57 protein-coding genes, 3 tRNA genes and 1 pseudogene (1 of these 61 only partly in view) are annotated in these 55,950 nt (G+C 65.9%); 42 read left to right on the top strand and 19 right to left on the bottom strand.

From position 1 onward, the window contains the following. The 4 genes from EPD80_RS08150 to EPD80_RS08165 all read right to left on the bottom strand — a co-directional run. The coding region (locus EPD80_RS08150) for a GTP-binding protein (protein ID WP_142810994.1) at window positions 1-494 on the bottom strand (494 nt) is incomplete at its 3' end. A gap of 62 nt (window positions 495-556) precedes the next feature. Then, a tRNA-Thr gene (locus tag EPD80_RS08155) sits at window positions 557-631 on the bottom strand. A gap of 38 nt (window positions 632-669) precedes the next feature. Continuing rightward, window positions 670-743, bottom strand: a tRNA-Gly gene (locus EPD80_RS08160). 30 nt (window positions 744-773) lie between these two features. After that, window positions 774-855 (bottom strand) — tRNA-Tyr (locus EPD80_RS08165). A 186-nt stretch (window positions 856-1,041) separates the two neighbouring features. Between EPD80_RS08165 and EPD80_RS08170 the strand changes: the two genes are divergently transcribed. The 8 genes from EPD80_RS08170 (at window position 1,042) to ruvA (ending at window position 11,681) form a co-directional block, all read left to right on the top strand. Next, window positions 1,042-2,112, top strand: coding sequence for an HlyD family secretion protein (locus EPD80_RS08170; RefSeq protein ID WP_142803781.1), 1,071 nt, complete (start codon window positions 1,042-1,044; stop codon window positions 2,110-2,112). Then, on the top strand, window positions 2,112-4,880 hold the full coding sequence (gene rbbA / locus EPD80_RS08175; RefSeq protein ID WP_142803782.1) for a ribosome-associated ATPase/putative transporter RbbA: 2,769 nt from the start codon (window positions 2,112-2,114) through the stop codon (window positions 4,878-4,880). Before EPD80_RS08170 ends, rbbA begins: the two co-directional genes overlap by 1 nt. 3 nt (window positions 4,881-4,883) lie before the next feature. After that, window positions 4,884-6,005, top strand: coding sequence for an ABC transporter permease (locus EPD80_RS08180; protein ID WP_142803783.1), 1,122 nt, complete (start codon window positions 4,884-4,886; stop codon window positions 6,003-6,005). Between the two features lie 161 nt (window positions 6,006-6,166). Beyond that, entirely contained in the window at window positions 6,167-8,062 is a 1,896-nt protein-coding gene (locus tag EPD80_RS08185) for a gamma-glutamyltransferase family protein (RefSeq protein ID WP_390613087.1), read from the top strand. Window positions 8,063-8,064: 2 nt separating this feature from the next. Further along, window positions 8,065-8,664 (top strand): Maf family protein, encoded by a 600-nt coding sequence (locus EPD80_RS08190; protein WP_185957746.1) that lies wholly within the window; start codon window positions 8,065-8,067, stop codon window positions 8,662-8,664. After that, the gene (rng, locus tag EPD80_RS08195; RefSeq protein ID WP_142810998.1) at window positions 8,661-10,118 is read left to right on the top strand and encodes a ribonuclease G; all 1,458 of its coding nucleotides are present in this window, start codon (window positions 8,661-8,663) and stop codon (window positions 10,116-10,118) included. The genes EPD80_RS08190 and rng overlap by 4 nt, the downstream gene beginning before the upstream one ends. Before the next feature lie 10 nt (window positions 10,119-10,128). Further along, window positions 10,129-11,070 carry a prenyltransferase gene (locus tag EPD80_RS08200; RefSeq protein WP_142803786.1) on the top strand — a complete coding sequence of 314 codons (942 nt, stop codon included), beginning with the start codon at window positions 10,129-10,131 and terminating at the stop codon, window positions 11,068-11,070. Next, entirely contained in the window at window positions 11,067-11,681 is a 615-nt protein-coding gene (gene ruvA / locus EPD80_RS08205) for a Holliday junction branch migration protein RuvA (RefSeq protein ID WP_142803787.1), read from the top strand. The genes EPD80_RS08200 and ruvA overlap by 4 nt, the downstream gene beginning before the upstream one ends. Window positions 11,682-11,825: 144 nt before the next feature. Here ruvA and EPD80_RS08210 read toward each other — a convergent pair whose 3' ends face one another. From EPD80_RS08210 to EPD80_RS08225, 4 genes are read right to left on the bottom strand one after another with little or no spacing between them, the layout of a single operon-like run. Then, complete coding sequence (locus EPD80_RS08210; RefSeq protein WP_142803788.1) at window positions 11,826-12,734, bottom strand: AEC family transporter; 909 nt, start codon at window positions 12,732-12,734, stop codon at window positions 11,826-11,828. Window positions 12,735-12,743: 9 nt separating this feature from the next. Next, a complete protein-coding gene (gene hslU / locus EPD80_RS08215) occupies window positions 12,744-14,069 on the bottom strand; it encodes an ATP-dependent protease ATPase subunit HslU (protein WP_142803789.1) in 1,326 nt (441 codons plus the stop codon). Next, a complete protein-coding gene (gene hslV, locus EPD80_RS08220) occupies window positions 14,066-14,602 on the bottom strand; it encodes an ATP-dependent protease subunit HslV (protein ID WP_142803790.1) in 537 nt (178 codons plus the stop codon). Before hslV ends, hslU begins: the two co-directional genes overlap by 4 nt. A gap of 13 nt (window positions 14,603-14,615) precedes the next feature. Next, window positions 14,616-15,680, bottom strand: a complete 1,065-nt coding sequence (locus EPD80_RS08225) for an STAS domain-containing protein (protein ID WP_142803791.1) — start codon at window positions 15,678-15,680, stop codon at window positions 14,616-14,618. Between the two features lie 173 nt (window positions 15,681-15,853). Between EPD80_RS08225 and ybgC the strand changes: the two genes are divergently transcribed. From ybgC to EPD80_RS11500, 12 genes are all read left to right on the top strand, one after another. After that, window positions 15,854-16,273 carry a tol-pal system-associated acyl-CoA thioesterase gene (gene ybgC, locus EPD80_RS08230; protein WP_142803792.1) on the top strand — a complete coding sequence of 140 codons (420 nt, stop codon included), beginning with the start codon at window positions 15,854-15,856 and terminating at the stop codon, window positions 16,271-16,273. A 19-nt stretch (window positions 16,274-16,292) separates the two neighbouring features. Continuing rightward, entirely contained in the window at window positions 16,293-16,967 is a 675-nt protein-coding gene (gene tolQ, locus EPD80_RS08235) for a protein TolQ (protein WP_142803793.1), read from the top strand. A 16-nt stretch (window positions 16,968-16,983) separates the two neighbouring features. After that, window positions 16,984-17,418: an ExbD/TolR family protein gene (locus EPD80_RS08240; protein ID WP_142803794.1), complete on the top strand. Its 435-nt coding sequence runs from the start codon at window positions 16,984-16,986 to the stop codon at window positions 17,416-17,418. A gap of 7 nt (window positions 17,419-17,425) precedes the next feature. Next, window positions 17,426-18,376: an energy transducer TonB gene (locus EPD80_RS08245; protein WP_142803795.1), complete on the top strand. Its 951-nt coding sequence runs from the start codon at window positions 17,426-17,428 to the stop codon at window positions 18,374-18,376. A 71-nt stretch (window positions 18,377-18,447) separates the two neighbouring features. Then, window positions 18,448-19,740, top strand: coding sequence for a Tol-Pal system beta propeller repeat protein TolB (gene tolB, locus EPD80_RS08250; protein ID WP_142803796.1), 1,293 nt, complete (start codon window positions 18,448-18,450; stop codon window positions 19,738-19,740). Window positions 19,741-19,792: 52 nt separating this feature from the next. Then, window positions 19,793-20,317 (top strand): peptidoglycan-associated lipoprotein Pal, encoded by a 525-nt coding sequence (gene pal / locus EPD80_RS08255; RefSeq protein ID WP_142803797.1) that lies wholly within the window; start codon window positions 19,793-19,795, stop codon window positions 20,315-20,317. Between the two features lie 14 nt (window positions 20,318-20,331). Continuing rightward, a complete protein-coding gene (gene ybgF / locus EPD80_RS08260; protein ID WP_142803798.1) occupies window positions 20,332-21,096 on the top strand; it encodes a tol-pal system protein YbgF in 765 nt (254 codons plus the stop codon). After that, on the top strand, window positions 21,093-21,743 hold the full coding sequence (queE, locus tag EPD80_RS08265; protein ID WP_142803799.1) for a 7-carboxy-7-deazaguanine synthase QueE: 651 nt from the start codon (window positions 21,093-21,095) through the stop codon (window positions 21,741-21,743). Before ybgF ends, queE begins: the two co-directional genes overlap by 4 nt. Before the next feature lie 40 nt (window positions 21,744-21,783). Continuing rightward, the gene (gene queC, locus EPD80_RS08270) at window positions 21,784-22,467 is read left to right on the top strand and encodes a 7-cyano-7-deazaguanine synthase QueC (protein ID WP_142811000.1); all 684 of its coding nucleotides are present in this window, start codon (window positions 21,784-21,786) and stop codon (window positions 22,465-22,467) included. A gap of 74 nt (window positions 22,468-22,541) precedes the next feature. Beyond that, a complete protein-coding gene (locus EPD80_RS08275) occupies window positions 22,542-24,617 on the top strand; it encodes a PAS-domain containing protein (RefSeq protein WP_142811002.1) in 2,076 nt (691 codons plus the stop codon). Then, window positions 24,614-25,327, top strand: coding sequence for a response regulator transcription factor (locus EPD80_RS08280; RefSeq protein ID WP_142811004.1), 714 nt, complete (start codon window positions 24,614-24,616; stop codon window positions 25,325-25,327). Before EPD80_RS08275 ends, EPD80_RS08280 begins: the two co-directional genes overlap by 4 nt. Before the next feature lie 58 nt (window positions 25,328-25,385). Further along, complete coding sequence (locus tag EPD80_RS11500) at window positions 25,386-25,877, top strand: VOC family protein (protein WP_142811150.1); 492 nt, start codon at window positions 25,386-25,388, stop codon at window positions 25,875-25,877. Between the two features lie 35 nt (window positions 25,878-25,912). Here EPD80_RS11500 and EPD80_RS08290 read toward each other — a convergent pair. Further along, window positions 25,913-26,386, bottom strand: a pseudogene (locus EPD80_RS08290) (recombinase family protein); the annotation flags it as partial. Between the two features lie 223 nt (window positions 26,387-26,609). Between EPD80_RS08290 and EPD80_RS08295 the strand changes: the two are divergent. Then, window positions 26,610-26,828 carry an antitoxin MazE family protein gene (locus tag EPD80_RS08295; RefSeq protein WP_142811006.1) on the top strand — a complete coding sequence of 73 codons (219 nt, stop codon included), beginning with the start codon at window positions 26,610-26,612 and terminating at the stop codon, window positions 26,826-26,828. Continuing rightward, on the top strand, window positions 26,828-27,148 hold the full coding sequence (locus tag EPD80_RS08300) for a type II toxin-antitoxin system PemK/MazF family toxin (RefSeq protein ID WP_142811008.1): 321 nt from the start codon (window positions 26,828-26,830) through the stop codon (window positions 27,146-27,148). Before EPD80_RS08295 ends, EPD80_RS08300 begins: the two co-directional genes overlap by 1 nt. A gap of 67 nt (window positions 27,149-27,215) precedes the next feature. Here the strand turns inward: EPD80_RS08300 and EPD80_RS11395 are convergent, their stop codons facing one another. From EPD80_RS11395 to scpA, 8 genes are all read right to left on the bottom strand, one after another. After that, entirely contained in the window at window positions 27,216-27,863 is a 648-nt protein-coding gene (locus EPD80_RS11395; RefSeq protein ID WP_221928916.1) for a putative toxin-antitoxin system toxin component, PIN family, read from the bottom strand. Next, the gene (locus tag EPD80_RS08310; protein ID WP_142811010.1) at window positions 27,860-28,084 is read right to left on the bottom strand and encodes an AbrB/MazE/SpoVT family DNA-binding domain-containing protein; all 225 of its coding nucleotides are present in this window, start codon (window positions 28,082-28,084) and stop codon (window positions 27,860-27,862) included. Before EPD80_RS08310 ends, EPD80_RS11395 begins: the two co-directional genes overlap by 4 nt. A gap of 276 nt (window positions 28,085-28,360) precedes the next feature. Next, on the bottom strand, window positions 28,361-28,639 hold the full coding sequence (locus EPD80_RS08315; RefSeq protein ID WP_142811012.1) for a Txe/YoeB family addiction module toxin: 279 nt from the start codon (window positions 28,637-28,639) through the stop codon (window positions 28,361-28,363). After that, complete coding sequence (locus EPD80_RS08320) at window positions 28,623-28,904, bottom strand: type II toxin-antitoxin system Phd/YefM family antitoxin (RefSeq protein WP_142811014.1); 282 nt, start codon at window positions 28,902-28,904, stop codon at window positions 28,623-28,625. The genes EPD80_RS08315 and EPD80_RS08320 overlap by 17 nt, the downstream gene beginning before the upstream one ends. 162 nt (window positions 28,905-29,066) lie before the next feature. Next, window positions 29,067-31,064, bottom strand: a complete 1,998-nt coding sequence (gene accC, locus EPD80_RS08325; protein WP_142811016.1) for an acetyl-CoA carboxylase biotin carboxylase subunit — start codon at window positions 31,062-31,064, stop codon at window positions 29,067-29,069. Between the two features lie 43 nt (window positions 31,065-31,107). Then, window positions 31,108-32,640: an acyl-CoA carboxylase subunit beta gene (locus tag EPD80_RS08330; RefSeq protein ID WP_142811018.1), complete on the bottom strand. Its 1,533-nt coding sequence runs from the start codon at window positions 32,638-32,640 to the stop codon at window positions 31,108-31,110. 9 nt (window positions 32,641-32,649) lie between these two features. Further along, window positions 32,650-33,681: a methylmalonyl Co-A mutase-associated GTPase MeaB gene (meaB, locus tag EPD80_RS08335; protein ID WP_221928917.1), complete on the bottom strand. Its 1,032-nt coding sequence runs from the start codon at window positions 33,679-33,681 to the stop codon at window positions 32,650-32,652. Window positions 33,682-33,684: 3 nt separating this feature from the next. Further along, window positions 33,685-35,850: a methylmalonyl-CoA mutase gene (gene scpA / locus EPD80_RS08340; RefSeq protein ID WP_142811020.1), complete on the bottom strand. Its 2,166-nt coding sequence runs from the start codon at window positions 35,848-35,850 to the stop codon at window positions 33,685-33,687. A gap of 138 nt (window positions 35,851-35,988) precedes the next feature. On the opposite strand from scpA, the gene EPD80_RS08345 reads away from it, so the two are divergent. The 4 genes from EPD80_RS08345 (at window position 35,989) to EPD80_RS08360 (ending at window position 38,644) form a co-directional block, all read left to right on the top strand. Beyond that, a complete protein-coding gene (locus tag EPD80_RS08345) occupies window positions 35,989-36,678 on the top strand; it encodes a GntR family transcriptional regulator (protein WP_142803815.1) in 690 nt (229 codons plus the stop codon). Beyond that, entirely contained in the window at window positions 36,675-37,499 is an 825-nt protein-coding gene (locus EPD80_RS08350) for an enoyl-CoA hydratase/isomerase family protein (RefSeq protein WP_142811022.1), read from the top strand. The genes EPD80_RS08345 and EPD80_RS08350 overlap by 4 nt, the downstream gene beginning before the upstream one ends. A gap of 66 nt (window positions 37,500-37,565) precedes the next feature. Next, window positions 37,566-38,111 carry a hypothetical protein gene (locus EPD80_RS08355; protein WP_142811023.1) on the top strand — a complete coding sequence of 182 codons (546 nt, stop codon included), beginning with the start codon at window positions 37,566-37,568 and terminating at the stop codon, window positions 38,109-38,111. A 2-nt stretch (window positions 38,112-38,113) separates the two neighbouring features. Continuing rightward, window positions 38,114-38,644 (top strand): FlgO family outer membrane protein, encoded by a 531-nt coding sequence (locus EPD80_RS08360; protein ID WP_142811025.1) that lies wholly within the window; start codon window positions 38,114-38,116, stop codon window positions 38,642-38,644. 52 nt (window positions 38,645-38,696) lie between these two features. Here the strand turns inward: EPD80_RS08360 and EPD80_RS08365 are convergent, their stop codons facing one another. After that, the gene (locus EPD80_RS08365; protein ID WP_221928918.1) at window positions 38,697-40,142 is read right to left on the bottom strand and encodes a cobyric acid synthase; all 1,446 of its coding nucleotides are present in this window, start codon (window positions 40,140-40,142) and stop codon (window positions 38,697-38,699) included. 63 nt (window positions 40,143-40,205) lie between these two features. On the opposite strand from EPD80_RS08365, the gene EPD80_RS08370 reads away from it, so the two are divergent. The 13 genes from EPD80_RS08370 to ilvA are packed head-to-tail and all read left to right on the top strand — an operon-like array spanning window position 40,206 to window position 51,332. Further along, complete coding sequence (locus tag EPD80_RS08370) at window positions 40,206-41,123, top strand: CobD/CbiB family cobalamin biosynthesis protein (protein WP_142811027.1); 918 nt, start codon at window positions 40,206-40,208, stop codon at window positions 41,121-41,123. Further along, window positions 41,120-42,130 (top strand): threonine-phosphate decarboxylase CobD, encoded by a 1,011-nt coding sequence (cobD, locus tag EPD80_RS08375; protein ID WP_142811029.1) that lies wholly within the window; start codon window positions 41,120-41,122, stop codon window positions 42,128-42,130. The genes EPD80_RS08370 and cobD overlap by 4 nt, the downstream gene beginning before the upstream one ends. After that, a complete protein-coding gene (gene thiL / locus EPD80_RS08380; protein ID WP_390613089.1) occupies window positions 42,124-43,116 on the top strand; it encodes a thiamine-phosphate kinase in 993 nt (330 codons plus the stop codon). The genes cobD and thiL overlap by 7 nt, the downstream gene beginning before the upstream one ends. Window positions 43,117-43,127: 11 nt before the next feature. Next, entirely contained in the window at window positions 43,128-43,631 is a 504-nt protein-coding gene (locus tag EPD80_RS08385) for a phosphatidylglycerophosphatase A family protein (RefSeq protein ID WP_142811034.1), read from the top strand. Further along, complete coding sequence (locus EPD80_RS08390) at window positions 43,631-44,131, top strand: CinA family protein (protein WP_449342970.1); 501 nt, start codon at window positions 43,631-43,633, stop codon at window positions 44,129-44,131. Before EPD80_RS08385 ends, EPD80_RS08390 begins: the two co-directional genes overlap by 1 nt. A gap of 59 nt (window positions 44,132-44,190) precedes the next feature. Further along, complete coding sequence (gene recA / locus EPD80_RS08395) at window positions 44,191-45,258, top strand: recombinase RecA (RefSeq protein WP_142803823.1); 1,068 nt, start codon at window positions 44,191-44,193, stop codon at window positions 45,256-45,258. Between the two features lie 9 nt (window positions 45,259-45,267). Beyond that, entirely contained in the window at window positions 45,268-45,750 is a 483-nt protein-coding gene (gene recX, locus EPD80_RS08400) for a recombination regulator RecX (protein WP_221928919.1), read from the top strand. A gap of 7 nt (window positions 45,751-45,757) precedes the next feature. Then, on the top strand, window positions 45,758-46,480 hold the full coding sequence (gene lptB, locus EPD80_RS08405; RefSeq protein ID WP_142803824.1) for an LPS export ABC transporter ATP-binding protein: 723 nt from the start codon (window positions 45,758-45,760) through the stop codon (window positions 46,478-46,480). Window positions 46,481-46,482: 2 nt separating this feature from the next. Further along, complete coding sequence (locus EPD80_RS08410; RefSeq protein WP_142811036.1) at window positions 46,483-47,988, top strand: RNA polymerase factor sigma-54; 1,506 nt, start codon at window positions 46,483-46,485, stop codon at window positions 47,986-47,988. A gap of 21 nt (window positions 47,989-48,009) precedes the next feature. Then, window positions 48,010-48,333, top strand: a complete 324-nt coding sequence (gene hpf / locus EPD80_RS08415; RefSeq protein WP_142803826.1) for a ribosome hibernation-promoting factor, HPF/YfiA family — start codon at window positions 48,010-48,012, stop codon at window positions 48,331-48,333. A gap of 55 nt (window positions 48,334-48,388) precedes the next feature. Further along, entirely contained in the window at window positions 48,389-48,841 is a 453-nt protein-coding gene (locus EPD80_RS08420) for a PTS sugar transporter subunit IIA (RefSeq protein ID WP_142811038.1), read from the top strand. Between the two features lie 9 nt (window positions 48,842-48,850). Continuing rightward, entirely contained in the window at window positions 48,851-49,813 is a 963-nt protein-coding gene (gene hprK / locus EPD80_RS08425) for an HPr(Ser) kinase/phosphatase (RefSeq protein WP_142811040.1), read from the top strand. Further along, the gene (gene ilvA / locus EPD80_RS08430) at window positions 49,800-51,332 is read left to right on the top strand and encodes a threonine ammonia-lyase, biosynthetic (RefSeq protein WP_142811042.1); all 1,533 of its coding nucleotides are present in this window, start codon (window positions 49,800-49,802) and stop codon (window positions 51,330-51,332) included. Before hprK ends, ilvA begins: the two co-directional genes overlap by 14 nt. On the opposite strand, the gene EPD80_RS08435 is transcribed toward ilvA, so the two are convergent. Further along, a complete protein-coding gene (locus EPD80_RS08435; protein ID WP_142811044.1) occupies window positions 51,305-51,892 on the bottom strand; it encodes a 5-formyltetrahydrofolate cyclo-ligase in 588 nt (195 codons plus the stop codon). The genes ilvA and EPD80_RS08435 overlap by 28 nt on opposite strands. Before the next feature lie 78 nt (window positions 51,893-51,970). Between EPD80_RS08435 and EPD80_RS11535 the strand changes: the two genes are divergently transcribed. The 3 genes in view from EPD80_RS11535 to EPD80_RS08450 are tightly spaced (at most 22 nt apart) and all read left to right on the top strand, a layout consistent with a single transcriptional unit that may run on beyond the window. Then, a complete protein-coding gene (locus tag EPD80_RS11535) occupies window positions 51,971-54,004 on the top strand; it encodes a lytic transglycosylase domain-containing protein (RefSeq protein WP_185957747.1) in 2,034 nt (677 codons plus the stop codon). A 22-nt stretch (window positions 54,005-54,026) separates the two neighbouring features. Continuing rightward, complete coding sequence (locus EPD80_RS08445) at window positions 54,027-54,998, top strand: complex I NDUFA9 subunit family protein (protein ID WP_142811048.1); 972 nt, start codon at window positions 54,027-54,029, stop codon at window positions 54,996-54,998. Continuing rightward, window positions 54,995-55,950: the 5' portion of a multifunctional CCA addition/repair protein gene (locus EPD80_RS08450; protein WP_142811050.1), read on the top strand. Its footprint extends 343 nt past the window's final position; the window shows 956 of its 1,299 coding nt (coding positions 1-956); it begins with the start codon at window positions 54,995-54,997; its stop codon lies beyond the right edge, outside the window. Before EPD80_RS08445 ends, EPD80_RS08450 begins: the two co-directional genes overlap by 4 nt.

The following is a 55,950-nucleotide window of genomic DNA, read 5'->3' on the forward strand; positions in this document are numbered from 1 at the left end:
CCGGGGAAGTCGTACTTGGAGAGCAGCTCGCGCACTTCCATCTCGACGAGCTCGAGGAGCTCGGGGTCGTCGACCATGTCGCACTTGTTCATGTAGACGACGATGTAGGGCACGCCCACTTGGCGCGCCAGCAGGATGTGCTCGCGCGTCTGCGGCATCGGACCGTCGGCGGCCGACACCACCAGAATGGCGCCGTCCATCTGCGCCGCACCGGTGATCATGTTCTTGACGTAGTCGGCGTGGCCCGGGCAGTCGACGTGCGCGTAGTGGCGCTTCTCCGTCTCGTATTCGACGTGCGCGGTGTTGATCGTGATCCCACGGGCCTTTTCTTCCGGCGCCGCGTCGATGTCGTCGTACTTCTTCGCCTCGCCGCCGTAGTACTTCGACAGCACCGTCGTCAGCGCCGCCGTCAGCGTCGTCTTCCCATGGTCCACGTGACCGATCGTGCCCACATTCACGTGCGGCTTGGTGCGCTCGAACTTCGCTTTTGCCATGAAAGACCCCTATTTTTCCGAGACCCGCTCTGAAGAAGAATGACTGGTTACGTACCGTTTCGTGGTGCCCATGACGTGGATCGAACACGTGACCTCTCCCTTACCAAGGGAGTGCTCTACCACTGAGCTACATGGGCGTGCGCAACGAGAGCGTACGTACGACCTAAGGCTCGACTGGAGCGGGTGAAGGGAATCGAACCCTCGTCTTAAGCTTGGAAGGCTTCTGCTCTACCATTGAGCTACACCCGCTCGATACCCAAAACCGCTGCCATGTTCGTTTGGAGGGGGTAGGATTCGAACCTACGAAGGCTGAGCCGGCAGATTTACAGTCTGCTCCCGTTGACCGCTTGGGTACCCCTCCGCGAGAATCGGCATTATGGAGGACACTCGAGGAAAAGTCAACGCCTCAAAGCCTGATCGCACGAAACGCGGGGTTGACGATACCCCGCATTCCACTATATAAACGAATGGCGTACCCGTGCCGCTGCGGCATGAAAGCCCCGTGATCCGGCTGCATGTTTGCCCTCTTACCTCATCAGGATCCTCCATGCCCCCCCGTCTCAATACCCTGTTGACCCGTGCCATCCTCGTCGCCCTGCTCGCTGGCGGCGCCCTGTGGCTTTGGCAGCGTATCGAGCAATCGCGTAGCGACGACGGCATCGTATCGAGCAACGGGCGCATCGAGGCGATCGACGTCAACATCTCGGCCAAGCTGCCTGGGCGCATCGAGGATATCTTCGCCGACGAGGGCGATCTCGTCGCCAGAGGGCAGGTGGTGGCCAAACTCGACACCAGCGTGCTGGAAGCCCAGCTCCGTGAAGCACGGGCCCAGCACGATCGGGCGCGGATGGACCTCGAATCCGCTCGCAGCCTACTTGCCCAGCGCGAGGCCGACAAGGCCGCCACCGAGGCGCTCGTGGTGCAACGTCTGGCCGACCTCGACATGTTGCGCAAGCGGCTCGCCCGCACTCGGGAGTTGGCGAGGCAAGACATGGCCACCCAGTCCAGACTCGACGAGGATTCGGCCGCGGTCGATGCCACGCAGGCCGCCGTCGTGGCCGCCCGGGCCCAGGTGCGGGCCGCCGAGGCGGCGATCATCCAATCCCGAGCGGCCATCGCGGCCGCCGAAGCGCAAGTGGCGGCAACGAGCGCGAGCATCGAACGCATCCAGGCCGATATCGACGACAGCCTTTTACGCGCTCCCCGTGACGGTCGCGTCCAGTACCGCATCGCCCAGCCCGGCGAGGTGGTGGCCGCCGGCGGTGCCGTGCTCAATGTGGTCGACCTCTCCGACGTCTACATGACCTTCTTCCTGCCGACGCAAGTCGCCGGCAAAGTGGCGATCGGCTCGGAGGTTCGCCTCGTGCTCGATGCTTTCCCCCAGTACGTGATCCCGGCTACGGCGACTTTCGTCTCCGACGTGGCGCAATTCACGCCCAAAACGGTGGAAACGGCCGAAGAGCGGCAGAAACTGATGTTCCGGGTCAAGGCGAGCATCGACCCGGATCTGCTGCGCCAGCACCTGCCTCAGGTCAAGACGGGCTTGCCGGGCATGGCCTATCTCAAGCTCGATCCCCAGCGTGACTGGCCCGCCCACCTCCAAGTGAAGGTGCCCTGATGCGTGAGCCGGTCGCACGGCTGCAGGGGGTGAGTCTGGTCTACGGCAAGACTCGCGCCCTCGACGGGGTAGACCTCGACATCCCTTCCGGCTGCCGCGTCGGATTCATCGGCCCCGACGGGGTGGGAAAATCCAGCCTTCTCTCGCTCATCTCCGGGGCACGCGCCATCCAGCAAGGCAAGGTGTGGGTGCTGGGGGGCGACATGACCGACCCCCGCCACCGGCTGCAGGTCTGCCCCGACATCGCCTACATGCCCCAAGGTCTGGGCAAGAACCTCTATCCGACGCTTTCCGTGGCCGAGAACATCGACTTCTTCGGCCGCCTTTTCGGCCACGACGCGGCCGAGCGCAAACGGCGCATCGAGCAGCTCACCCGCGCCACGGGACTCTTCCCTTTTCTCGACCGTCCCGCCGGCAAGCTCTCGGGCGGCATGAAGCAGAAGCTCGGCCTGTGCTGCGCCCTCATCCACGATCCCGAGCTCTTGATCCTCGACGAGCCCACGACCGGCGTCGATCCCCTGTCGCGGCGCCAGTTCTGGGCCCTCATCGATGAGATTCGCGCCACGCGCGAAGGCATGAGCGTGCTCGTGGCCACCGCCTACATGGAGGAAGCGGCGCGTTTCGACTGGCTCGTGGCCATGGACGAGGGAAAAGTACTCGCCACCGGCTCGCCGCAGGAATTGCTCGAGCAGACCGGTAGCGACAACCTGGAACAGGCCTTCATCGCGCTGCTACCGGAAGAGAAGCGCCGGGGATATCGACCCGTCGAAATCGGATCGCTACCCGAGCGGGGCGACGAAGAGATCGCCATCGAGGCGAAAGATCTGACGATGCGTTTTGGCAATTTCGTTGCCGTCGACCACGTCAGCTTTCGCATCCGCCGTGGCGAGATCTTCGGCTTTCTTGGCTCGAACGGTTGCGGCAAGACGACGACGATGAAGATGCTCGCCGGGCTACTCACGCCCTCCGAGGGCAAGGCCTGGCTCTTCGGCAAGGAAGTCGACCCGCGCGACATCGATACGCGCCGCCAAGTGGGCTACATGTCGCAGTCCTTTTCGCTCTACGACGAGCTCACGGTGCGGCAGAACCTCGAGCTGCACGCGCGGCTCTACGGCATCCCCAAGGAGAAGATCGCCGATTACGTCCAGGAAGTGGTGCAGCGCTTCAGACTCTCGCGAATCATCGACGCCCTTCCCCCTTCACTGCCCCTGGGACATCGGCAGCGGCTGTCGCTCGCGGCCGCCGTCATCCATCGACCGAAAATATTGATCCTCGACGAGCCGACCTCGGGGGTCGACCCGGTGGCGCGCGACGGGTTCTGGAACCTCTTGCTCGAGCTGTCGCGCCGCGACGGCGTGACGATCTTCATCTCCACCCATTTCATGAACGAGGCGGAGCGCTGCGACCGCATCTCGCTGATGCATGCCGGGAAAGTGCTCGTCACGGGAGCGCCGGCCGAGATCGTGCGCGAGGGCGGTCACGAGTCGCTCGAAGCGGCCTTCATCGACCATCTGGAACGGGCTTCGCAAGAAGGGCGGCAAGCCGACGCCGCCCAAGAGCCGACCGCCATGAGCGGCGAAGAACGCAAACGCACGGCGGGTCTGACCGAAAAAACGCCGGTGCGGGGAACGACGCACACCACCTCCTTTTTCAGCCTGCGCCGGATGCTGAGCTACCTGGTGCGCGAAGCTCTGGAACTGCGTCGCGACCCGATCCGCCTGTCGCTGGCGCTGGTGGGCAACGCCATCTTGATGCTGGTGATGGGCTTTGGCATCACCATGGACGTGGAGGATCTGACCTTCGCCGTCCTCGATCGCGACCAGACCACGCTGAGCCAGTCGTACGCCCTCAATCTGGCCGGTTCGCGCTATTTCAGCGAGCAGCCTCCGATCGCCGACTACGAAGAAATGGACCGGCGAATGCGCTCGGGCAAACTGGGTCTGGCGGTCGAGATCCCGCCGGGCTTTGCACGCGACCTCGCGCACGGCAAACCGGTGGAGGTCGGAGCGTGGATCGACGGGGCGATGCCTTCGCGCGCGGAAACGATCCGTGCCTATGTCCAGGGCATTCACGCGCAGTGGCTCCAGACACAAGCGCGCGAACGTCACTTGCCCGACCCGACGCTGGCCACGATCGAGATCCGTTTCCGCTACAACCCGGACGTGAAGAGCATCGTCTCGATAGTACCCGCAGTCATCCCGCTGCTACTGATGCTCATTCCGGCGATGCTCGCCGCCTTGGCGATCGTACGCGAAAAGGAACTGGGGTCGATCACCAACTTCTATGTCACCCCGACGACGAGGATGGAATTCCTCCTCGGCAAGCAAATCCCCTACGTGATTCTCTCCCTCCTCAGCTTCGTGCTGCTGCTCGCGCTGGCCGAATTCGTCTTTCGCGTGCCCGTCAAGGGAAGCTACCTGGCGCTGTTCCTGGGTGCAATCTTGTATGTCATGGCCTCGACCGCCTTGGGTATATTGATCTCGAGTTTCATGCGCAGCCAGATCGCGGCGCTCTTCGCCACGGCGGTGCTCACACTGCTGCCGGCGACGCAATTCTCGGGCCTCATCGATCCGGTCTCCTCGCTCGAGGGCGGAGGTCGGCTGATCGGCGAAATCTATCCGACCACCCACTTCGTGGTCATCTCCCGCGGTACGTTCTCGAAAGCGCTGCACTTCCGCGATCTCACCGACGCCTTCGTACCGCTCGCGCTCGCCTGGCCCATCCTCTTTGGCTTGTCGGCGGCACTGCTGCGCAAACAGGAGCGTTGAACCGTGCGCTGGTCCCACGTCTGGCATCTCGGCATCAAAGAGTTCTACAGTCTGGGACGCGACCCGGTGCTGCTGGTGCTGATCCTCTATGTCTTCACTTTCTCCATCCATTCGCAGGCCACGTCGATTCCCGAAACGCTCAACAAGGCGCCGATCGCCGTGGTGGACGAGGATCGTTCGCAGCTCTCCGAACGCATCCTCCATGCCCTCTATCCGCCGTATTTTCTGCCGCCGGAGCGCATCGACACCGCCACGATGGACGCGCGCATGGACCGAGGGCTGGATACGTTCGCGCTCGACATCCCGCCGGATTTCGAGCGCGACGTGATGGCCGGCAAGAAACCGACGATCCAGCTCAACGTCGACGCCACCCGGATGAGCCAGGCGTTCACCGGCAGCGGCTACGTGCAGACCATCGTCAATGAAGAGATCGCGGCCTACGTCGCTCGCCACAAGGCGCAGGAACGCCAGCCCGTGGAGCTCAGCTTGCGTATCCGCTTCAACCAGGAATTGAACAAATCCTGGTTCGGCGGCATCATGGGCATCATCAACGAAGTGACGATGCTCTCCATCGTGCTCACCGGCGCAGCGCTCATCCGCGAGCGCGAACATGGCACGATCGAGCACCTCTTGGTCATGCCGGTCACCGCACTCGAGATCATGTTGAGCAAAATCTGGTCGATGGGGCTGGTCGTCCTGGTCGCCGCGACGCTTTCGCTCATCTTCGTGGTGCATTACTGGATCGGCGCGCCGCTGCAGGGTTCGGTACCACTCTTCGTGGCGGGAACCGCTGTCCATCTGTACGCCACCACGGCGATGGGCATATTCTTGGGCACGATGGCACGCTCCATGCCACAGCTCGGCCTGCTGCTCATGCTCATCCTGCTCCCCTTGCAGATGCTCTCCGGAGCGACGACGCCACGCGAGAGCATGCCTCAATTCGTCCAGGACATCATGCTGCTCGCACCGAACACGCATTTCGTGATGCTCGCCCAGGGCATCCTCTACCGCGGTGCGGGGTTCGACGTGGTCTGGCCGCAGTTTGCGGCGCTCGCGGTGATCGGCACGGTGCTTTTCCTCTCCTCTCTGATCTACTTCCGCAAGATGCTGGAGACGCAGCAGTGACGGTCGATCCCCGACTTCCCTCGGATCGAAGCCCCGCAATGAGAGGCGCCACGAACGGCCTAGGGCACGTGGACAGGGCAGTCTCGTCCTCAGCCCGGACGCACGCCACTCCCCGCTTGGCAGTGCGTCTCGGCACGCTCTTGTCCCTGATCGCCTCGAGCATGCTGCTCGTCGCAGGGGCGGCGGTGGCGCGCGCCGACACAGCGCTCCCCTGTGTCGCGCCACCACCGCCGGATACGTCTGCGCTCGTATCACCACGCCAGGCGACCGGCGCGCCCGAGGCTGCGAGCGGCTATACACCCAAGACCCTCGTGCGGGCGTCTCGAGCCATGGTGGTGGCCGCCAATCCCCTGGCCGCGGCGGCCGGCTGCGAGGTGCTGCGGCGCGGCGGCAGTGCCGTGGATGCGGCGGTGGCGACCATCGCGGTCTTGGGCTTGGTCGAACCGCAATCGGCCGGACTCGGCGGCGGCGGATTCCTGCTCGCTTGGGACGCCAAAACGCGGCGCCTGACGAGCTACGATGGTCGCGAGACGGCGCCACTGGCCGCCGACCCCTACGACCTGCTGCGCATCGCCCCCGAAGATCCCGCCCCACCCCTGCCGCTCACGCCCCAGACTCCGGCCAACGAACGGTTCGACGCGCTGCGCGCGAGCGGCCGCTCGATCGGCACACCGGGCTTAGTCCGCTTGCTCGAGCACGCGCATGCCGAGCACGGGCGTCGCCCCTGGGCCGAACTCTTCGCGCCGGCGATCCGCCTCGCCGAGCAAGGCTTTCCTCTTTCGCCACGCCTGGCGGCAGTGGCCACACCGCTCACCCGCTGGTTGCGGCTCGATGCCGAGGCCAGTGCTTGGCTCCTCACCCCCGAGGGCAAGGTAAAACCCGTGGGCACGATCCTCACCAATCCAGCCTACGCCCGCACGCTGAAAGAACTGGCGAGCGCCGGGCCGGATGCCTTCTACACGGGGCCGCTCGCGCAGGCGGTGGTGGCTCGGGCCCGCGCGGAGCACGGCGCCGACGGCACACCACTCACCCCGTCGAAACTCGCCGACGAGGATCTGGCTCGCTATCGGGCGATCGAGCGTCCTCCCGTATGCGCCCCCTATCGCGCCTGGTGGGTGTGCGGCATGGGGCCGCCCTCTTCGGGCGGCATCGCCGTGGGCCAGATCCTGGGCCTGCTCGAACGGTTTCCCCTCGCCCAACACCCCCCGGCAGCCGGTGCCGAGGGGGGCCTGCCGGACGCCCAGGCAGCGCACTGGCTCACCGAGGCGGAACGGCTCGCCTTCGCCGACCGCGACCGCTACGTGGCCGACCCGGCCTTCGTGCCCTTGCCCGGCGGCTCGCCCGATGCCTTGCTCGATCCGGACTATCTCGCCGGGCGATCCCGGCTCATCCGGGACGGGCAAAGCCTCGGCACGGCACCGGCCGGAACGCCGCTCGCCTCAGCGCCGCAGTACGCTGCAGGCCCGGCAATCGAGGAGCACGGCACCACCCACCTCGGTGTGGTCGACGCCGAGGGGAACGTGGTCGCCTTCACCGCCTCCATCGAATCGGCCTTCGGCTCGTTCCACATGGTCGGTGGGTTTTTTCTCAACAACGAGCTCACCGACTTTGCTCGGGAACCCTTCTCGGAGGGGGTTCCCGTAGCCAACCGGCTGGAGCCAGGCAAGCGCCCGCGCAGCTCCATGGCGCCGACGCTCGTCTTCAGCCGCGCTGCCGATGGCGGGCTGGGCGAATGGCTGCTCACCACCGGCTCACCGGGCGGTTCGGCCATCATTCCCTATGTGGCCCAAGCGCTGGTGGCACAGCTCGATTGGGGGCTCGATCCCTACGCCGCGGCGGCGCAGATCCACGTCGGGGCTTTCAACCGCCCCGAAACCTGGCTCGAAGACGGGCACCCCACCCCTGCGGCGGCGCTCGTCGAGGGTCTGCGGGCGCGGGGGCACGAGGTCGTGCGCCGCCCCCAACCCAGCGGCATCGCCACCATCTCCCGCACTCCCGACGGGAAACTGGAAGGGGCGGCCGATCCGCGCCGCGAGGGTCTCGCCCTGGGGTTCTGACCATGCTTGCACCGCTCTATCTCGCCTCGCAAAGCCCGCGCCGGCGCGAGCTCCTTGCCCAGCTCGGATGGGAAGTCCGGGTGATTCCATTGGAGGGCGAATGGGCAGACGAAACCCCTCATGCCGACGAGACGGCAACCGACTACGTGCTACGGCTCGCCCGAGCCAAGGCCGAAGCCGGCTGGCGGCGGCGCGAGGCGCTGGCACTGCCGCGCGGCCTGGTGCTGGGCGCCGACACCACGGTGCGCATCGACGGGCTGATCCTGGGTAAGCCGCGCGATGCCGACGAGGCGCGAGCCATGCTGCGGCGCCTTTCGGGTCGCCGGCACGAGGTGCACACGGGCGTGGCGATCACCGACGGCAGCCGTACGCACGCGCTCTGCTCGACGAGCCGCGTCTGGTTCACCACGCTCGCAGACGAGGACGTCGAACGTTATCTCGCCACCGAGGAACCTTGGGACAAAGCCGGTGCCTATGCGTACCAAGGACGCGCGGCGGCCTTCATCGAACGCATCGAGGGTAGCGCCTCGGGTATCATCGGCCTGCCGCTCTTCGAGACCGCGCGTCTGTTGTCCGTTTTCGGCTATCCTCCGTTCCCATGAGCAAAGAATTCCTCATCAACTGCACGCCGCAGGAGACGCGGGTGGCCGTGCTCGAACAAGGCGTGGTGCAGGAACTGCACGTCGAACGCCTGGCACACCGCGGGCTGGTCGGCAACATCTACCGCGGACGCATCGTCCGCGTGTTGCCGGGGATGCAATCGGCCTTCGTCGACGTGGGCCTGGAGCGCACCGCCTTTCTTCACATCACCGACCTGTGGCAGGCCGAGCGCCACCCGGAGTCGCCCCTCCGCATCGAGCGCCTGCTCGCCGAAGGCGAGGAGATCACCGTCCAGGTGCTCAAGGACCCGATCGGCAGCAAAGGCGCCCGGCTCACCACCCAGATCAGTCTGGCGGGGCGTTATCTCGTCTACCTTCCCCAGGAAAATCACATCGGCATCTCGCAGAAAATCGAGGGCGAGAGCGAGCGTGAGCTCCTGCGCGAACGGCTCATGGCGCTGTTGCCGCCCGAGGAGAACGGTGGCTACATCGTGCGTACCAATGCCGAGAATGCCACCGACGAGCAACTGGCCGCCGACATCGCTTATCTGCGCCGACTCTGGGCCGACATCCAGGGCGAAGCCATGCGCCGGCGCGCACCGGCGCTGATCCACGAAGATCTGGATCTGGCGCTGCGCGTGCTGCGCGACTTCGTCGATCGCGACACCACCCTCATTCGCATCGATTCACGCGAAAACGCCCAGCGGCTCCTCGCTTTCGCCGAGACTTACACCCCCCAGGTCGCCCCCCTCATCGAGCATTACCGCGGAGACCGGCCGCTCTTCGAGCTCTACAACGTCGATGACGAAATAGAGAAAGCCCTGTCGCGCCGGGTCGAACTGAAGTCGGGGGGCTATCTCATCTTCGACCAGACCGAAGCGCTCACCACCATCGACGTCAACACCGGCGCGTTCGTGGGCGCACGCAATTTCGACGAAACCATCCTCAAGACCAATCTCGAGGCGGCGCAGGCAATCGCGCGCCAATTGCGGCTGCGTAATCTCGGCGGCATCATCCTCGTCGATTTCATCGACATGACCAACCCCGAGCACCGCGAGCGCGTGCTCGAAGAGTTCAAGAAAGCCCTCTCGCTCGACCACACCAAGATCACGGTGAGCGGATTCACCCAGCTCGGTCTGGTGGAGATGACGCGCAAGCGCACGCGCGAATCCCTCATGCAGCAACTGTGCGAGCCCTGCCCCATGTGCGAGGGACGCGGTTTCGTCAAGAGTGCCGAGACGGTGTGTTTCGCCATCCTGCGCGAGATCCTGCGCGAGGCAAGACAATTCGCCGATGCCAAGGAGTTTCGCATCCTCGCCTCGCCCGCCGTGGTCGACCTCTTCCTGGAAGAGCAGTCGCAGGCGCTGGCGATGCTGTCCGATTTCATCGGCAAGGAGATCTCGCTGCGCAGCGACACCTGCTACACGCAGGAGCAATACGACATCGTGCTTTTGTGAGGGGTCGTCCATGCCCATCCGTTCCCTCTCTCTCGAACCCGATGCCCGTCTGCGTGCTCGCCCCATCGTCTGGCTGCTCGCCACGCGCCCGGCCTTTCTGGTGGTCACCCTCGTCGCGGTGCTGCTTGGGCTCGCGCTCACAGCTTACGAAGGCGCGGCGCTGCGACCCTGGGCGGCACTGGCCACGCTCGTCTTCGCCCTGATGGCCCACGCCGGGGCCAACGTGATCAACGATTATCACGATCGCGACACCGACGGACTCAATCACGACCGGCTCTATCCCTTCACCGGCGGCTCGCGTTTCATCCAGAACGAGGTGCTCACGGCGCGCGAAACCGCCTGGCTCGGTTACGGAGCGCTCGCCCTGGTGGTGCCGGCAGGGCTCGCGCTCGCCCTCACCAGCGGACCGCTGCTCGTCCCCATCGGTCTTGCAGGGCTATTCCTCGGCTGGGCTTATTCCGCGCCCCCTTTGCGGCTTGCCGGCCGGGGGCTGGGAGAAGTCGTCATCACCGCGGCCTGGCTGCTGGTGATCGTCGGCACGCACTACGTCCAGGTCGGCCATCTTTCCGCCGTGCCCGCCTTTGTGGGTCTGCCGTATGCGATCCTGGTCGCGGCCATCCTCTACGTCAATCAGTTCCCCGACGCCAAGGCGGATGCGGCTGCCGGCAAACGCACGCTGGTCGTGCGACTCGGTCCCGAGCGTGCCTCCCGCGGCCTGTCCCTGCTGGGTCTGTACGCCGGCGGCTGGCACCTCGGCCTCATCGGGGCCGGAGGATTGCCCCCCCTCGCGCTCGGCGCATTGTTGCCGCTGCTCGCCCTCGTGCCAGCCACGGACCATTTGAAAAAGCATGCCGGCGAGCCGGCAAAACTGCGTCCGGCCATCACCCGCACGCTTGCCGCCACCATCGGCTACGGCGTCGTGCTCACCCTCACCCTGTGGATTTCGGCATGATCGGACTCGTGCGCGGTATCGTCCGCGAAAAGGCCCCGCCTCGGATCCTCGTCGATACCGGACCCCTCGGCTACGAGCTGCTCGTACCCATGAGCACCTTTTACACCCTACCGGCGATCGGGCAGGAAGTGACGCTGCGCACGCATCTCCTGGTGCGCGAGGACGAACACCAGCTCTATGGCTTTGCCACGGAAGAAGAGCGCCATGCCTTCCGCCAGCTCATTCGCATCGCCGGCATCGGTGCGCGTACGGCGCTCGCCATCCTCTCGGGCCTGAGCGTGCGCGAGCTGCGCGAAGCCGTTTTGCTGCAAGACGGCGGTCGGCTCGTCAAAATTCCCGGCATCGGCAAGAAGACCGCCGAGCGCTTGCTGCTCGAGCTCAAGGACAAGACGGGATCGCTCCAACCCAGCGGCACGACCCCATCGACCGAGGCCGGTTCGATCGGTGCCTGCGCCGTAGAAGAGACCGTGCGCACCGAGATCGTCGCCGCACTCTTGGCGCTGGGTTACTCCGAGCGCGAGGCGCTGCGCGCCGTGGCAGACCTCCCGCCGCAGACCGACACAGCCTCCGGCATACGGCTCGCGCTCAAGTCCTTGGCGCCGGTGGGTTAGGGAGACGCTGAAGAAATGAGCGAGCGGGATGAAGCGCAAGGCGGAAGGTAGCGCAGCGACCGAGACATATTGAGTGGATAGGCGAGGGAGCAAGCACCGCGCAACGCAGCGATTCGCCCGCGCAGCCAATCATTCAGCGTTTCCTTAGCCCGGAGGGAAGAGCGCCAGCACCATCGCCAAGGCAAGCGGCAGAAAGAGCACCGCGGCCAGGTTGCCGACCAGAACGATGGACGCGACCTTGTCCGGTTCTTGGCCATAGCGTTCAGCGAACAGGTAATTGAGCACCGCTGGCGGCAGAGCACCGAAGATCACCAACAGCGCCGACTCGAGCGGCTCCAGGCGCACCCCCATCAACCGGTAGAGACCGATCATCGCCGCGGCGAGCGCCATGCCCGCGAGGGGGCGGGCCACGGCGACGATCGTCCCCAAACGCCAAGCGCGAATGGGCGTCTCGGCCAGGCGCACGCCGAGGCCGAAGAGCATGAGCGGAATCGAAATGTCACCCAACATCTTGATGGTGGTGAGCAAGGGCGGCCAAACCGTCCAACCCGCCGCGCCCACGGCAAGCCCGGCGAAAGCGGCCAGCAGCGTGGGCACGCGCCAGAGATGGAACAGCCGGGCACGGCGATCGAGCAACCACACTCCCAGGCTGAAGTGCAACAAGTTGCTGACGATGAAGAGCACCACCATGGGGGGCAAAGCCACCTCACCAAAGGTCAACAAGGCGAGAGGCAAGCCGAGATTACCGCAATTGTTGAACATCATCGGAGGGGCGAGCGTCCGCACCTCCTGCCGCAGGTGACGGGCAAGTCCCCACCCCATCAGCCCCGAGCCGCACACGAGGACCGCGGCAGCAAGCACGAGGGACAGATACTCCCTGACATCGACATGCCGGCCGGCGAGCGCGGCGAAGACGAGCGCCGGGGTGAAGACGTCCATGTTGAGCCGGTTCGCTCCCGAGAGCTCGGGGCGGTGGCGCTTGCCGACGACGTAGCCCAACGCCACCAAGGCGAAGAGGGGGAAGAGGATTTCGACGATGCGCTGTGCGAGCACGACCGTGCCTCACAGCACGTAGCGTGCCAGATCCTCGTCGCCAGCCAAATCGGCCAGCCGCCCATCGACGTAGGCAGCATCGATCACCACCGGTGGCAGCGGCTCCCCTCCGGCACGGAAAGAAACTTCTTCGAGGAGTTTCTCCATCACCGTGTATAGACGCCGCGCACCGATGTTCTCGACGCGCTCGTTCACCGCCCAGGCGATCTCGGCGAGCCGTCGCACACCGTCGGGGGCGAATTCGAGTTCCACCCCGTCGGTGGCCAACAGCGCCCGGTACTGCTCCACCAGGCTCGCTTCCGTCTCGGTGAGGATGCGCACGAAGTCGTCTACCGTGAGGCTGTCGAGCTCGACCCGGATGGGGAAGCGCCCCTGCAGCTCGGGAATGAGGTCGCTCGGTTTGCTCAGGTGGAAAGCGCCCGAAGCGATGAAGAGGATATGGTCGGTGCGCACCATGCCATACTTGGTGGCCACGGTGGTTCCTTCCACCAGCGGTAGCAAATCGCGCTGCACACCCTGGCGCGAGACGTCGGTCCCTGCCGATTCCTGGCGCGCGGCGATCTTGTCGATCTCGTCGAGAAAGACGATGCCGTTTTGCTCCACGGCCTGCAGTGCTTCCTGCTTGAGCTCTTCGTCATCGACCAGCTTGGCGGCCTCTTCTTCCGTGAGCACTTCCATCGCCTCGCACACCCGCATCTTGCGCGTGCGCCGCTTGCCGCTGCCCAGCGTCTGAAAAAGCCCCTGCAGCTGCTGAGTGAGCTCTTCCATGCCTGGCGGGCCGAAGATCTCGGCACGCACGGCGGGTGAGACCACCTCGATTTCGATCTCTTTTTCGTCGAGCTGGCCTTCGCGCAGCATCTTGCGGAATTTCTGCCGCGTGGCGCTCTCGGTCGGCACCGGCTCGTCGCCGAAGGAACGCGCCGGCGGCAGCAACACGTCCAGGATGCGATCCTCGGCGGCGTCACGCGCTCGGTCGCGCACTCGACGCATGGCCCGCTCCTTGGCCTCTTTCATGGCGATTTCGACCAAATCACGGATGATGGTGTCGACGTCGCGCCCCACGTAGCCGACCTCGGTGAATTTCGTGGCCTCGATCTTGATGAAAGGTGCATTGGCAAGCCGCGCGAGCCGTCGGGCGATCTCGGTCTTGCCCACGCCGGTGGGACCGATCATGAGGATGTTCTTGGGGGTGATCTCGTGGCGCAGCGGCTCGGGCACCTGGGCGCGGCGCCAGCGGTTTCTGAGCGCCACGGCCACGGCGCGCTTGGCCTCGTGCTGGCCGACGATGTACTTGTCGAGTTCCGAGACGATCTCGCGGCAGGTGAGCGGGGTCATTCCAGCACCTCGATGACGTGGTTTTGATTGGTGTAGATGCACAGATCACCGGCGATGCGCAAGGATTCGGCGACGATCTCTCGTGGCGGCAGCGCGGTGTGGCGCAATAGCGCCTGGGCCGCCGCCTGGGCATAAGCTCCACCCGAGCCGATGGCGACGATCCCCTCCTCGGGTTCGAGTACGTCACCATTGCCAGTCAGGATGAGGGAATGCTCGCGGTCGGCCACCGCGAGCATGGCCTCCAGCCGGCGCAGCATGCGATCGGTGCGCCAATCCTTGGAGAGCTCGACCGCGGCGCGCAGCAGATGTCCTTGGTGCTTCTCGAGCTTGGACTCGAAGCGCTCGAAAAGGGTGAAGGCGTCGGCCGTGGCCCCGGCGAAACCGGCGAGGACCTTGCCGTGATAGAGCGTGCGCACCTTGCGCGCCGTGGCCTTGACGACCACGTTACCCAGAGTGACCTGCCCGTCGCCCCCCAGCGCCACCATGGTGCCGCGGCGCACCGACAGGATCGTGGTGCCGTGATAGGGTTCCATGAGACTCCTTCGGTTAATAGACTTTCGTTTGGATCGTGGCGACTTGACTCATGCTCAGTACATCGAAGAGGGCGTTCACCACTTGGCTGACGTTGCGCAGGATCACCTGCTTGCCTTGCCCCTTGAGCGCGGCGAAGGCATTGTAGAGCATGCCCGCAGCGACGAAATCCACACGACGGAGGTCGCGACAATCGATGACGATGGAGTCGTGATCGCGAGAATGATTCAGGATCTCCTGTACCAGGTCGCTGATCGAGCGCTCGTCTACGTCTCCCGTCAGCGCCAACTCGCCTTCCGGAACATCGGGCACGGCAGAGGCATCGCCGGCAGGAGAGGATTCGGCTCCGACACAGGCCGGATCGCTCATCCATACGGGCGGAATGGCCTCGAAGGTTCCGGCAAAATCGACCACCAGCGATTCGGCCCGCTCCATTTGCCCCGCTGCAGTACGCCAAACGATCTCCAACTCCCATAGGGCACGGTCGTCACCTGCCTTGCGGCGCGCTTGCTCCAGCACCGAAAGGGCGACATCGAGGCGTAGCCATCGAATCTTGACCCCTTTGTCGAGCAATTTTTTTAGCAAGGCCAACAACAAGGCCGCCCCCGAGGGCTCGATCCGACGCAATCGGGCAGCATCCAGACGAATTTCCGAGGCCGCTTTGGTCAAGCGCAACAGCCGCTCCTGTAACGGAGCGAACGCAGAAGCATCCAGGTTCATGGGCAAGACGACCAGAGGGGCACCAGGCAGCTTGGATCCATGAGCCTCGCCGTCGTCACCGAGCACGGGGGGAGAGCATCCGAAGTGCACGGCGTAGGCCAGCGCCGCCTCCTCGAATCGTTTGCGATCCCCACGGGCCGCAAGCATGTCGAACAGCACCCACCACGCCTCTTTGGGCGCGGCGCTATCGGCGAGAAAGCGCTCCAGGGTCGAGAGAGCAGAGACCTCGTCCCCTCGCGCCCAATACATCCCCGCCTCCTGCACGGCGTCTCGCCCCATGAACAGGTCTTCGACTGCCAGGGCCGTCGCGGCCAAGGCGTCCTCTTCGAAGGCGAACGGATCGTCCGGATCGTGGTTCATACCGCAGGGCTCCTCCCGATCTTTGCAGTCTACCTGCAGAATCGCGCCACGCCAATCTCCAGAGGCACGGCGAACGATCTTCCCTGCGGCGCAACCACAGGTTTGCCGACCGCGGCGCTCGGCGATTCTTCAAGGGTCTGGCCCCCGGCCGATACGCTATAATCGGCTTCATCATGGATCCCTCTGCCCCTGCCGCTGCCCACACGCTCGAGATCCGCGTCTATTACGAAGACACCGATTGCGCCGGTGTCGTCTATTATGCCAACTATCTCCGTTTTTGCGAGCGCGGGCGCACCGAATTTTTGCGCGCCCTCGGTTTCTCGCAAAGTCGGCTGATGCGCGAACACGGAATCGGGTTCGTCGTGCATCGGCTGCAGGCGCACTATCGCCACCCGGCACGGCTCGACGACCGGTTACAACTGGTAACCCGCGTACACGCCTTGGCGCGCGCCAGCATCGTCTTTACACAACGGCTCTGGCGCGATACGCTGCCGATCTTCGACGCCGAGGTCACCGTGGCCTGCGTCGATCTGCAGCGTGGCCGGCCAGTCGCGCTTCCAGCCGTCTTACGCACGCAGATCCCCCTTTCCTGAGCCCACCATTCCGTCCACCATGAACGTCACCACCGATTTGTCGTTTACCCATCTGATCCTGCAAGCCAGCGTGCCGGTCCAACTGGTCATGCTCATCCTCGTCCTGTTGTCGGTCATGTCCTGGTACTGGATTTTCCGCAAGATTTTCCAAGTCCGGCACGCACGCCGACGCACCGATGCCTTCGAGACGAGTTTCTGGCAGGGTAGCGACCTCGAAACGCTCGCGCGCATGACCGAAACACGCCTACAACATGCCGGTCCCATGGAGCTCGTCTTCCTTGCCGCATGGCGCGAATTCCTGCGCCAGCGCAGTCGCTCGCTCGACCCTGCGGCCGAACTCGAGAGCGTTCGCCGGGCCATGCGCGCTGCCTATCAGCGCGAAATGGACGAACTGGAGGCACACCTGTCCTTCCTCGCCTCCACCGCTTCGGTGGCACCCTACATCGGCTTGCTCGGCACGGTCTGGGGCATCATGAACTCCTTCCGCGGCCTGGCGAACATGACTTCGGCCACGCTGTCGCACGTTGCACCGGGCATCGCCGAGGCGCTCATCGCCACGGCGATCGGCCTCTTCGCCGCCATTCCCGCAGCGGTGGCCTACAACCACTTCACCCATGACATCGAGCGCCTGTCGGTACGCATCGAGACTTTCATGGAAGAACTGACGAACCTGCTGCAACGGCAGCTGCGCTGACGCCGGAGGCATTCCGATGGCCAAACGCAAGTTGATGAACCAGATGAACGTCGTACCCTACATCGACGTCATGTTGGTGCTCCTGGTGATCTTCATGGTCACCGCCCCCATGATCCAGCTGGGCAACGTCGAGCTGCCCAGCGTGGGCAATCTGCCTGCACCTCCCTCGCAAGCAGCGATCGTGATCGTGCGGGCCGACGGTAGCCTTGCACTCAAGCCGAACCCCGCCGCGCCCGAAAAGAACGTCGACGGGCCGACGCTTCTGCGCGAGCTACAGGCGCTCAAAGCCAAGGATCCGAACCTGGCGATCGTCGTGGCCGGAGATCGTCGTGCCACCTACGAGAAAATCATGGACACGCTCGACCGGCTGCGCAACGAAGGCTACACCCGCATCAGCTTGCAGACGAGCAGTTCCCCGCGATCGCCGACCGGAGGCGCCACCGCGCCCTGAGCCCCTCATGGCAGAGCCTTTTTTCCGCTCCTCCGCCCCCTCGCCCCGTCGCAGCAGGCAAGGCAAACTGCTTGCCATGATGCTTGCCGTGGGGCTGCACCTGCTGCTCCTATCCTTCATCGCTTTCTCGGTTCGATGGAAAGTCGGCGAGCCCTCGCCCTTGCTCGTCGATCTCGTGGCCGCACCACAGGCCGCCCACACACAGCTCGCCAAAAACCCGGACCCCACCCCGGGTCCTCAGCCGGCACCCAAGCCCGAGCCCAAACCGGAACCCGCTCCACCCAAACCGGAACCTCGTCCGGAGCCCCCCAAGCCCCTGCCGGAACCGAAACCCGAGCCCAAACCGGAACCGCCCAAGCCGGCGCCGGCGCCTCCGCCCAAGCCCGAGCCGCCCAAAGCCGAACCCAAGCCCTCCGCGCTGGAGAAACCCGACATCGCGCTCAAGGAAGAGGCGAAAAAACCCGAACCCAAGAAAGAACCGCCCAAGGAAGAACCGAAGAAAGAGCCGCCCAAACCGGAAAAAGAGCCCCCCAAGCCCGAGCCGAAGAAACCCGAACCGAAGAAGGAACCGCCGCTCGACGACTTCGCCAAGCTCGCCGAGGCGCGCTTGCGCCAGCAAAGCCCCAACGCGCCAGCGCAGACTCCGAGCACCGGTGGCGCCCCCGGTGGCCCGTCGGAGCAGGCCCGCGCCACCTACATCGACCAGATCCGCGCCAAGGTGCGAGGCAACATCGTCGTTCCACCGGGCGTGCAAGGAAACCCGGAAGCGGTATTCATCGTCGACCAGCTGCCGGACGGGACGGTCATCAACGTCCGCCTGGTACAATCCTCCGGCAATCCGGCGCTCGACGCCGCCCTCGAGCGCGCGATCCGGCGCTCCAGCCCCCTGCCGCTACCCGAAGACAAGCGGCTCTTCGAGCGCACCCTCACTCTCAAGCTGCGGCCATTGGCGCAATGAGCACGTGAATGCGTTGCCAGCAAAGGGAATTTGTGCAAAACTTGCCGCTTCGAATCTTACGGATGATCGCGATGCGGGGATTCGCTCATCACCTCTTCCACTGGCGTCTAGTCGTCACGCTGTTGCTCGCCACCTGCGCGGCGCTGCCTGCACGGGCGCAGCTGACCGTCGAAATCACCGGCGCCGGCGGTCAACGCATTCCCATCGCCATCCCCTATTTGGCCGGTGAAGAGCTCTTGCCGACCCCGATTTCCCAGATCGTCGGTCAGGATCTCGCCAAGAGCGGCATCTTCCAGTTGGTCGATGTCGGCCTCCTACGGCTGCCCGAGGATCAGATCCCAGATTATGCCAACCTCGCCGCGCGCGGCGCCGATGCCGTGCTCGCCGGTAGCGCTACCGTCCTGGGCGCGGGTCAATACGAGGTTCGGGTGCGGGTATTCGACACGCGGCGCCAGGCCGATCTCGGCGGCATCCTTTACCGCTTCACCCCCTCGCAAACCCGGGCCACCGCGCACCGCATCGCCGACTTCGTCTATGAAAAGCTCACCGGAATCCCCGGCTACTTCGCCTCACGGCTCGCCTACGTCGTCAAACAGGGGAATCGATACGAACTTCGCATCAGTGAGGCCGACGGCAGCAACTCGGTCCCGGCGCTCATCTCGCAGGAACCAATCATCTCGCCGACCTGGAGCCCTGACGGCACCAAGGTGGCCTACGTCTCGTTCGAGGCGAAGAAACCAATCGTATACGTGCATGAGCTCGCCACCGGCCAGCGCCGCGTGGTGGCCAATTTCAAGGGCTCGAACTCCGCACCGGCCTTTTCTCCCGATGGGCAAAGCATCGCCCTGGCGCTCACTCGCGACGGCATCTCCCAGATCTACCTCGTACCGGTCATGGGTGGCACGCCCGTCCGTCTGTCGCGCAGCCATGCCATCGACACCGAACCGGTCTTTTCCCCCGACGGCCGCCATATCTATTTCACCTCCGATCGCGGCGGCTCGCCCCAGATCTACCGCATGCCGGCGAGCGGCGGCGCGGCCGAACGAATCACGTTCGAAGGCGAATACAACGTCAGCCCCGACGTCTCGTCCGACGGCAAGCTGCTCACCTTCGTCACGCGCAACCAAGGGCGTTATCAGGTGGCGCTCCTCGACCTGCAAACGCGCCAGCAGCTCATCCTCTCCGATTCCACGCGCGACGAATCGCCTTCGTTCGCGCCCAACGGACGCATGATCGTCTATGCTTCAGAATTCGGCGGACGAGGATCCCTCTTCGCCGTCTCGACCGATGGCAAAGTTCGCCTTCGCCTCTCGGCCGAGGGAGCCGACGTGCGGGAACCGGCCTGGGGGCCGCTACCGCGCTGAGGTCCTTTGTGTTCGTTCCCTTTTCAACCATTGCACAGGAACCGTGAAACAAATGAAAAAACTACTCACTCCCGCGGTCTTTTGTCTCGGGATCATCCTTTCGGCCTGTTCCTCGACCGGCACCGTGGAAGAAGGCACGGGAAGCGTCGAAGACCGCAACGTGGGCGCCGTGACCACGGTGACGCCGACCTCCCCACGCAGCGCCGCACTGGCCGCCCTGCGCGACCCCAACAGCCCCCTGTCCAAGCGCAGCATCTACTTCGACTTCGACAGCTACGTCGTCAAGCCGGAGTTCCAGTCGCTGGTGCAGGCCCATGGTCGCTTCCTCGCGCAAAACCCGGATTTCAAAGTCCTGATCCAGGGCAACGCCGACGAGCGCGGTAGCCGTGAGTACAACTTGGCGCTGGGTCAAAAACGCGCCGAGGCGGTCAAGAACGCACTGCTGACCTTCGGTGCGCGCGAAGATCAGGTCGAAGCGGTGAGCCTGGGCGAGGAGAAGCCCATCTGCACCGATCGCACCGAAGAATGCTACGCGCAAAACCGTCGTGCCGACATTCTATATTCGGGTGAATTTTGACGGAGGCGCGTTCGATGCCCAAGCCCCCTGTCTGGCTGCTCTACGTCCTTATCGCCTCGGCGGCTTTTTGCCGTCCGGCATTCGCGATCTTCTCCGACGATCAGGCGCGGCAGGGGGTGGCCGAGTTACGCCAACAGGTGCAGACCCTCGGCGAGCGCGTCGACAACCTGGCGCGCGCGCAAGTTACCCAGAGCAACGACCTCGAGCGCTTGCGTGAAGAGATGCGCCGCCTCACCGGCCGCATCGAAGAGCTGCAATACAAACTCGAACAGATCGAAAAACGGCAGAGGGATTTTTATCTCGATCTCGATGCCCGTCTCACGGCCCTGGGTGCCGGCGCCACGGGATCGGCCGCGCCCGCCGCCACTCCGCCTGCCCAGCCCACCACCCAAGGCGCTCCCGCCTCGTCTGGCAATGCGAAAGCCGATTTCGATGCAGCCCTCGGAAAACTCCAGTCGAGGGACGCCAAAGGAGCGCTTGCGGCATTCCAGGACTTCCTGCGCCAACATCCCAACGATCCGCAGATTCCTCAAGCGCATTTCTGGGCCGGCACGGCTGCTTTACAGCTCAAGGAATACGAGACCGCACGCCGCCATTTCGCCCGCGTGGTGTTCGATCACCCCAAACACGAGCTCGCCCCAGACGCCATGCTGGGGCTAGCCAATGCTCTGCAAGGCATGGGCGATGAAGTCGGCTCCATCGACATGCTCAAGCGTCTCGTGGAACGTCATCCCAATACCCCGGCGGGTCAAGTTGCCCGCCAACGTCTGGGGCGATGAAAACGCGAGATCGTCTGCGGGTCAGCGAGATCTTCGCCTCCATTCAGGGAGAATCGACGACGGTGGGCGTGCCTACCGTCTTCGTGCGCCTCACCGGCTGTCCTCTACGCTGCCATTGGTGCGACACGACCTACGCCTTCAGCGGCGGCGATCGTCTCTCGATCGACGAAATCCTCGAGCGGGTGGGCGCCCTGGGGCTATCCGAAGTCTGCGTCACCGGCGGAGAGCCTCTGGCACAGCCGGCCTGCCACGAGCTGCTCACGGCGCTACTCGATGCGGGGCATCGCGTCTCGCTCGAGACGAGCGGGGCGATCTCCATCGTCGGACTCGACCCCCGCGTGCGCTGCGTGATGGATCTCAAAGCCCCCGGTTCGGGCGAAGCCGACAAGAACCTGTGGGACAACCTCCAACACCTGCGCGCGCACGACGAGGTGAAGTTCGTGCTCGCCGACCGCACCGACTATGAGTGGGCCAAGGATGTGCTCGAGCGCCACGGGCTCGCCCGCCGTGCCACCGTGCTCTTCTCACCGGTAGCCGGGTCGCTGCCGCCCGCGCTGCTGGCCGAGTGGATCCTGGCCGACCGCCTGCCGGTGCGTTTCCAACTGCAATTACACAAAATTCTCTGGGGCGACACGCGCGGCAAATAACGCCTCATCGCCCATCGCCTCTTGAGCGAGGACCCCTGTGATGAATGATGCCCCCCCCCGCAACGCCGTGGTGCTGCTCTCCGGCGGGCTCGACTCGAGCACGGTGCTCGCCATCGCCCGCGCCGAAGGCTTTCGTCCCTATGCCCTGTCGGTGGCCTACGGCCAGCGGCACGACGCGGAACTCGCGGCCGCGGCGCGCGTGGCCCAAGCATTGGGCGCCGTCGAGCACCGCGTCGCCCGGGTCGATCTGGGCGTATTTGGCGGCTCGGCGCTCACGGATGCGGCGATCGCCGTGCCCGAGACACCGAGCGAAGGCATTCCCGTCACTTATGTGCCAGCGCGCAACACCGTGCTCCTGTCGGTGGCGCTCGCCTGGGCCGAGGTGATCGGGGCTTACGACCTCTTCATCGGGGTCAATGCCGTGGACTATTCCGGCTATCCCGACTGCCGGCCGGAATTCATTGCCGCCTTCGAGGCACTGGCCAACGTCGCCACCAAGGCCGGGGTCGAAGGGGCGCGTTTTCGCGTCCACACCCCGCTCATGCGGCTCTCGAAAGCCGAGATCATCCGCCGCGGGCTGGAACTCGGCGTGGATTATTCCCTCACCGTTTCCTGCTACCAAGCCGATGAAGCGGGGCGTGCCTGCGGCCGCTGCGATGCCTGCCGGCTGCGCGCCCAGGGGTTCGCCAAAGCGGGGGTCCCGGATCCGACCCCTTATCGCTAAGGACACGGTCGTTGCTTGGCAAACACGCGGCGATCGTCGTAGCATTGACACCAAACCGCACGGTCTAGCGCACGATGGCCCGTACTCCTACTCCACCGGAACTGCCCACTGCTTCCAGCCTCGTCGGTCCCGGCGATCGGCGCCGGCTCGACCTGCTGCTCGCCGGGCTCGACCTACTCGACCAGGCGATCGCCGTGTTCGATGCCACCCCCAAACTCGTGGCCTGGAACCGGGCCATGCAGCGTCTGCTCGATTTCCCCGAAAACCTCGTCCATGAAGGCACGCCTTTCGAAGCCTTCGCCCGTTTCAACGCCGAGCGCGGCGAATACGGCGAGGGCGACATTGAGCGCCTGGTGGCCGAACGGGTGATGGCCGCGCGCGCCTTCCAGCCCCACTACTTCGAGCGCGAACGCCCCAACGGCCGCATCCTGGCGGTACGCGGCGTGCCCATCCCCAACCTCGGATTCGTGTCGCTGTGGACCGACATCACCGAGCAGCGGCGCTACGAGCGCCTCATCGAAGAGCAGAACCAGACCTTGGAAGCCCGGGTAGCCGAGCGCACGGCGGCGCTCGCGCGGGCCAACGAAGAGCTGCGCGCCGCCCAGGTCGAACTCGATCAGACCGCCGAGGCCTTGCGCCGCTCGGAAGAGCGTCTGCGACTCATCCTCGACTCGATCCCGGCCATGGTGGCCTATCTGGATGCCGACGAGCGCTACCGCTTCGCCAACCGGGTCTATGCCCGCTGGTTCGGTCTCGAACAGGACGAGATCGCGGGCCACACCGTGGCCGAGATCACCGGACCCGACACCTACACCCAGATCGCGGCCCACCTGGCGCGCGCCCACGCCGGAGAGACCGTCAGCTACGAATACGCCCGCCGCAACGCCCAGGGCCGGCTAGTCCATGCCCGTAGCACCGTCGTGCCTGAATGCGACGAGCATGGCGCGGTCGTGGGTTTCTTCGTGCTCTCGATCGACATCACCGAGCAGAAAGCACATCAGAACGCCCTCATCCAGGCGCAGAAGATGGAAGCGATCGGGCAGCTCACGGGCGGGGTCGCGCACGATTTCAACAACCTCCTCACCACCCTCATCGGCAACCTCGAAGGACTCAAACGCTATCTCGGCGACTCCAGCGCCGTGCGTGAATACCTCGAACCGGCCCTCGCGGCGAGCACCCGGGGCGTGGCGCTCATCCGCCGCCTGCTCACCTTCGCACGCTCGCAGCCGCTCGCACCGCAGGCGGTCGAAGTCGGCGAGCTGGTACGCTCCATGGGCGTGATCCTCGAGCGCACCCTGGGGGAGACCATCGCCATCGTGCTCGACCTCCCCGCGGCCCCTCTTTACGCCTACGCCGACGCGCATCAGCTCGAGAATGCGCTCCTCAATCTCGCCTTGAACGCCCGCGACGCCATGGCCGAGCGCGGCGGCACCCTGACGATCCGCGTCCGCCCCTGGCACCGCGATGAAGGCGTGGCCTCCGACATCCCCGTCGGCGACTATGTGCGCTTCGACGTCAGCGACACGGGATGTGGGATGGCCCCAGAGCAACTGACCCGTGTCTTCGAGCCGTTCTACACCACCAAGCCGTTCGGCCAGGGAAGCGGCCTGGGGCTGGCGATGGTCTATGGCTTCGTACGTCAGTCCGGTGGCGACATCCAGGTACGCAGCGAACCCGGCCGCGGCACGACATTCTCCTTTGCCCTGCCCCTGGCACCGGCAGCGGCCGACGTTCGCGGAGCAAACCGAGAGGAAGAGGCCGAGACCCCGCCCTCTCCTCCCCGCATGGTGTTGCTGGTGGAAGACGAACTGCCGGTGCGCCACGTCCTACGGCAGCAGCTCATGGCGTTGGGACACACCGTGCTGGAAGCGGCCAACGCACACGAAGCATTGGAGCTGCTCGAGCACGTCGAGGAGATCGAACTCCTCGTCACCGATGCCGTCATGCCGGGGGAACTCGACGGGCGCCGTCTCATCGCCCGTGCTCGTATGCTACGATCGGCACTGCCTACCGTGCTGGTCACGGGCTATGCCCACGACGATGGCCCCCCGGTGGATGGCTACATCGTCCTGCCCAAACCCTGTACCCAGGCCCAACTCTCCCGTGCGCTCGTCGCCGCCCAGCGCCTCGCCGCAGGAATGCCCCGATGAACGCTCCCGACGCCCATCTGCTCGTCGTCGAAGACGACCCCGACGTCGCCCGTCTCATCTGTCGCAGCCTGAGCGAATTCGGCTTCGCGTGTGACGTGGCCGCGAGCGGCCGGGCCGCGCTCGACGCCGTGCGCACCCGTACGCCGGAATTGGCCATCGTCGACCTGGGGCTACCGGACATGGACGGCCTGGCGCTGATCGCCGAGATGCAACGGCTGCATCCCTGCGCCGTGCTGATCCTCACCGGCCGCGCAGGCGTGGCCGACCGCGTGCTGGGACTGGAACTGGGGGCGGACGACTATCTCGTCAAACCCTTCGAGCCGCGTGAGCTGGTGGCTCGGGTCCGCTCCATCCTGCGCCGCTATCAAAAGACCGCCACCCCCTCCTCCGACGCGGCACGGGGCATCGCACATTTCTCCGGCTGGCACTACGACCCGGCAAGCCACACCCTCACCGATCCGCAAGGAGACAGCACGAGGCTCTCCACCGCCGAGGCGCAGCTGCTGATGCTCTTCCTCAGCCACCCCAACCGCATCCTCTCGCGCGAACGTCTCGTGGGAAATCGACCCGTCGAATCGTACGATCGCAGCATCGACGTGCGCATCTCCCGGCTACGGCGCAAGCTGCGCGACGATCCGCACGACCCGCGCCTCATCAAGACGGTCTATGGCGCGGGCTATCTCTTCGCCGCTCCCGTGCGCTGGGAGTAGAATCCGCTGGGAGTAGAATCATTTTTTTCTTCCCTGCGACCGAATCCATACCATGACCATGAACGATCCTTCCCGCCCATTCCGCATCCTCGGCATTCAGCAGATCGCGCTCGGTGCGCTGGACAAAACGCGGCTCGCCCGCCTGTGGGTCGAACTCTTCGGCTTGCCGGTCACCGGCACTTTCCGCTCCGAGCGCGAAAATGTGGATGAAGACATCGTCGCCCTGGGCGCGGGCCCCTTCAAGGTCGAGGTCGACCTGATGCAGCCGCTCGATCCGGCGAAAAAACCGGCGGTGCACGCCACCCCGCTCAACCACGTCGGGCTGTGGGTCGACGACCTGCCCAAGGCGGTCGAGTGGCTCTCGGCGCATGGCGTGCGCTTCGCCCCCGGCGGCATTCGCCGCGGCGCGGCCGGCTACGACATCTGCTTCATCCACCCCAAGGGCAACGACGAATTCCCCGTGAGCGGCGAAGGCGTGCTCATTGAGCTCGTCCAGGCTCCGCCGGAAGTGATCGAAGCGTACGCGACGATCGCTGCTGCCTCACGTTGATTTTGTCCAGGGAGACGCTGAAGAAATGAGCGAGCGGGAGGAAGCGCAAGGCGTTTGGTGCGCAGCGACCGGAACAAGTCAAGATTCTTGGGCCGGCGTTCCCCTTTGCGACCGAGCCTGCGGGCCGCCTCGAGCCCGGCGCGGGTGCGCTCAACGATGAGTTCGCGCTCCATCTCCGCGAGGCTTGCCATCACGTGGAAGAAGAACCGACCCGATGGCGTACTCGTGTCGATCGCATCGGTGAGGCTTTTGAACTGAACCCCGCGCTGCTGCAGTTCCCCCACCAGATCGAGCAGCTGCTTGACGCTACGGCCCAGGCGATCGAGCTTCCACACCACGAGCGTATCCCCTGAGCGCAGCATGTCGATGGCCCGTGCCAGACCCTCGCGGTCGGTACGGCTGCCGCTTGCCCGATCCTCGAAGATGCGCTCGCACCCGGCCTTGGTGAGGGCCTCGCGCTGCAGCTCGAGGTTCTGATCCTGCGTCGAGACGCGGGCGTAACCGATCAACGTGGAAGGTTCCCTGGAAGTGGGGTGAGGCGCATTTCTCGAAACCCGCAACGATCGAACGAAACGAGCATTCTATTTCAAGAACGGGTTTCGAGAGAGTGAAGGCCTTGGAATCACGGGGTGCAGCGGGTGGTGGAGTGGCGTTATCGAAAACGGGCGGTTTTACCATTTTTATTACATGTGTAGTATCATGAAAATTGAAATGTAACCACTGGAGCGCACTATGACTTCAACGACCAAGGAATCCAAGGTAGCGCGCTACCGTGAGCAGATGCGCGCGGCGGGGCTGCGGCCTGTCCAGTTTTGGGTGCCAGATACCCGCTCACCCGAGTTCAGGGCGCAGCTGCGCACGCAGTGCCAAAGCCTGAAGGGCGACGCGGCGGAAGCCGAGGTTTTGCGCTTCACTGAAGCGGCTGCATTGGACATCGAAGGGTGGGATTGATGCAGCGAGGCGATCTCGTAACGGTTTCATTGCCAGGTGACTACGGTAAACCACGGCCCGCCCTGATCGTCCAATCCGACTTGCTCTCCGAGCTGGAAAGCGTGGTGCTGTGCCCGGTGACGAGCAATCTGCGCAATGTCGCGTTTCGCGTCACCGTGGAACCCAACCAGGCCAACGGACTGCGTGTGATCTCGCAAGTCATGGTGGACAAGCTCTCGACGCTACCGCGCGCCAAGATCAGCGAGCCGTTTGGTCGCCTCGATGGCGAGCGGATGAAAGCGGTAGATAGAGCGCTGCTGCTGGTCGTTGGCCTTATCTGATCGGATGCAAGTCGTACGCCAAGAACCTATCCGATTGACAACAAAGGAAAAAAAGGGACATCCATTTTTATTTTTTATTTTGGAGGAGCGCGCTGCCATCGCCATCGTCGAGTACGACGGCAACGTTGACCGGGAGCACTGACCCACTACGGTCTGAGCTGCCCCGTGCATCTGCTGCATGTCGACATCGCCGGATCAACCGACTGGGTGCTGACCACCGACGTCGACGCAGCAAGGGCTTCGCTGAAGGAAGTCGGCGGTGACCGCGCTTTTTGGCGAACAGTTGGCAGTGGGCCTGCAGCCAGTCGGCGAACTCAGTCACCGTGAGGATGGGAATGCGAACCTGGTCTCTGACCGCCTGAATATCGCTGTCGCCACTGACCAGTGCATCAGCCTGAGCCACGGCGGCGAGCGCCAGAAAGATCACATCGCCGGGATCACGAATCTCCGGCAGCCCTCCGGGCCTTGCCTCGACCTTAACGGTTTCCACGAACGGCAGAAATTCAGCCAGTAACGTTTCTTGGTCGTCCTGACTCAGATTGAACTTGGGGTAGGCAAGGACGTGCAGCAGTTCGCTGACCGTGTCGCGACTGGCCAAAGCGATGAAATGCTTGGCCTGCCACGCCTCGCGCAGCCAAGCAAACTTACCCCGCGAGAAGATCAGGGCCGAAACCAGGCAGTTGGTATCGAGGACAACGCGCGGGGTGCTGCTCATGTGCGCTGTCTCGCCCAGGCGATGGCCTCAGCCACGTCGTCTTGCGTGATGCCCAGTTCCTCCAACTTGGCCCGTACCGCGTCGGCCTGCTGCAGGCGAACCGGCGTCAGCAAGATCTTGCCGTCCTGAACCGTGACGTCGTAGTAGTCGGCCTCGCCCACGCTCTGGACGATGGCCTTGGGCAAGGTGACCTGGTTCTTGCTCGTGCGCTTGGTCAGCATGACAATCTCCGAAAGCAATGAAGTAAGGAATCAAATTTTCGCGAGTTTTCAGGCCAATGAAACCACAGAACAGAAAGGCAGAACAGAACAGAAAGGGACACCCAGTGGCCGGGACGAAGCCGGCAGAAGATTGGAGGTGCGATTCCTCTACCCGGTAACGCACAAAAAGGAACACCCATTGACCATCATTTACCATTGCATCAATGGGCGCCTCGCCTTTGCAATACACCGACGTGGTAATCGAGCGTTTCCGACACAACTGCTCCGACAGCTTGGCTAGTAGTGGTAGCGGCCTTGCAAAAACTCGATCCGATCCGCTTTCACCAGATAGACGCAACGGTGTTCCTGCGTGATCCGGCGTGACCAGACATCCGGGCCCAGATACTTCAATGGTTCGGGATTGCCAATGCCCTTGAATGGATCGCGCAGGACGGCCTTGACCAGCTCCAGGAGGCGCTTGGCAGTGCGGCGTTCTGTTTCCACCCAGTAGCTCAAGTCCTCCAAGAACTCGGGATGAAACACCGCGACGCGCTTGAGCTCAGTCTTCGATGCCATAGAGTTTCTCGAGGGCATCGACCGCAGTGGGTGCGACCTCACCGGCCCGAGCACGGGCCAGGGCAGTCAACAGACGTTCCGCATTCTTTGGCGAGCGCAGCAGATGCGCTGTCTCCATCAGGCTTTGTAGTTCATCGGCGGCAATCATTGCAACGGCCCCCCCCGAGCGGCGACGCACCACGACGACTTCACGGTCATCGACCGCACGATCCATCAGAGTCTTGAGTTGCTTGCGGGCCTGGCTGTAGGTGGTTTCGATGGTCATGACGATCTCCGTTAGTTGGACATATATATTGTACAACTATGACATGACAAAGGAACCCCTTCTTCCGTCAGTTCCCACTCACTGCTGTCACACGCTGATTTTGAAAAGAAAAAAGCCGACCCCCAGAGGCCGGCTTTTCTTCACCCTCGCGAGGGAGGAAGCTCATTCGAATTCGAGGATCACTTCGTCCACCGCCAGGCTCGCGCCCGGTTTGGCGACGATCTTCTTCACTTTACCGTCCTGCTCGGCGCGCAGGATGTTCTCCATCTTCATCGCCTCGATCACGGCGAGTTTCTCCCCGGCCTTCACCTCCTGCCCTTCGGCGACCGCGACCTCGCGCAGCAGCCCCGGCATGGGCGAGAGGAGGAACTTGGACATGTCGGGGGGCGATTTCACCGGCATCAGCGACCAGAGAGCGGCGATGTGGGCCGGCAAGACGCGGGCGCGCAGCTCGGCACCGTGATGGCGCAGGACGTAGAGGATACCCTCACGTTCGAGCTGCACCGTCATCGGCGCATCGCCGATGCGCACCTGGAGCACGATCTCGCCCAGGCGCCAGCGCGGGTCGAAGTCGATCTGCAGCACCCGATCACCCGAGCGCACCACGAAGCGGGTGTCCGAGAGTTCCTCGACCGTGGCCGCCGTGGCACCCTGCGCGTCGATCACCTGGTAGTTCGGCGAGGGCGTGTAGCGATGGCCGTTCATCTGACCCGAGAGGCGGGCGTTACGCAGGCGCAGCTTGTGTTCGACCGCCGCGAGGATGAGGCGCAGCATCAAGGGGTCTTCGTGCGGCACCATCTCCGGCGTGAATCCCTCAGGAAACTCCTCGGCGATGAAACCGGTGGTGAGCCGACCCTCGCGGAAGCGCGGATGCTGCATGAGCGCCGCCTGGAAGGGGATGTTCGAGTGGATACCGCGGATGACGAAGGCGTCGAGTGCCTCCTGCATCCGTTCGATCGCCTCCAGCCGGTCGCGCCCGTGCACGATGAGCTTGGCGATCATCGAGTCGTAGTACATCGAGATTTCGCCGCCTTCATAGACGCCGGTGTCGACGCGCAGCTGGCCCGGCACTTCGGCGGGCGGACGAAACTTCACCAGGCGCCCGGTGGAAGGCAGGAATCCGCGGAAAGGATCCTCGGCGTTGATGCGGCATTCCATCGCCCAGCCGTCGATGCGCAGCTCGGATTGCGACAGCGGCAGTTTCTCGCCGGCGGCGATGCGAATCATCCACTCGACCAGATCGAGCCCGGTGATCATCTCGGTGACCGGGTGTTCGACCTGCAAGCGGGTGTTCATCTCGAGGAAGTAGAAGGACTTGTCCTTGCCGACGACGAATTCGACCGTGCCGGCGGACTGGTATTGGACCGCGCGCGCGAGCGCCACCGCTTGCTCACCCATGGCGCGGCGGGTGTCGGGGTCGATGAAGGGGCTGGGCGCCTCTTCCACGACTTTCTGGTGGCGACGTTGCACCGAGCATTCGCGCTCGAAGAGATAGACGTAGTTGCCGTAGGCGTCGCCGAAGACCTGGATCTCGATGTGGCGCGGCTCTTCGACGAATTTCTCGATGAAGACGCGATCGTCGCCGAAGGCATTGCGCGCCTCGTTGCGGCAGGATTCGAACCCTTCGCGGCATTGGGCATCGTCGTAGGCTACGCGCAGACCCTTGCCGCCACCGCCGGCCGAAGCCTTGATCATCACCGGGTAGCCGATGTCGCGGGCGATGCGCACGGCCTCATCGGCCGATTCGATCGGGTCATTGTAGCCGGGAATGGTATTGACGCCCGCCTGCATGGCGAGCTTTTTCGAGGCGATCTTGTCGCCCATCGCGGCGATCGCCGCGTGTTTCGGTCCGATGAAGACGATGCCTTCTTCTTCGAGCCGACGGGCGAATTCCTCGTTTTCGGAGAGAAAGCCGTAACCGGGATGGACCGCCTCGGCGCCGGTCTGTTTGCACACGGCGATGATTTTGTCCATCGCCAGGTAGGATTCCTTGGAAGGCGCCGGGCCGATGCATACCGCCTCGTCGGCGAGCTGCACGTGCAGCGCGCGCCGGTCGGCCTCGGAATAGACCGCCACGGTGGCGATTCCCATCTTGCGCGCGGTCTTGATCACCCGGCAGGCGATTTCACCCCGGTTGGCGATCAGAATCTTTTTGAACATGGTGGTGTTTTCCCTCATTGCGATGAACCGTTGGCCTGCCGTCTCACAGCGGGATGTTGCCGTGCTTGCGCCAGGGGTTTTCGAGTTTCTTGTCCTCGAGCATGGCCAGCGAGCGGCAGATGCGCTTGCGCGTGGCGTGCGGCATGATGACGTCGTCGATGTAGCCGCGCCGCGCCGCCACGAAGGGGTTGGCGAATTTCTCGCGGTACTCCGCTTCGCGGGCCGCGATCTTCTCGGGGTCGTTCTTCTCGTCGCGGAAGATGATCTCTACCGCGCCCTTCGGCCCCATGACCGCGATCTCGGCGGTGGGCCAGGCGAAGTTGACGTCGCCGCGCAGATGCTTGGAGGACATCACGTCGTAGGCACCGCCATAGGCTTTGCGGGTGATGACGGTGATCTTGGGCACCGTGGCTTCGGCATAGGCATAGAGGAGCTTGGCGCCGTGCTTGATGATGCCGCCGTATTCCTGGGCCGTACCGGGGAGGAAGCCGGGCACGTCGACGAAGGTGACGATGGGGATGTTGAAGGCATCGCAGAAGCGCACGAAACGCGCCGCCTTGATCGAGGATTTGATGTCGAGGCAGCCGGCGAGCACCATGGGCTGGTTGGCCACGAACCCGACGGTTTTGCCTTCCATGCGCCCGAAGCCGACGACGATGTTCTTGGCGTAGTCGGGCTGGATCTCGAAGAAGTCGCCCTCATCGACCACCTTGAGGATGAGCTCCTTGATGTCGTAGGGCTGGTTGGGGTTATCGGGCACGAGGGTGTCGAGCGAGGGTTCCATGCGCTCGGCCACGTCGCTGGTGGGACGCACCGGCGGTTTCTCGCGGTTGTTGAGCGGCAGGAAGTCGAAGAAGCGGCGCAGCTGCAAGAGCGCCTCGATGTCGTTCTCGAAGGCCGCATCGGCCACGCCCGAGCGCGTGGTGTGGGTGATCGCGCCGCCGAGCTCTTCGGCCGTGACTTCTTCGTGCGTGACGGTCTTGACCACGTCCGGACCGGTGACGAACATGTAGGAGGTGTCCTTCACCATGAAGATGAAGTCGGTCATCGCCGGCGAATAGACCGCGCCGCCCGCACACGGCCCCATGATCATGGAGATCTGCGGAATCACGCCGGAGGCGAGTACGTTACGCTGGAACACATCGGCATAGCCACCCAGGGACGCCACCCCTTCCTGGATGCGCGCCCCGCCCGAGTCGTTCAGGCCGATCACGGGAGCACCGACCTTCATCGCCTGGTCCATGATCTTGCAGATCTTCTCGGCGTGCGCTTCCGACAGGGACCCGCCGAAGACGGTGAAGTCCTGACTGAAGACGAAGACGAGCCGACCGTTGATGGTGCCGTAGCCGGTCACCACGCCGTCACCGGGGATGTGCTCCTCGTCCATCCCGAAATCGGTGCAGCGGTGCTCCTTGAACATGTCCCACTCTTCGAAGCTGCCCTCGTCGAGCAGCACCTCGATGCGCTCGCGCGCGGTGAGCTTGCCCTTGGCGTGCTGGGCGGCGATGCGCCGCTCGCCGCCGCCCAGCCGGGCGCGGGCGCGTTGCTCTTCCAATCGACGGATGATGTCCTGCATGGTTTATCCTCACTGACTGATGGTCTGGCTCGCATCGAGCAGGCGCCGCGCCGCAACCACCGGCGCAAGCCGCCCGCTCTCCACGTCCCGTTCGATCGCCGGCAGCATCGTGCGCACGGCAGGGTGTTGTCGGAAACGGCGCTTGAGTTCGGCGTCGATCCGTTCCCACATCCAGGCGAGCGCCTGACGGCGGCGTTTTTCGGCAAGTGCTCCGTTTTTCTGCATCGTGTCGCGAAAGGCGAGCACCGTCTCCCAGAAGCGATCGAGCCCCTCGCGCTTGAGCGCCGACACGAGCAGCACCGGCACGCGCCAGTCGGGATGTGCCGGGCGCAGCATGTGCAGCGCCGTCTCGAGCTGGGCCTTGGCCCGCATCGCCGCGGCCGAATCGGCGTCGGCCTTGTTGATGACGATGAGGTCGGCGAGCTCCATGATCCCCTTCTTGATGCCCTGGAGATCGTCGCCGGCGTTGGGCAGCTGCAGCAGGACGAACATGTCGGTCATGTTGGCGACCGCCGTCTCCGATTGCCCCACGCCCACGGTCTCGACGATGACGACGTCGAACCCTGCCGCCTCGCACACCAGCATCGTCTCGCGCGTCTTCTCGGCCACGCCGCCGAGGCTGCCCGCCGAAGGGCTGGGGCGGATGAAGGCGCGCGGATCGCGACTCAGGCGCTCCATGCGCGTCTTGTCGCCCAGGATGGAGCCGCCCGAGACGCTGGAGGAAGGATCGACGGCGAGCACGGCGACGCGATGCCCGCGCTCGATGAGATAAAGGCCGAGCGCCTCGATGAAGGTCGACTTGCCCACCCCCGGCACGCCGGAGATACCCAGGCGCAGCGCCCCGCCCGTGTGCGGCAGCAGCGCTTGCAGCACCGCCTCGGCCCGGCGCTGATGATCGGGCCGGCTCGATTCGATGAGGGTGATCGCCTTGGCGAGCGGCCGTAGCTGGCGCGCGAGCACGCCTTCGACGAGGGCGCGATCCTCCTCGCCGAGTTCGGGCTGCCCGTCAAAACGCTCCGGCACCGCTTCCCGCTGCGACACGGCTCACCCTCGGCCACGGGCGGCACGGATCGCCGCGAGTACCTGACGCGCCGCCTCGGGGATCGGCGTGCCCGGCCCGAAGATGCCCTTGGCGCCGGCCGCATAGAGGAAATCGTAATCCTGCGACGGGATGACCCCACCGACGAAGACGATGATGTCCTCGGCCCCTAGGCGCTTGAGCTCGTCGATGAGCGCGGGCACCAAAGTCTTGTGGCCGGCAGCGAGCGTCGACACCCCCACGGCATGCACGTCGTTCTCCACCGCGTGGCGCGCCGCCTCTTCGGGCGTCTGGAACATGGGACCGATGTCGATGTCGAACCCGAGATCGGCAAAAGCGGAGGCGACCACCTTGGCCCCCCGGTCGTGCCCGTCCTGACCCAGCTTGGCGATCATGATGCGCGGGCGACGGCCCTCTTCCTCGATGAAGCGCTCGATCTCGTCCTTGAGCATACGCCACTCCTCGCGCCCCTCCACGACGGCGCCGTAGACGCCAGTGACCGTCTGCGGATTGGCCTGATAGCGGCCCCAGACTTTTTCCAGGGCATCGGAGACTTCCCCCACGGTGGCGCGGGCGCGCACCGCCTCGATCGCGAGCGCGAGGAGGTTCCCTTCCCCGGTCTGGGCACAGCGGGTGAGCGCCTCGAGCGCCTGCTGCACTTTCACGGGATCGCGCTCGGCGCGCAGTTTCTTCAGCCGCTCGATCTGCTTCTCGCGCACGGCGCGGTTGTCGATTTCCAGCACCTCGATGGGGTGGTCTTCCTTCTCCAGACGGTACTTGTTCACGCCCACGATCACGTCGAGCCCGGCGTCGATGCGCGCCTGCTTCTCGGCGGCGCACTCCTCGATCTTCATCTTCGCCCAGCCGGATTCGACCGCCTTGGTCATGCCGCCCATCGCCTCGACTTCTTCGATGATGGACCAGGCCTTGTCGATCATCTCCTGCGTGAGCGTTTCCATCATGTAGGAGCCGGCCCAAGGGTCGATGACGTTGGTGATGTGGGTCTCTTCTTGCAAGATGAGCTGCGTGTTGCGGGCGATGCGGGCCGAGAACTCGGTGGGCAGCGCGATCGCCTCGTCGAGCGCGTTGGTGTGCAGCGACTGCGTGCCGCCGAAGACCGCGGCCATGGCCTCGATCGTGGTACGGATGATGTTGTTGTAGGGATCCTGGGCGGTGAGCGACCAGCCGGAAGTCTGACAGTGGGTACGCAACATCATCGAGCGCGGATTCTTGGCGCCGAACTCCTTCATGATGCGCCACCACAGGTAGCGCGCCGCGCGAAGCTTGGCGATCTCGAGGTAGAAGTTCATGCCGATGGCGAAGAAAAACGACAGCCGCCCGGCGAATTTGTCGATGTCCAGGCCCCGTTTCATGGCGGTGCGCACGTATTCCATGCCGTCGGCCAGGGTGAAAGCGAGCTCGAGCGCCTGCGTCGCCCCCGCCTCCTGGATGTGGTAGCCCGAGATCGAGATGGAGTTGAACTTGGGCATGTGCTCGGCCGTGTAGGCGATGATGTCGGCGACGATGCGCATCGACGGCTCGGGCGGGTAGATGTAGGTGTTGCGCACCATGAATTCTTTGAGGATGTCGTTCTGGATCGTGCCCGAGAGCTGATCCTGCCGCACCCCCTGCTCCTCGGCGGCCACGATGTAGCCGGCGAGCACCGGCAGCACCGCCCCGTTCATGGTCATGGACACGGAGACCTTGTCGAGCGGAATGCCGTCGAAGAGGATCTTCATGTCCTCGACCGAGTCGATCGCCACCCCCGCCTTGCCGACGTCGCCGATCACACGGGGATTGTCGGAATCGTAGCCGCGGTGCGTGGCCAGATCGAAGGCCACCGAGATGCCCTGCCCGCCGCCGGCGAGCGTCTTCTTGTAGAAGGCGTTCGATTCCTCGGCGGTGGAAAAACCCGCGTACTGGCGGATGGTCCAGGGTTTGACCGTATACATCGTCGGCTGCGGCCCGCGGATGAAAGGTTCGAACCCGGGCAGCGTGTCGACGTGCGGCAGACGGTCGAGGTCGGCGCGCACGTAGAGGGGATGAACGACGATGCCTTCGGGCGTGTGCCAGTCGAGCCGGCTCAAGTCGCCGTCGGGCGCCTGCTTGGCCGCGGCTTTTTTCCAGGCTTCGAGATCGGGTTGGGGATAGCTAGGTGCGGATTTGGACATGAAACAACCCTCGACGAGGATGATGGCTGCGCCTTCGCGCCAACGAGACGGCGAGCTTCAGCTGAGGAGACAAAAAAACGAAAACAGGAAATATAATATGTAATCCATAATTATGGAAGCCCCTGAGAGCCCTCGCCGATGACCCCACAACGCATCGCGCCCCAAGCACTTTACCAGGAAGTGGCCGAGAGGCTGCGTCAGCGCATTTTCGCGCACGAATTACCGCCAGGACAGCCGATCGACGAGCTGGGCCTGGCGGCCGAATACGGGATTTCGCGTACCCCCTTGCGCGAGGCCCTGAAAGTGCTCGCCGCCGAGGGGCTGGTGACCCTGATCCCGCGGCGCGGCGCTTTCGTCAGTCAGATCTCCGCCTCGGAGCTAGATGCGATCTTCGACGTACTCGCGGTGCTCGAGGGCCACGCCGCGCGTCGCGCCGCCGAACGGTTGGACGAAGGAGCTGCCCAGCGGCTACGGCGACTACACCAGCGTCTGGAGGAAACGGCACACCCCGGCGCGATCGACGAATTCTTCGAGGCGAACCAGGCGTTCCACGCCGAAGTCTTGCGGCTCGCGAACAACCCTTTCCTTTCGAGCACGATCCAAGATCTGCGTCAAAAGATACGGTTGAGCCGTCACCATTCGCTCTACGACGAAGGGCGCCTGGAACGCAGCCTGCAGGAACACCGCGAGCTGCTCGCCGCCCTGCTCGAGGGCGAGGCCGCGGCCGCCGAACGGTGCATGCGCGAGCATCTGCGCTCCGGACGCGAGGCAATCGCCCACCTGCGCCGCGATGCCACCCCCACCCTAGATACTGAAGAATCCTCATGAGCGGAACCCTGCACACGACCCCACACCCCGAATCGGCCTGCTTGGTCGTCACCCTCGAGAATCCGGGAAAACGCAATGCGCTCGATGCCGCCCTGTGGCAGGCGCTGGGCGATCTCTTTCTCGAACTCGCCGCCGAAAATCTTCCCTGGCGCAGCGTGATCCTAACGGGTGCAGGCAACGCCTTCGCCGCCGGGGGCGATCTGGAAGAATTCCCCCGCGTGCGCGCCGACCTCGCCTCGGCGCTCGACTACCACGAAGGCAAGGTTGGGCGAGCGCTGCGCGCCATCGCCGAGTGTCCCTTGCCGGTGATCGCGGCGATCGAAGGCCCCTGTATCGGCGGCGGGCTGGAGATCGCCGCGCTATGCGATCTGCGCGTGGCCGGACGCAGCGCCCGCTTCGGCACCCCCATCGCCCGGCTCGGCTTCTGGATGTACCCCGGCGAACTCGCCCTGCTGCACGAGCGTCTGTCGGAAGGTCTACTCGCGCAGATGCTGCTCGAAGGGGCCGTGCTCGATGCCGAGCGCCTGTGGCGGCTCGGTGTATTGCATCACCTCGTCGAGGACGGCCATGCGCTCGAAGAGGCGCTGGCCGTGGCGCGACGCATCGCCACCGGAGCACCGCGCGTGGCGCGAATGCACAAATACTGGCTGCGCCGCCTACGACGGTGCACGCCGCTGTCCGAGGAAGAAAAACGCACCGGGCTGGCCTTCCTCGACGATCCCGACTACCGCGAAGGGCTCAGTGCCTTCCTGGAGAAACGGCCACCGTGTTTCGGACGCCACGGCCAAAGCGAGAACGAAGGAAATCCCGACGAACATTGATTGCGTTCGCATCCGCTTCACGCTAAGATCATGGAATCGCCCTTGTCATTCCCAGGAGATAGCATCATGCGCTTCGCTCCCCTGCCCATCGCCGCCGCGCTGGGTGCCGTCCTGCTCGGCGGCTGCACCAACCCCGGCGCACCGCTTCCCACCGATTTCGCCCAAGAACCGCAGCAAAAAATCCAGGCAGTACGGCAATGGCAAACGGTGGCCACGAGCCTGGCCGAGCGGCTGAGCGTCATGATGATCCGGGACAATGCCTGCACGCCGCAAGCCGCCCTGTGCGACACCCTCTACGTGCACCCGGCAGCCTACTCCTCGACCTTCGATGCCGCCTTCCGCGAAGCCTTCGTCAGCTATCTCGTCGGGCGCGGCTGGAACGTCGCCCAGCAAGGGCCGGCCGACATCGAGATCGACCTCGACAGCCGCTACGCCAAGCTCTCCACCGCTCCCGAGGTCGAAGTGATGGTCACGGCATCGGCGCGGCGCGGTGACCGCTATCTCGCCCGTATCTCCGACGTCTATTACATCACCAGCCCCGAGCTCTACGCCAAAATGGCCTCTTCCAACCCCTCGTACGAACCCACTTGGCTGACGGTGCAAGGAGACTGACCATGCGGCATTCGCTCTCGATCCTCATGTTCTCCGGCGCCCTCGCCCTGTCCGCTTGTGCCACCGAGACCCTCCCACCCCTACCCAAGGCCGATCCCGCCGTAATCATCAACAAAGCCTATGAGACGGCCGACACCCTGATCGACCAACTCCCGCCCGATCTGCGCGCCGGCCCCGTGCTCTTCGCCACCTTCGTCGACGTCGATGCACTCGATCGCTCCACCACCTTGGGGCGCACGCTCACCGAGCAAGTCGCCAACCGCTTCGTGCAGCGCGGCTTCGTCGTCACCGAGCTCAAACTGCGCACGGCCGTCTTCGTCAAGCGCGACACGGGCGAGCTCATGCTCGCGCGCGAAGTCGACCAGATCGCCCGCGAACACGACGCCCGCCTCGTCGTGGTCGGCACCTATGCACCGGCCAAGGAAGCCGTCTATCTGAGCGTCAAGGCGATCAATCCGGGCACGGGTCAGGTGCTCGCGGCTCAGGACACCATCGTCCCCATGGACAGCAACGTGAAAAGCCTGTTGCGCTGAGTTCGAGCGGACGAAGAAACGCCGCCCTTCGGGCGGCGTTTTCGCATCAACTTCAGGACACGCCAAGCATCCGCCGCCAGTCGCAGTGCGCCTCGATCGCCGCGGCCAGGCGTTCGATCGCCGCTTCGCGCCGTTGCACTGCATCCTCGGTGGAGAGCGCCGCCCCGGCCCAGTGCGCGAGCGCGGCGAAGGCGGGGGCTGAGTCGAAGAGGCCGTGCCAGTAAGTGCCGAGGATCTGCCCGTCTTCCGCGAGCGCCCCGTCGGGCACGCCGTCCTCGCCGATCACGACAGGATGCGCGAGCGCCGGCCCTTCGCTCACGCCGAGGTGAATCTCGTAGCCTTCGACCTCCGCACCGCCCAGTGTGGCAGCAAGCCGCCCGCGACAGCGGCGCAGCACCTTCCGGGAATCTAGCCGCGTGCGCAAGGAGAGCAACCCCAGGCCGGGCCGGCCGCCCGGCGCACCTTCCAATCCCAAAGGGTCGTCGAGCCACTCACCCAGCATCTGAAACCCTCCGCACAGGCCGATGAGCTTGCCGCCGTAGCGCAGATGTCGGCGCAGCAGCGCCGGGCCGCCATGGGATTCGAACCAAGCCAGATCCGCCTGCACCGCCTTGGAGCCGGGCAACACCACCAGGTCGGCTCCGGGCCAGGGACCGCCGTGCCACCAGTGGAAGTTGACCTCGGGGTGCAGGCGCCAGGCGTCGAGGTCGGTGTGATTGCTCACGCGCGGCCAGGCGATCGCCGCCACCCGCAGCCGCGCGCCTTCGGCGCGCTCCGCCGGCGCGAGGCCGTCCTCGGCCTCCAGCGCGAGCTTCCCCAAATGCGGCAGCACGCCGAAGACCGGTTTGCCGGTACGCTCCTCCAGCCACTGCAGGCCCGGTGCAAGGAGCGAGAGGTCCCCGCGAAAGCGGTTGATGACGAAACCGCGCATGCGCGCACGCTCGCTCGGCGAGAGACATTCGAGCGTGCCGACGATCTGGGCGAAGACGCCCCCGCGATCGATGTCGGCCACCAGTGCCACCGGGATGTCGACCGCTTCGGCGAACCCCATGTTGGCGATGTCGCGCGCGCGCAGATTGACCTCCGCCGGACTGCCCGCGCCCTCGACGAGGATCCACTCAAATTCCTCCTGCAGGCGCGCCCAGGATTCGAGCACCGCCCGTAGCGCCACCGGCTTGTAGGCGTGATAATCCCGCGCCGACAGGGTATGCACCGCCCGCCCGTGGATCACGACCTGGGCGCCGATGTCGGTGGTAGGCTTGAGCAAGACCGGGTTGAAATCCACCCGGGGTTCGAGTCCGGCGGCAAACGCCTGCAGCGCCTGGGCGCGCCCGATCTCGCCCCCGTCGGCCGTCACGGCGGCGTTGTTGGCCATGTTCTGCGGCTTGAACGGGGCCACACGCACGCCGGCACGCGCGAGCAGGCGGCACAATCCCGCCACCAGCGTGCTCTTGCCGGCATCCGACGTGGTCCCCTGGATCATCAACGCGCGCGCCATGCCCGTCCCCGCGACCGGAAAACCCCCGATTATAATGGGCGACTTCGCCCCTTTCCCGCCGTCATGTCCATTCTTCTGGCCACCGTGCTCGCCCTCGCGCTCGATCGCCTCTTCGGCGAGCCGCCGCGCTGGCACCCCCTCGTCGGCTTCGGCCGCTGGGCCAGCGCCCTGGAACGCCTCGTGCGCCGGCACCTCGGCGAGGGCGTGGGCGCAGGAATGCTCGCCTGGGCACTGGCGGTGCTACCCTGGGTGGGACTGGTCGCCGCTTTGGGACGGGTGCATCCCTTCGTCGAAAACGCGCTCGCGGTCGGCTGCCTGGCGCTCGCCCTCGGGGCACGCAGCCTGCGCGAGCACCTCGAACCGGTGCGCGACGCGCTCGCCGCAGCAGATCTGCCCACCGCCCGGGCGCGGGTGGCCTTCCTCGTGAGCCGGGACACGGCGGCAATGACGGGCGAAGAGGTGGCGCGCGCTGCCACGGAATCGGCGCTGGAAAACGGCCACGACGCCGTGCTCGCCCCGCTGGTGTGGTTCGCGCTGCTCGGCGCGCCCGGCGTGGTACTGCATCGCCTGGCCAATACGCTCGATGCCATGTGGGGCTATCGCACGCCGCGCTACGAGCGTTTCGGCAAGTGCGCCGCCCGTATCGACGACGCGCTCGGCTGGCCGAGCGCACGGGTCACGGCGCTCCTCTATGCCTTGGGCGGACGCACGGCGGCGGCGTTGCGGTGCTGGCGCCGCCAGGCCCCGCAGTGGGAGAGCCCCAACGCCGGCCCGGTGATGGCGAGCGGCGCCGGCGCGCTGGGCGTCACTCTGGGCGGAACGGCTTCTTATGGCGGAACGCGGCACGAGCGCCCCCTGCTCGGCGAAGGTCCCGCGCCGGGCGCGGCCAGCGTGGCCACCGCCATGGAACTCGTCGAACGGGCCGTCTGGGGCTGGCTGCTCCTGCTCGCACTCCTCACCCTGGCGGGAGGTGCGCGATGAGCCGACCGGTACACGGCGGGCGCCTGCGCGAGGCGGCGCGTCGCCACGGCCTGCCGCCCGAGTGCTGGCTCGACCTCTCCACCGGCATCAGCCCCTGGTCCTACCCCCTGCCGCCGGTCCCCGAGGAAGTCTGGCGGCGTCTACCGGAAGAGGACGACGGGCTCGATGAACTCGTGCATGCCGTCTTCGGCCGCCCCGCCCTGGCGGTACCCGGCACCCAAGCGGCCATTTCCCGCCTGCCGGCCCTCTTGCCCGAAGTGCGCCGCGTGCTGGTGCCGCATCCCAGCTACGGCGAGCACGCCCATGCCTGGCGCACCCACGCCGTCTTGCGCTGCGCCCCCTCCGCCGATGAGATCGATGCACGGCTCGACGAAGTCGACGCGCTGGTGCTCGTACACCCGAACAATCCCACCGGAGCGCGCTTTCCCGCCTGGAAGCTGCACGCATGGCATCGGCGTCTCGCCGGGCGCGGCGGTTGGCTGATCGTGGACGAAGCCTTCCTCGAACCGGGCGAGGCGGGCAGCCTCGTGGTCGAGACCGGCTCTCCCGGCCTCGTCGTCTTGCGTTCGCTGGGCAAATTCTGGGGGCTTGCGGGTCTGCGCTTCGGCCTGGTCTTCGCCCCCGAACCGCTGCGCGAGCGCCTCGCCGCCTTGCTCGACCCGTGGGCGGTGAGCCATCCGGCGCGCTGGGCGGCCCGGCTCGCGCTCGCCGACTCCGCCTGGCAGGAACGGCAGCGCGCGCGCCTGGCCGCCGCCTCGCTTGCCTTGGCGACGATGCTGGAAGAATCCGGTCTCAGGGTGGGCGGCCGCACCTCGCTCTTCGTCTGGGTCGAGACGCCGCGGGCACCGACGCTCGCCGCCGCCCTCGAGCGCCACGGCATCCTCGTGCGCCGTTTCGACGACCCGCCGGGGTTGCGCTTCGGGCTACCCGCCGACGCGGCCCAGTCAGAGCGGCTGCGGGCGGCGCTCTTCGAGGCGATCGCCGAGACTCCAAGGATTTCATCATGAACGAATTCGCCCTGATCGAGCAGTTCTTCGCCGATCCCGCCGCGCACGAACCCACCCCGTCCTGGCTGCGGCTGGGCATTGGCGACGACGCGGCGCTGCTCGTCGAGAAAAGCGGCTGGGAGACAGCGATCACCTGCGACACCCTCATCGAGGGTCGGCACTTCCTGGCCGGAACCGATCCGGAGGCGCTCGGCTGGAAAGCGCTGGCGGTGAACCTCTCCGATCTGGCGGCCATGGGCGCCGTCCCCACGGGGTTCCTCCTCGCCCTCACCCTGCCCGAGGCCGATGAAGCCTGGCTCACGGCCTTCGCCCGCGGGCTCTTCGCCTGCGCCCGGCGGCACGGCGCCCGGCTCATCGGTGGAGACACCACCCGCGGCCCACGGGCGCTCACGATCACGGCGCTCGGACGGGTACCGGCGGGCGAGGCGATATTGCGCAGCGGCGTGCGCGAAGGGGACGACGTCTGGGTGAGCGGGCGACCCGGACGCGCTGCCCTGGGGCTCGCCGTGCGATTCGGGGAACTCTCGCCGAACCTGCCCGGCGCCGGTGAATGGCTCGCCGCGCTCGATCGTCCCGAACCGCGCCTTGCCTTGGGACGCCGCTTGCGGCGCCTCGCGCACGCGATGCTCGACGTCTCGGACGGATTGCTCGGCGACCTCCGGCACCTCCTCGAACGCTCGGCACCGCCCCTCCTCACTGCCGAGATCGAGGTGGCCAGACTGCCGCTCGCCCCGCTCATCGCCGGCGGGGCGCCGCCGGAGCGGGCACGAGCCGCTTTGCTCGCCGGTGGCGACGACTACGAACTCCTCTTCACCGCCGCGCCGGGATCACGCGACCGAATCATCCTTCTCGGCAGGGAACTCGACCTGCCGCTTTCCCGCATCGGGCGGATCGTATCAACGGAGCAACCGCCCATCGTGCTCATCGAGCCCGATGAGCGGCGTACCCTGCCCGAAGTTTTGGGCTATGATCATTTCCGCCCATGAAAGGAGCGCCCATGTCCGCCGAGCGCACACGCCCCTCCGTCGCCTTCCTCCTCCAGCATCCGGCGCACTTCATCGCGCTCGGATTCGGGGCGGGTCTCTCTCCCCGGGCTCCGGGCACGGTCGGTTCGCTCCTTGCCTGGGCGCTCTACCCCCTGCTGCGCGCCCCGGTCTCCGAGGGGCTCTTCCTGCTGCTGCTCGCCTCCTTTTTCCTTGCCGGCGTCATCGCCTGTGACCGTACGGCCAAGGCGCTGGGCACCAAGGATCCCGGCGCCGTGGTCTGGGACGAGATGATCGCCGTCTGGCTCGTACTCTTCTTCTGCCCGCCGGGGCTTGCCTGGCAGGCGGCGGGCGTGGCGCTCTTTCGCCTGTTCGACATCGCCAAACCCGAACCCATCGCCACCCTGGAGCGGCGCTTCCGCGGTGGCTTGGGCATCATGATCGACGATCTGGCCGCCGCCGGCTACGTACTGCTCGTGCTCGCCCTTGCGGTGCACTTCCTGGGAGAAGGCGCGTGATCCACCCCGAAGATCCGCTGGGACGGCTCGCCCGGGAGTTGGGCATGCTGCTTGCCGCCCGCGGCTGGATGCTCGCCACCGCCGAATCCTGTACCGGCGGGGCCGTCGCCGAAGCGATCACGGCGATCGCCGGCAGCTCCGGCTGGTTCGAACGCGGTTTCGTCACCTACGCCAATGCCGCCAAGATCGAAGTGCTCGGCGTCGACCCCCTCACCCTCGAACGCCACGGGGCCGTGTCGGAAGCCGTGGCGCGCGAAATGGCGCTCGGTGCACTCACGCACAGCCAGGCCGAGCTGGCCTTGTCCATTACCGGTATCGCCGGGCCCGACGGCGGCACGCCGGACAAGCCCGTGGGTACCGTCTGTTTCGGCTGGGCCTGGGATCGGACCCGGCCGCGGGTACGCAGCGAACGGCGCCACTTCGCCGGCGACCGCATCGCCGTGCGCGCCCAGGCCGTGCGCACGGCGCTCTCCGGTGCCATCGCCCTGTGCCACCCCTGAACCATCCTGTGCCATAATCGGTCGAAGCGTTTTCGTACTTGCCAGCCAAGGAATTTTCGATGGACGACAACAAACTCAAGGCGCTGCAGGCGGCGCTCGCGCAGATCGACAAACAGTTCGGCAAAGGTTCGGTGATGCGCATGGGCGACGCCCAAGTGGTACGCGACATCCAGACCGTCTCCACCGGCTCGCTCGGGCTGGACATCGCGCTGGGCATCGGCGGGCTGCCGCGCGGGCGGGTGGTGGAGATCTACGGCCCCGAATCCTCGGGCAAGACCACCCTCACGCTGCACGTGATCGCCGAAATGCAGAAACTCGGCGGCGTGGCCGCCTTCATCGATGCCGAACACGCCCTCGACGTACAGTATGCGAAGAAGCTGGGCGTCGATATCGACGATCTCCTCGTGTCGCAACCCGACACCGGCGAGCAGGCGCTCGAGATCGCCGACATGCTGGTGCGCTCGGGCGGGGTCGACATCGTGGTGATCGACTCGGTGGCCGCACTCACCCCCAAAGCCGAGATCGAGGGGGAAATGGGCGACTCGCTCCCCGGCCTGCAAGCGCGGCTCATGAGCCAGGCGCTGAGAAAGCTCACCGCCAGCATCAACAAGACCAACACGCTCGTCATCTTCATCAACCAGATCCGCATGAAGATCGGCGTCATGTTCGGCAACCCGGAAACCACCACCGGCGGCAACGCGCTCAAGTTCTATTCCTCGGTGCGGCTCGACATCCGCAAGACCGGCACGATCAAGAAAGCCGACGAGGTCGTCGGCTCCGAGACCCGCGTCAAGGTCGTCAAGAACAAGGTCGCCCCGCCCTTCCGCGAAGCGATGTTCGACATCCTCTACGGCGAGGGCATCTCGCGTGAGGGCGAGATCATCGACCTGGGCGTGGAGCACAAGCTCATCGACAAATCCGGCTCCTGGTACGCCTACGAGGGCGAGAAGATCGGTCAGGGCAAGGACAACGCGCGCGAATTCCTGCGCCAGCGCCCCGAGCTCGCGCGGCGCATCGAGAATCAGATCCGGGCCAAGGTGGGCTTGCCCCCGCTGCCCGAGATCGCATCCGCCGCGCCCAGCGCCGCCCCGAGCGAATCCGCCCTTGCCGCTCCGGCGGCCGAATAAGCCTACGTCATGGCGATGAGCGGGCCGAGCGTGTGGCAAAGAGCGCTGCGGCTGCTCGCGCGCCGCGAACACAGCCGCGCCGAGCTCGCGCGCAAGCTCGCCCCCCACGGCACGCCCGAGGAAATCGCAGAGGCGCTCGCCCGCCTCGAGCGCACGGGACTCCTGTCCGACGAGCGCTGCGCCCGCGCCTTCGTCGCCGCCCGGGCCGAGCGCAGCGGCCGGCGCCTTCTGGAGCTGCGGCTGCGCGAGCGCGGGCTGGACGACGCCCTCATCGACGACGTCCTCGACGCGCTGGAAGCCGAATCGAGCGAAGCCGAGCGCGCCGCCGCCCTGTGGCGCAAACGCTTCGGCACGCCGCCCGCCGACGCCAGGGAATGGGCCCGGCAGGCACGATTTCTCGCCGGCCGCGGATTCTCCCCGTCCCTCGTCACCCGGCTGCTGCGCGACCCGCCCGAAGACTTCACCGAACCTTTCCCTGACACCGAACCCTGAGTCCTCCATGTCGCTGCTGCACGTCGAACGCCTGCGCAAAACCTACGGCAAACGCACCGTCGTCGCCTCGGTCGATCTCACCGTCGAAGCCGGCGAGATCGTGGGGCTGCTCGGTCCCAACGGGGCGGGCAAGACCACCTGTTTCTACATGATCGTCGGGCTCGTGCGCGCCGACGACGGCAAGATCGAGCTCGACGGTCAGGACGTCACCCACGAGCCCATCCACCGCCGCGCCCGGCATGGCCTCTCTTACCTGCCGCAGGAAGCGAGCATCTTCCGCCGCCTGTCGGTGCGGGAAAACGTGCGTGCCGTACTCGAACTGCGGGGGCTACCCAAAGAGGAGATTCGGCAGAAAGAAGACGAACTGCTCGCCGAACTCGGAATCGCGCATCTGGCCGATCAGCCCTCGGTGTCGCTCTCCGGCGGCGAACGGCGCCGCCTCGAAATCGCCCGGGCGCTCGCCACCGACCCGAAGATCATCCTGCTCGACGAACCCTTCGCCGGCGTCGATCCCATCGCCGTGATCGAGATCCAGCGCATCGTGCGGTTCCTGCAAGAGCGCGGCATCAGCGTACTCATCACCGACCACAACGTGCGTGAAACGCTCGGCATCTGCAACCGCGCCTCCATCCTCGCCGACGGCCGGGTCATCGCCTCGGGCCGCCCCGAGGAGATCATCGACGACCCGCACGTGCGCCGCGTCTATCTCGGCGAACATTTCCGCCTGTAGCCATGAGCCTCGAGCCCCGCCTGCACCTTCGTGCCAGCGCCACGCTCGCCCTCTCCCCGCAGATGGCGCAGGCGCTCAAGCTCCTGACGCTGTCGGCCGTCGAACTGCAGCAGACCCTCGAAGAAGCCCTGCAGGCGAACCCCCTCCTCGAAGTGGCGGAGACCGACGAAGAATCCCCCGAAGAAACGCTTCCCATCGCAACCAACGAAGGCGATGAATCCGACGACTGGCAGGCGCAACTCCTCGAGCGTCCCAGCGCGGAGTCGCCCGGCGAAGCGCACGAGCACACCGAAGACACCCTCCAGCCCGCGCCCGAAGAACAAACGAGCGCCAACGACACCGAAGCCTTCGACGACGAGCTCCTGTGGCAGGATGCCCGCCCCGCGCGCGACGACGACGAAGCATCCGACTTCACCGAGTGGCACGCCGCTGCCACCGATCTACACCACTACCTGCACGAACAGGCCGCGCTCACGCCGCTCGCCGAACGCGACCGGGCCCTCGTCGCCTTCATGATCGAAGCCCTCGACGACGACGGCTATCTGCACGAAGACCTCGACGAACTGCTCGCCAGCATCCCGCCCGAGCTCGAAGTCGGCCGTGAAGACCTGGAAATCGCCCTCAAGCTCATCCAAAGCTTCGACCCACCCGGGGTCGGTGCGCGCGACCTCGGCGAATGCCTGCGGCTGCAGCTGCGCGAGCGCCCCGACACGCCGGCGCGGCGCCTGGCCGAGCGGCTGGTGAGCGAAGCGCTCGAGCTCCTCGGCCGTAAGGACTATGCCATACTCAAGCGCCGCTACGCCTGCGACGACGCCCTGCTGCGCGAGGCGCTCGCCCTCATCGCTACGCTCGACCCCCACCCGGGCAGCCGCATCGGCGGCGAACCACCCCCCTACGTCATTCCCGACGTGATCGTGCGCCGGCGCGACGGTCGCTGGCAGGTCGAACTCAACCCGGCCGTCGCCCCCCGGCTCACCCTCAACCAGCGCTACGCCCAGATCCTCGGCGAGCGGCGCGACGGCACCGAAGCCCTGCGTGAGCATCTCGCCGCAGCAAAGATCCTAATCCGACAACTCGAACAACGCAACCACACCATCCTGCGCGTCGCCCAGGAAATCGTCGAGCGCCAGCAAGACTTCTTCGAGCACGGCGAAGCCGCCATGAAGCCGCTCACCCTGCGCACGCTCGCCGAAGCGCTCGAACTGCACGAATCCACCATCTCCCGCGTCACTCAGGGCAAATACCTGCAGTGTCCACGGGGCGTCTTCGAATTCCGCCACTTCTTCGGCGGCGGCATCGCCGGTGAAGATGGTGAAATCGCCTCGGCCACCGCCATCAAGGCCCGGCTGCGAGCCCTGATCGAAGGTGAAAACCGGACGAAACCGCTGTCGGACACCCGCCTCGCCGAGCTACTTGCGGCAGAAGGTATCCCCATCGCCCGCCGAACCGTGGCAAAATACCGCGAGCAGATGCAAATCCCGCCGGCGAACCGGCGCAAAGCCTTGTAATCACCACCACAGGAGTGTGCGATGAACTTCACCATCACCGGCCATCACGTCGAAGTCACCCCCGCGCTGCACGACTATGTCACGGAAAAAGTCGAACGGGTGCTGCGGCACTTCGACCACGCCACCTCGGCGCAGATCATCCTGCGCGTCGAGCGCAACACCCACAAGGCCGAAGTCACCGTACACGTCAAGGGCAAAGACTTCTTCGCCGAAGCCACCGATCCGGCCGACCTCTACGCCGCCATCGACGCGATGATCGACAAACTCGACCGTCAAGTGCGCAAGCACAAAGAAATCGTCACCAACCACCACCAGCCGGCCGCCCCGGCCGCTCAAGGCGAGTGACCGTCCCTGGGGTGGCCCCAGCCGCCACCCTGGTGCCCTCACCCTCGACTCGGCCATGAACCTCATCGCCAGCCTTCTCGACGTCGAGCACATCGCCCTCGACCTCCCCGCCGCCGACAAGCAGCAGGCCCTGGGAGCCGCCGCCCTGCTCTTCGCACGCGACGGGCTCGACCCGGCCAAGGTACAGGCGGCGCTCGCCGAGCGCGAACGGCTGGGTTCGACCGGCATCGGCGAGGGCGTAGCCATCCCGCACGGCCGACTCAAAGGTCTAGCTGCCCCCCGTGGCGCCTTCGTGCGGCTCGCCACCCCCGTGCCTTTCGACGCCTGCGACGGTCGTCCCGTACGGTTCATGTTCGTCCTCCTCGTGCCCGAGCAGGCCACCGAAGAACACTTGCAAATCCTCTCCCAGCTCGCCGAACGTTTCAGCGACCCGGACGTACGTCAGGCGCTCATGACCGTTTCCGATCCGGAATCCGCCCTTGGTCTGCTGACCGGCGCCGATGGCTGAACCCGCGAGATGAGAGAGACCTCGCTGCGTGCCGTCATCGAGGCGATCGACCCCGAACTGCACCTCACCCACGTCACCGGCTCGCTCGAACGCACCCTCGCCGTCCTCGACGAGCGCCTATGGCCGGCCGACCTCGTCGGCCACCTCAACCTCATCCACCCGGGGCGCGTCCAGATCATCGGCGCCGCCGAGATGACCTGGGCGCGACGCCTCGGACAAAAGCGCATCGCCCGCCACCTCGAAGAAATCTTCACCGCCAAACCCCCCGCTCTCATCGTCGCCGACGGCTGCACCCCCCCGCCCATCCTCGTAGCCCTATGCCGCACGCACGACGTGGCACTCTTCACCACCGAGCGCCCCTCGGCCGAAGTCATCGACCGCCTGCGACACCACCTCTCGCGCGTGCTCGCCGAGCGCGAGACGCGCCACGGCGTGCTCATGGACGTGCTCGGCCTCGGCGTCTTCATCACAGGCGACCCCGGCACCGGCAAATCCGAGCTCGCGCTCGAGCTCATCTCCCGCGGCCACGGGCTGGTGGCCGACGACATGGTCGAATTCGCCCGCCTCACCCCCACCGTGCTCGAAGGCCGCTGTCCGCCGCTGCTGCAGAATTACCTCGAAGTGCGGGGGCTGGGGTTGCTCGACATCCGCACCATTTTCGGCGAAACCGCCCTGCGCCGGCGCATGCGGCTTCGCCTCATCGTCCACTTGCGCCGGGTGCTACCGGGCGAACCGCCGCCGCCGCGCCTGGAGATGGAGCAGGTCACCGAAGAAATCCTCGGCGTGCCCATTCCCAAGACCACGCTGCCGGTGGCCGCCGGGCGCAATCTCGCCGTGCTACTCGAAGCCGCCGTGCGTGCCACCATCCTGCGGCTGCGCGGCATCGACTCCACCCGCGAATTCATCGACCGTCACAATGCGCTGCTGGCCCAGCAGAACCCAACCGAAACCGACTCCCATGGAAACCTCTGACTCTTCCTGCGATTACCTCGAACGCATCCTCACCGCCCAGGTCTACGACGTCGCCGTCGAAACGCCGCTCGACCCCGCCCCCACGCTGTCCCGGCGCCTCGGCAACCGAGTGCTCATCAAGCGCGAGGATCTGCAACCCGTCTTCAGCTTCAAGCTGCGCGGCGCCTACAACAAGATCGCCAAGCTCCCGCCGGAGGCGCTCGCGCGCGGCGTCATCTGCGCCTCGGCCGGCAACCACGCCCAGGGCGTGGCACTCTCCGCCCAGAAACTGGGCGCGCGCGCCGTCATCGTCATGCCCACCACCACCCCGCTCATCAAAGTCGAAGCCGTGCGCAGCCGCGGCGCCGAAGTCGTGCTCTACGGCGAATCCTTCTCCGATGCCTACGCCTACGCCCGCACCCTCGAAGAAGAGGAAGGGCTCGTCTTCATCCACCCCTTCGACGATCCCGACGTGATCGCCGGCCAGGGCACCATCGCCATGGAACTCCTGCGCCAGCACCCCAAACCGATCGACGCCGTCTTCTGCGCCGTGGGCGGCGGAGGGCTGATCGCCGGCATCGCCGTCTATCTCAAGCGCCTGCGCCCCGAGATCCGCATCATCGGCGTCGAGGCCGAAGGCTCGGACGCCATGACCCAGTCGCTCGCCCGGGGCGAGCCGGTCGAACTCGCCCAAGTCGGACTCTTCGCCGACGGCACCGCCGTCAAGCGCGTGGGCGACGAAACCTTCCGCCTGTGCCAGCGCTACCTCGACGACATGATCGTGGTGAGCAACGACGAGATCTGCGCCGCCATCAAGGACGTCTTCGAAGACACCCGCGCCATTCTCGAACCGGCCGGAGCACAAGCCCTCGCCGGCCTCAAGTCCTACGCCCAAAAAATGGAGCTCAAGGACAAGACGCTGGTCGCCATCGCCTCCGGCGCCAACATGAACTTCGACCGCCTGCGCTTCATCGCCGAGCGCGCCGAGCTCGGAGAACGGCGCGAAGCCGTGCTCGCCGTCACCATCCCCGAGCGCCCCGGCGCGTTTCGCCGATTCATCACGCTCCTGGGCAAGCGCAACGTCACCGAGTTCAACTACCGCTATTCGGATCCCGAGGAAGCGCACATCTTCGTCGGCGTCGGCATCCACGACCGCAGCGAAGTCGAGAAACTCGTCACCCAACTACAGGCAGAGGGTCTGCCGGCGATCGACCTCACCGACGACGAACTGGCCAAATCCCACATCCGCTACATGGTCGGCGGACGCGCCCCGCACGTGCGCCACGAACGGCTCTTGCGCTTCATCTTCCCCGAACGCCCCGGCGCGCTCGCCAACTTCCTTGCCCAGTTGCGCTCGGACTGGAACATCAGCCTCTTCCACTACCGCAACCACGGCGCTGACTTCGGCCGCGTCCTCGTCGGCATGCAGGTTCCACCGGAAGAAGACGAAGAATTCGCCCAGTTCCTCACCAAGCTCGGCTACGAATACGTCGAGGAAACGAACAACCCCGCCTATTCCCTCTTCCTCGCCGCCGGCTGAAACACCCCCGCCTCGGTCACGATCCAGTCCATCGGCACATCGTGCGCCTCGGGGTGGGTGTCGGGCACGCGCGTGCATTCATACCCCACCCCGATCGCCGTCACGGGGCGCCCTGCCGCGCGATACGCTGCAAGGGTACGATCGTAGAACCCGCCCCCGTAGCCGATGCGATAACCCGCCGCGTCGAACGCCACGAGCGGCACCAGCAACACCACCGGCCACACGTGCTCTTCTCCCGCCGGAACCGGCAGCCCGAAGAGGTCGCGCGTCATGGGCGAACCGGGCGACCACGGCCGGAAAACGAGCGGCGCCGCCTTGCGTAGCGCCACCGGCAGGGCCACCCCGATACCGCGCCCTTCCGCCCACCCCCACAGCGACGCGAGCACGTCCGGTTCCGTCCGCACCGCCCAGAACCCCCCGACCCAGCCCCCCTCTTCAGGCAAAGACTCGAGCAGTCCGGCTACCGCCCGCCAGATCAGATCGTCCCAGCGTCGGCGCACTTCGGGCGAGATCGCCTCCCGCCGCGCCAAGGCCGATCGCCGCATTTCCACCCGATTCATTCCCCACCCTTCGATCTCCGATTCACCATGAGTTACAATAAACGAAACGGCCTTTTTCCGCCAACCGCCCGATCCGCCATGTCCCTCCGGCCCTCCCTGCTCTGCACCGCCCTGCTCGCCGTCGCCCTCGTGCCCGGCGCACCCGCCGTAGCCGCAGCCGAAGGGCAGCGGGTGAAACCCGCCCCGAAGGCCGTCGAGGCCAAGGCCCATGCCGCCCCGAAACCAGCCGCCCCGAGCGGCCCCGACGCGATCGATCGTGCTCGTTCCGCCTACGCGCGCGGCGATCTCGCCACCGTGCTGCAGCAGCTGCCGCATGTCACCGCCCACCCGCTGGGCGACTACGTTCTCCTATGGTCGCTCATCCAGCGCCTCGGCCGCCCCAGTGAAACGGTACAGCCACAGGAAATCGAGGCGTTCCTCGCGCGTCACGGCGACGACGCCCTGGGCGAGCGCCTGCGCCGCGAGCTGCTGCGCACCGCCGTGCGACAGGAACGCTGGAGCGAGGCGCTGCAGCACTATCGCACCCTCGTCAAGCCCGACCGCGACGCCCAGTGCTGGGGCACGCTCGCCTGGATCCAGGATCAACCCCTATCCGGCATTCCCACCAACGACGTGCTGCGCCTGCTGGTCTCCAGCCCCCGCCCCGGCACCGAATGCGTCCCTCTCTTCGCCACGGCCGCCCAGCAGGGGCGGATCGACCAACGAATCCTACGCCAGCGCCTCTACGCATCGCTTGCCCAGAGCGGCCCGTCCGCCGCCAAAGAATGGCGCGCACTCGCCGGCCTGAGCGAGAGAGAATGGCTCGACCTCGAACACGCCACCCGCGACCCGCTCGCGACATTCGCCCTGCCCGACGCCTCGTCCACGACCCTCGCCGCCGCCCTCATCGCCCTGCAAAAAGAAGACCCCGAAGCGGCGCACGAATGGCTCCTCACCATGGCCGAACGGCTCGACCCCGAAGCGCGCGACGTCGTTCGCTGGTCGCTCGTGCTCTACGCCGCCAAGCGGCGCCTGCCACAGGCCAACGCCTGGGCCGACGAAATCACCCTCTCACCGCTCTGGACCGAACCGGCACGCTGGGCCGTGCGCGCGGCGCTCGCGGCGCAGGATTGGCCCAAAGTCTGGCAGCGCATCGAAGCGCTCCCCCCGGGCGAGCGCGAGCGTAACGAATGGCGCTACTGGCAAGGCTATGCCCTCCAGCAGCTGGGCAAAAGCGAACTCGCCGAGGCCATCTTTCGCACCCTCGAGCGTGGCGACGACTACTACGCCATGCTCGCCGCCCATGCCCTCGGTCACCGCTGGCGCCTGCCACCGCAATCTCCCCCTCCGTCGCCGCCCGAAGTGCGCGAGATCGAACGCCACCCCGTCGTGGTGCGCATCCTGGCCCTGGCCGAGCGGAACTGGTTTTTCGAAGCCGCACGCGAAGTCGAGGCCCTGGGCCGCAAGCTTTCGGTTCCCCAGGCACGTGCCGCCAGCGTCGCGCTCACCCAGGCCGGACACTTCGATCTGGCCATCCGTCTGGCCGAATCCATGGACGACGACGGGTTCCTCCTCGCCCGCTACCCGCTCGCCTACCGCGAACTCGTCGAACGCTACGCTGCCGCGCAAAACGTCGACCCCGCCTGGGTCTGGGGCCTGATACGCCAGGAAAGCCGCTTTCGCGCCGATGCCCGCTCGAGCAGCGGCGCGCTCGGTCTCATGCAGATCATGCCCGCCACCGGCAAGTGGCTCGCCGGCAAGCTCGGCATCCCGCGCTTCGACGTCGCCCGCCTGCGCGACCCCGACACCAACGTGATGCTGGGCGTCACCTACATGCGCATGGTCACCGAACAGCTCGACGGCCACCCCGTGCTCGCCACCGGCGCCTACAACGCCGGCCCCGGCCGCATGGGACGCCTGCGGCCGCAACAGGCACTCGAGACCGAGATCTACATCGAAAACCTGCCGATCGACGAGACGCGCGACTACATCAAGAAAGTACTCGCCAACACCGTCGTCTATTCGGCCATCCTGAACGGGGGCAAAGGCAAGGACATCACCGACTTCCTCCTTCCCTTGCCCGGACTGAGCAACGCCGCCGGCGCACCCGCGCCGGTGCTGGACAACGGATGATGCTCGACCAGGAGAAACGACCATGACCACTGCGACCGAACGCACCGCCCTCGTCCTCGGCGGAACCGGATTCGTCGGCAGCCACCTGCTCGACCGGCTCGTCACCGAAGGCTGGCGCGTCGTCGTGCCCACGCGCCGTCTACAGAATGCGCGTGACCTCAAGCTGCTGCCCACGGTCGAAATCGTCGAAGCCGACGTGCACGACCCGAAGACGCTCGAACGCCTGTGCGCCGGCAAACGCCTGGTGGTCAACCTCGTCGGCACCCTGCACTCGCGCCCCGGACGTCCCTATGGCCCCGAGTTTGCCCGCGCCCACGTCGAACTGCCGCAAAAACTCGCCGAAGCCTGCCATGCGCAGGACGTACGCCGCCTCATCCACCTGAGCGCCCTGGGCGCCGCGCCCGACACCCCGTCGCAATACCTGCGCTCCAAGGCGGACGGCGAAGCGCGTCTCCGCGCCGCCGGCGACGGGCTCGACTGGACCATCCTGCGCCCTTCCGCCATCTTCGGCCCCGGCGACTCCTTCCTCAACCGCTTCGCCGCACTCGCCCGGCTCTTCCCCATCCTGCCGATCGGCGCAGCGCAGGCCAAGCTGCAGCCGGTCTATGTGGGCGACGTCGTCGAGGTGATCCTGCGCGCGGCGGCCACCGCCAAGGCCGCGGGTCAAACCTACGAGCTCGCCGGCCCCACGGTCTATACGCTCGCCGAGATCGTCGCCTACGCCGCCCGTACGAGCGGCCATCCGCGCCGCGTGGTGGCGCTCCCGCCGCGGCTCGCCCGCGCGCAGGCGTGGCTGCTCGAGCACCTCCTGCCCAACCCGCCGCTCACGCGCGACATGCTCGATTCCCTCTCGATCGACAGCGTGGCCCACGGCGAGCCGCTGCCCTTCGGGCTCGAACCCACGCCGATGGAGGCCATCGGGCCGGCTTACCTCGCCAACGACACCTTCCGCAGCCGCTACGTCCGCTGGCGCATGCGAATGCAACACGGATGAAAATCTACTGCGTCGGCGGAGCTGTACGCGACGAACTCCTCGGCCGGCCCGTGAGCGACCGCGACTGGGTCGTGGTCGGCGCCACCCCCGAGGAGATGCTCGCCCGCGGCTTCCTGCCCGTGGGCAAGGATTTCCCCGTCTTCCTGCACCCCGAGACGAAAGAGGAATACGCGCTCGCGCGCACCGAGCGCAAGACGGGGCGCGGCTACCACGGCTTCGCCTTCCACACCAGCCCCGAAGTCACCCTCGAAGAAGACCTCGCGCGGCGTGACCTCACCATCAACGCCATGGCCCGCGACGAAACGGGGCGCCTCATCGACCCCTACGGCGGGCTCGAGGATCTGCGCCGCAAGGTGCTGCGCCACGTCAGCCCGGCGTTTGCCGAAGACCCGGTGCGCATCCTGCGCGTGGCGCGATTCAGCGCCCGTTTGCCCGACTTCACCCTGGCCCCCGAGACGCTCGCGCTGATGCGGCGCATGGTGGAGGAAGGCGAAGTCGATCACCTCGTACCCGAACGGGTCTGGCAGGAACTCGCCCGCGGCCTCATGGAACCGCGGCCCGATCGCATGATCGAGGTGCTGCGCGCATGCGGCGCGCTCGCGCGTCTGCTGCCCGAAATCGACACCCTCTTCGGCATCCCCCAGCCGCCAAACTACCACCCCGAGATCGACACCGGCGTGCACGTGCTCGCTGCCCTGCGCATGGCGGCCGAACGGGCCCTGCCGCTCCCCACCCGCTTCGCCGTGCTGCTGCACGACGTGGGCAAAGGGCGCACGCCGCCAGAACTCTGGCCGCACCATTACGGACACGAAGCCCGCGGCGCGGCGCTCATCCCTTCGATCTGTGCCCGGCTGCGCACGCCCGTCGAGTGCCGGGAACTCGCCGTGCTCACCGCGCGCGAGCACGGGCTGATCCACCGCGGACCGCGCCTTCGCCCTGCCACCCGCGTGCG

Source organism: Tepidiphilus olei, assembly GCF_006980705.1.
GTDB classification, from domain to species: domain Bacteria; phylum Pseudomonadota; class Gammaproteobacteria; order Burkholderiales; family Rhodocyclaceae; genus Tepidiphilus; species Tepidiphilus olei.

Coding starts and splice junctions, on each gene's coding strand:
- EPD80_RS08170 (WP_142803781.1), top strand. CDS start 1,042: ATGCCCCCCCGTCTCAATACCCTGTTGACCCGTGCCATCCTCGTCGCC.
- rbbA (WP_142803782.1), top strand. CDS start 2,112: ATGCGTGAGCCGGTCGCACGGCTGCAGGGGGTGAGTCTGGTCTACGGC.
- EPD80_RS08185 (WP_390613087.1), top strand. CDS start 6,167: ATGCTGCTCGTCGCAGGGGCGGCGGTGGCGCGCGCCGACACAGCGCTC.
- EPD80_RS08190 (WP_185957746.1), top strand. CDS start 8,065: ATGCTTGCACCGCTCTATCTCGCCTCGCAAAGCCCGCGCCGGCGCGAG.
- rng (WP_142810998.1), top strand. CDS start 8,661: ATGAGCAAAGAATTCCTCATCAACTGCACGCCGCAGGAGACGCGGGTG.
- EPD80_RS08200 (WP_142803786.1), top strand. CDS start 10,129: ATGCCCATCCGTTCCCTCTCTCTCGAACCCGATGCCCGTCTGCGTGCT.
- ruvA (WP_142803787.1), top strand. CDS start 11,067: ATGATCGGACTCGTGCGCGGTATCGTCCGCGAAAAGGCCCCGCCTCGG.
- hslU (WP_142803789.1), bottom strand. CDS start 14,069: ATGACCCCGCTCACCTGCCGCGAGATCGTCTCGGAACTCGACAAGTAC.
- hslV (WP_142803790.1), bottom strand. CDS start 14,602: ATGGAACCCTATCACGGCACCACGATCCTGTCGGTGCGCCGCGGCACC.
- EPD80_RS08225 (WP_142803791.1), bottom strand. CDS start 15,680: ATGAACCACGATCCGGACGATCCGTTCGCCTTCGAAGAGGACGCCTTG.
- ybgC (WP_142803792.1), top strand. CDS start 15,854: ATGGATCCCTCTGCCCCTGCCGCTGCCCACACGCTCGAGATCCGCGTC.
- tolQ (WP_142803793.1), top strand. CDS start 16,293: ATGAACGTCACCACCGATTTGTCGTTTACCCATCTGATCCTGCAAGCC.
- EPD80_RS08240 (WP_142803794.1), top strand. CDS start 16,984: ATGGCCAAACGCAAGTTGATGAACCAGATGAACGTCGTACCCTACATC.
- EPD80_RS08245 (WP_142803795.1), top strand. CDS start 17,426: ATGGCAGAGCCTTTTTTCCGCTCCTCCGCCCCCTCGCCCCGTCGCAGC.
- tolB (WP_142803796.1), top strand. CDS start 18,448: ATGCGGGGATTCGCTCATCACCTCTTCCACTGGCGTCTAGTCGTCACG.
- pal (WP_142803797.1), top strand. CDS start 19,793: ATGAAAAAACTACTCACTCCCGCGGTCTTTTGTCTCGGGATCATCCTT.
- ybgF (WP_142803798.1), top strand. CDS start 20,332: ATGCCCAAGCCCCCTGTCTGGCTGCTCTACGTCCTTATCGCCTCGGCG.
- queE (WP_142803799.1), top strand. CDS start 21,093: ATGAAAACGCGAGATCGTCTGCGGGTCAGCGAGATCTTCGCCTCCATT.
- queC (WP_142811000.1), top strand. CDS start 21,784: ATGAATGATGCCCCCCCCCGCAACGCCGTGGTGCTGCTCTCCGGCGGG.
- EPD80_RS08275 (WP_142811002.1), top strand. CDS start 22,542: ATGGCCCGTACTCCTACTCCACCGGAACTGCCCACTGCTTCCAGCCTC.
- EPD80_RS08280 (WP_142811004.1), top strand. CDS start 24,614: ATGAACGCTCCCGACGCCCATCTGCTCGTCGTCGAAGACGACCCCGAC.
- EPD80_RS11500 (WP_142811150.1), top strand. CDS start 25,386: ATGAACGATCCTTCCCGCCCATTCCGCATCCTCGGCATTCAGCAGATC.
- EPD80_RS08295 (WP_142811006.1), top strand. CDS start 26,610: ATGACTTCAACGACCAAGGAATCCAAGGTAGCGCGCTACCGTGAGCAG.
- EPD80_RS08300 (WP_142811008.1), top strand. CDS start 26,828: ATGCAGCGAGGCGATCTCGTAACGGTTTCATTGCCAGGTGACTACGGT.
- EPD80_RS11395 (WP_221928916.1), bottom strand. CDS start 27,863: ATGAGCAGCACCCCGCGCGTTGTCCTCGATACCAACTGCCTGGTTTCG.
- EPD80_RS08310 (WP_142811010.1), bottom strand. CDS start 28,084: ATGCTGACCAAGCGCACGAGCAAGAACCAGGTCACCTTGCCCAAGGCC.
- EPD80_RS08315 (WP_142811012.1), bottom strand. CDS start 28,639: ATGGCATCGAAGACTGAGCTCAAGCGCGTCGCGGTGTTTCATCCCGAG.
- EPD80_RS08320 (WP_142811014.1), bottom strand. CDS start 28,904: ATGACCATCGAAACCACCTACAGCCAGGCCCGCAAGCAACTCAAGACT.
- accC (WP_142811016.1), bottom strand. CDS start 31,064: ATGTTCAAAAAGATTCTGATCGCCAACCGGGGTGAAATCGCCTGCCGG.
- EPD80_RS08330 (WP_142811018.1), bottom strand. CDS start 32,640: ATGCAGGACATCATCCGTCGATTGGAAGAGCAACGCGCCCGCGCCCGG.
- scpA (WP_142811020.1), bottom strand. CDS start 35,850: ATGTCCAAATCCGCACCTAGCTATCCCCAACCCGATCTCGAAGCCTGG.
- EPD80_RS08345 (WP_142803815.1), top strand. CDS start 35,989: ATGACCCCACAACGCATCGCGCCCCAAGCACTTTACCAGGAAGTGGCC.
- EPD80_RS08350 (WP_142811022.1), top strand. CDS start 36,675: ATGAGCGGAACCCTGCACACGACCCCACACCCCGAATCGGCCTGCTTG.
- EPD80_RS08355 (WP_142811023.1), top strand. CDS start 37,566: ATGCGCTTCGCTCCCCTGCCCATCGCCGCCGCGCTGGGTGCCGTCCTG.
- EPD80_RS08360 (WP_142811025.1), top strand. CDS start 38,114: ATGCGGCATTCGCTCTCGATCCTCATGTTCTCCGGCGCCCTCGCCCTG.
- EPD80_RS08365 (WP_221928918.1), bottom strand. CDS start 40,142: ATGGCGCGCGCGTTGATGATCCAGGGGACCACGTCGGATGCCGGCAAG.
- EPD80_RS08370 (WP_142811027.1), top strand. CDS start 40,206: ATGTCCATTCTTCTGGCCACCGTGCTCGCCCTCGCGCTCGATCGCCTC.
- cobD (WP_142811029.1), top strand. CDS start 41,120: ATGAGCCGACCGGTACACGGCGGGCGCCTGCGCGAGGCGGCGCGTCGC.
- EPD80_RS08385 (WP_142811034.1), top strand. CDS start 43,128: ATGTCCGCCGAGCGCACACGCCCCTCCGTCGCCTTCCTCCTCCAGCAT.
- recA (WP_142803823.1), top strand. CDS start 44,191: ATGGACGACAACAAACTCAAGGCGCTGCAGGCGGCGCTCGCGCAGATC.
- recX (WP_221928919.1), top strand. CDS start 45,268: ATGGCGATGAGCGGGCCGAGCGTGTGGCAAAGAGCGCTGCGGCTGCTC.
- lptB (WP_142803824.1), top strand. CDS start 45,758: ATGTCGCTGCTGCACGTCGAACGCCTGCGCAAAACCTACGGCAAACGC.
- EPD80_RS08410 (WP_142811036.1), top strand. CDS start 46,483: ATGAGCCTCGAGCCCCGCCTGCACCTTCGTGCCAGCGCCACGCTCGCC.
- hpf (WP_142803826.1), top strand. CDS start 48,010: ATGAACTTCACCATCACCGGCCATCACGTCGAAGTCACCCCCGCGCTG.
- EPD80_RS08420 (WP_142811038.1), top strand. CDS start 48,389: ATGAACCTCATCGCCAGCCTTCTCGACGTCGAGCACATCGCCCTCGAC.
- hprK (WP_142811040.1), top strand. CDS start 48,851: ATGAGAGAGACCTCGCTGCGTGCCGTCATCGAGGCGATCGACCCCGAA.
- ilvA (WP_142811042.1), top strand. CDS start 49,800: ATGGAAACCTCTGACTCTTCCTGCGATTACCTCGAACGCATCCTCACC.
- EPD80_RS08435 (WP_142811044.1), bottom strand. CDS start 51,892: ATGAATCGGGTGGAAATGCGGCGATCGGCCTTGGCGCGGCGGGAGGCG.
- EPD80_RS11535 (WP_185957747.1), top strand. CDS start 51,971: ATGTCCCTCCGGCCCTCCCTGCTCTGCACCGCCCTGCTCGCCGTCGCC.
- EPD80_RS08445 (WP_142811048.1), top strand. CDS start 54,027: ATGACCACTGCGACCGAACGCACCGCCCTCGTCCTCGGCGGAACCGGA.